The organism is Sphingobacterium sp. 2149 (assembly GCF_031455655.1).
In the GTDB taxonomy this organism is placed as follows: domain Bacteria; phylum Bacteroidota; class Bacteroidia; order Sphingobacteriales; family Sphingobacteriaceae; genus Sphingobacterium.
This window is the reverse complement of the sequence record NZ_JAVDTD010000006.1, coordinates 115343-173013: the sequence shown is the minus strand read 5'-3', so window position 1 is coordinate 173013 and position 57671 is coordinate 115343. Positions and strand designations below refer to the sequence as shown.

At 40.3% G+C, this 57671-nt stretch carries 39 protein-coding genes, 1 tRNA gene and 1 pseudogene (1 of these 41 cut by a window edge); 23 read left to right on the top strand and 18 right to left on the bottom strand.

The window, feature by feature from the left end; genetic code table 11:
• Positions 1–36: 36 nt before the first annotated feature.
• Both J2X77_RS10555 and J2X77_RS10550 read right to left on the bottom strand, forming a co-directional pair.
• A complete protein-coding gene (locus tag J2X77_RS10555) occupies positions 37–657 on the bottom strand; it encodes an HPP family protein (protein WP_209577954.1) in 621 nt (206 codons plus the stop codon).
• A gap of 218 nt (positions 658–875) precedes the next feature.
• Positions 876–1451 (bottom strand): GNAT family N-acetyltransferase, encoded by a 576-nt coding sequence (locus J2X77_RS10550; RefSeq protein WP_310080682.1) that lies wholly within the window; start codon positions 1449–1451, stop codon positions 876–878.
• A 200-nt stretch (positions 1452–1651) separates the two neighbouring features.
• Here J2X77_RS10550 and J2X77_RS10545 point away from each other — a divergent pair, with 200 nt between their 5' ends.
• Both J2X77_RS10545 and J2X77_RS10540 read left to right on the top strand, forming a co-directional pair.
• Entirely contained in the window at positions 1652–3181 is a 1530-nt protein-coding gene (locus J2X77_RS10545; RefSeq protein ID WP_209577955.1) for a DUF2931 family protein, read from the top strand.
• 507 nt (positions 3182–3688) lie between these two features.
• Positions 3689–4366, top strand: a complete 678-nt coding sequence (locus tag J2X77_RS10540; RefSeq protein ID WP_209577956.1) for an ATP-binding cassette domain-containing protein — start codon at positions 3689–3691, stop codon at positions 4364–4366.
• Between the two features lie 61 nt (positions 4367–4427).
• Here J2X77_RS10540 and J2X77_RS10535 read toward each other — a convergent pair whose 3' ends face one another.
• Complete coding sequence (locus J2X77_RS10535; protein ID WP_209577957.1) at positions 4428–5111, bottom strand: YceI family protein; 684 nt, start codon at positions 5109–5111, stop codon at positions 4428–4430.
• A gap of 251 nt (positions 5112–5362) precedes the next feature.
• On the opposite strand from J2X77_RS10535, the gene J2X77_RS10530 reads away from it, so the two are divergent.
• Entirely contained in the window at positions 5363–5800 is a 438-nt protein-coding gene (locus tag J2X77_RS10530) for a helix-turn-helix domain-containing protein (protein WP_293884784.1), read from the top strand.
• Positions 5801–5873: 73 nt separating this feature from the next.
• On the opposite strand, the gene J2X77_RS10525 is transcribed toward J2X77_RS10530, so the two are convergent.
• The 3 genes from J2X77_RS10525 to J2X77_RS10515 form a co-directional block, all read right to left on the bottom strand.
• Positions 5874–6263 (bottom strand): response regulator, encoded by a 390-nt coding sequence (locus tag J2X77_RS10525; RefSeq protein WP_209577958.1) that lies wholly within the window; start codon positions 6261–6263, stop codon positions 5874–5876.
• A gap of 174 nt (positions 6264–6437) precedes the next feature.
• Positions 6438–7976, bottom strand: a complete 1539-nt coding sequence (locus tag J2X77_RS10520; protein ID WP_209577959.1) for a glycosyltransferase family 39 protein — start codon at positions 7974–7976, stop codon at positions 6438–6440.
• 84 nt (positions 7977–8060) lie between these two features.
• A complete protein-coding gene (locus J2X77_RS10515; RefSeq protein ID WP_209577960.1) occupies positions 8061–12125 on the bottom strand; it encodes a response regulator in 4065 nt (1354 codons plus the stop codon).
• Between the two features lie 376 nt (positions 12126–12501).
• Between J2X77_RS10515 and J2X77_RS10510 the strand changes: the two genes are divergently transcribed.
• The 9 genes and pseudogenes from J2X77_RS10510 (at position 12502) to J2X77_RS10470 (ending at position 26740) form a co-directional block, all read left to right on the top strand.
• Positions 12502–13617 carry a glycoside hydrolase family 88 protein gene (locus J2X77_RS10510; RefSeq protein ID WP_209577961.1) on the top strand — a complete coding sequence of 372 codons (1116 nt, stop codon included), beginning with the start codon at positions 12502–12504 and terminating at the stop codon, positions 13615–13617.
• Between the two features lie 7 nt (positions 13618–13624).
• Positions 13625–14872, top strand: a complete 1248-nt coding sequence (locus J2X77_RS10505) for a DUF2264 domain-containing protein (protein WP_293938847.1) — start codon at positions 13625–13627, stop codon at positions 14870–14872.
• Between the two features lie 86 nt (positions 14873–14958).
• A complete protein-coding gene (locus J2X77_RS10500; RefSeq protein ID WP_310080676.1) occupies positions 14959–16224 on the top strand; it encodes a BNR repeat-containing protein in 1266 nt (421 codons plus the stop codon).
• Between the two features lie 14 nt (positions 16225–16238).
• The gene (locus J2X77_RS10495; RefSeq protein WP_209577964.1) at positions 16239–18245 is read left to right on the top strand and encodes a DUF2264 domain-containing protein; all 2007 of its coding nucleotides are present in this window, start codon (positions 16239–16241) and stop codon (positions 18243–18245) included.
• A 461-nt stretch (positions 18246–18706) separates the two neighbouring features.
• The gene (locus tag J2X77_RS10490) at positions 18707–19219 is read left to right on the top strand and encodes a carboxypeptidase-like regulatory domain-containing protein (RefSeq protein WP_310080672.1); all 513 of its coding nucleotides are present in this window, start codon (positions 18707–18709) and stop codon (positions 19217–19219) included.
• A 12-nt stretch (positions 19220–19231) separates the two neighbouring features.
• A pseudogene (locus tag J2X77_RS10485) lies at positions 19232–21715 on the top strand (SusC/RagA family TonB-linked outer membrane protein); the annotation flags it as partial.
• Positions 21716–21754: 39 nt separating this feature from the next.
• Positions 21755–23467 carry a RagB/SusD family nutrient uptake outer membrane protein gene (locus J2X77_RS10480; RefSeq protein WP_310080670.1) on the top strand — a complete coding sequence of 571 codons (1713 nt, stop codon included), beginning with the start codon at positions 21755–21757 and terminating at the stop codon, positions 23465–23467.
• Between the two features lie 129 nt (positions 23468–23596).
• Positions 23597–24523 carry a glyoxylate/hydroxypyruvate reductase A gene (locus tag J2X77_RS10475; protein ID WP_310080668.1) on the top strand — a complete coding sequence of 309 codons (927 nt, stop codon included), beginning with the start codon at positions 23597–23599 and terminating at the stop codon, positions 24521–24523.
• 150 nt (positions 24524–24673) lie between these two features.
• Positions 24674–26740, top strand: coding sequence for a M48 family metallopeptidase (locus J2X77_RS10470; protein WP_310080667.1), 2067 nt, complete (start codon positions 24674–24676; stop codon positions 26738–26740).
• Between the two features lie 95 nt (positions 26741–26835).
• Here the strand turns inward: J2X77_RS10470 and J2X77_RS10465 are convergent, their stop codons facing one another.
• On the bottom strand, positions 26836–27333 hold the full coding sequence (locus J2X77_RS10465) for a DinB family protein (RefSeq protein ID WP_209577969.1): 498 nt from the start codon (positions 27331–27333) through the stop codon (positions 26836–26838).
• A 307-nt stretch (positions 27334–27640) separates the two neighbouring features.
• On the opposite strand from J2X77_RS10465, the gene J2X77_RS10460 reads away from it, so the two are divergent.
• Positions 27641–33640 carry an alpha-2-macroglobulin family protein gene (locus J2X77_RS10460; RefSeq protein ID WP_310080665.1) on the top strand — a complete coding sequence of 2000 codons (6000 nt, stop codon included), beginning with the start codon at positions 27641–27643 and terminating at the stop codon, positions 33638–33640.
• Positions 33641–33715: 75 nt separating this feature from the next.
• Here the strand turns inward: J2X77_RS10460 and J2X77_RS10455 are convergent, their stop codons facing one another.
• The 4 genes from J2X77_RS10455 to J2X77_RS10440 form a co-directional block, all read right to left on the bottom strand.
• The gene (locus J2X77_RS10455; RefSeq protein WP_209577971.1) at positions 33716–35155 is read right to left on the bottom strand and encodes a TolC family protein; all 1440 of its coding nucleotides are present in this window, start codon (positions 35153–35155) and stop codon (positions 33716–33718) included.
• Positions 35148–38309, bottom strand: coding sequence for an efflux RND transporter permease subunit (locus J2X77_RS10450; RefSeq protein WP_209577972.1), 3162 nt, complete (start codon positions 38307–38309; stop codon positions 35148–35150). The genes J2X77_RS10455 and J2X77_RS10450 overlap by 8 nt, the downstream gene beginning before the upstream one ends.
• A 16-nt stretch (positions 38310–38325) precedes the next feature.
• Entirely contained in the window at positions 38326–39411 is a 1086-nt protein-coding gene (locus J2X77_RS10445; protein ID WP_310080662.1) for an efflux RND transporter periplasmic adaptor subunit, read from the bottom strand.
• A 103-nt stretch (positions 39412–39514) separates the two neighbouring features.
• Entirely contained in the window at positions 39515–39937 is a 423-nt protein-coding gene (locus tag J2X77_RS10440; RefSeq protein WP_209577973.1) for a hypothetical protein, read from the bottom strand.
• Between the two features lie 361 nt (positions 39938–40298).
• Between J2X77_RS10440 and J2X77_RS10435 the strand changes: the two genes are divergently transcribed.
• Together J2X77_RS10435 and J2X77_RS10430 are read left to right on the top strand one after the other, a co-directional pair.
• The gene (locus tag J2X77_RS10435) at positions 40299–41033 is read left to right on the top strand and encodes a YoaK family protein (protein ID WP_209577974.1); all 735 of its coding nucleotides are present in this window, start codon (positions 40299–40301) and stop codon (positions 41031–41033) included.
• 113 nt (positions 41034–41146) lie between these two features.
• Positions 41147–41554: a hypothetical protein gene (locus tag J2X77_RS10430; RefSeq protein ID WP_293884801.1), complete on the top strand. Its 408-nt coding sequence runs from the start codon at positions 41147–41149 to the stop codon at positions 41552–41554.
• 51 nt (positions 41555–41605) lie between these two features.
• On the opposite strand, the gene J2X77_RS10425 is transcribed toward J2X77_RS10430, so the two are convergent.
• The 3 genes from J2X77_RS10425 to J2X77_RS10415 form a co-directional block, all read right to left on the bottom strand.
• Positions 41606–41782, bottom strand: a complete 177-nt coding sequence (locus J2X77_RS10425) for a DUF6496 domain-containing protein (RefSeq protein WP_209577976.1) — start codon at positions 41780–41782, stop codon at positions 41606–41608.
• 83 nt (positions 41783–41865) lie between these two features.
• A complete protein-coding gene (locus J2X77_RS10420; protein ID WP_209577977.1) occupies positions 41866–43677 on the bottom strand; it encodes a glycoside hydrolase family 2 protein in 1812 nt (603 codons plus the stop codon).
• A gap of 200 nt (positions 43678–43877) precedes the next feature.
• Positions 43878–45917 carry a M13 family metallopeptidase gene (locus J2X77_RS10415; RefSeq protein ID WP_209577978.1) on the bottom strand — a complete coding sequence of 680 codons (2040 nt, stop codon included), beginning with the start codon at positions 45915–45917 and terminating at the stop codon, positions 43878–43880.
• 409 nt (positions 45918–46326) lie between these two features.
• Between J2X77_RS10415 and J2X77_RS10410 the strand changes: the two genes are divergently transcribed.
• Together J2X77_RS10410 and J2X77_RS10405 are read left to right on the top strand one after the other, a co-directional pair.
• On the top strand, positions 46327–47295 hold the full coding sequence (locus J2X77_RS10410) for an ROK family protein (protein WP_209577979.1): 969 nt from the start codon (positions 46327–46329) through the stop codon (positions 47293–47295).
• Between the two features lie 92 nt (positions 47296–47387).
• Complete coding sequence (locus J2X77_RS10405; protein ID WP_209577980.1) at positions 47388–47771, top strand: hypothetical protein; 384 nt, start codon at positions 47388–47390, stop codon at positions 47769–47771.
• Positions 47772–47833: 62 nt separating this feature from the next.
• Here the strand turns inward: J2X77_RS10405 and J2X77_RS10400 are convergent.
• A tRNA-Leu gene (locus J2X77_RS10400) sits at positions 47834–47915 on the bottom strand.
• Between the two features lie 406 nt (positions 47916–48321).
• On the opposite strand from J2X77_RS10400, the gene J2X77_RS10395 reads away from it, so the two are divergent.
• From J2X77_RS10395 to J2X77_RS10380, 4 genes are all read left to right on the top strand, one after another.
• Positions 48322–48888 (top strand): RNA polymerase sigma factor, encoded by a 567-nt coding sequence (locus J2X77_RS10395; RefSeq protein WP_209577981.1) that lies wholly within the window; start codon positions 48322–48324, stop codon positions 48886–48888.
• A gap of 2 nt (positions 48889–48890) precedes the next feature.
• Positions 48891–49727 (top strand): anti-sigma factor domain-containing protein, encoded by an 837-nt coding sequence (locus J2X77_RS10390; RefSeq protein WP_209577982.1) that lies wholly within the window; start codon positions 48891–48893, stop codon positions 49725–49727.
• 358 nt (positions 49728–50085) lie between these two features.
• On the top strand, positions 50086–52908 hold the full coding sequence (locus tag J2X77_RS10385; RefSeq protein WP_209577983.1) for a PAS domain S-box protein: 2823 nt from the start codon (positions 50086–50088) through the stop codon (positions 52906–52908).
• Positions 52909–53135: 227 nt separating this feature from the next.
• Positions 53136–53870: an SDR family oxidoreductase gene (locus J2X77_RS10380; protein WP_209577984.1), complete on the top strand. Its 735-nt coding sequence runs from the start codon at positions 53136–53138 to the stop codon at positions 53868–53870.
• A gap of 159 nt (positions 53871–54029) precedes the next feature.
• On the opposite strand, the gene J2X77_RS10375 is transcribed toward J2X77_RS10380, so the two are convergent.
• The gene (locus J2X77_RS10375; RefSeq protein ID WP_209577985.1) at positions 54030–55061 is read right to left on the bottom strand and encodes a fatty acid desaturase; all 1032 of its coding nucleotides are present in this window, start codon (positions 55059–55061) and stop codon (positions 54030–54032) included.
• 374 nt (positions 55062–55435) lie between these two features.
• Between J2X77_RS10375 and J2X77_RS10370 the strand changes: the two genes are divergently transcribed.
• The gene (locus J2X77_RS10370) at positions 55436–55819 is read left to right on the top strand and encodes a YidH family protein (protein WP_209577986.1); all 384 of its coding nucleotides are present in this window, start codon (positions 55436–55438) and stop codon (positions 55817–55819) included.
• Positions 55820–55953: 134 nt separating this feature from the next.
• Here the strand turns inward: J2X77_RS10370 and J2X77_RS10365 are convergent, their stop codons facing one another.
• Positions 55954–56316 carry a VOC family protein gene (locus tag J2X77_RS10365; protein ID WP_209577987.1) on the bottom strand — a complete coding sequence of 121 codons (363 nt, stop codon included), beginning with the start codon at positions 56314–56316 and terminating at the stop codon, positions 55954–55956.
• A 5-nt stretch (positions 56317–56321) separates the two neighbouring features.
• Positions 56322–56525 (bottom strand): hypothetical protein, encoded by a 204-nt coding sequence (locus tag J2X77_RS10360; RefSeq protein WP_209577988.1) that lies wholly within the window; start codon positions 56523–56525, stop codon positions 56322–56324.
• A gap of 193 nt (positions 56526–56718) precedes the next feature.
• Here J2X77_RS10360 and J2X77_RS10355 point away from each other — a divergent pair, with 193 nt between their 5' ends.
• Positions 56719–57671: the 5' end (the start) of a hypothetical protein gene (locus tag J2X77_RS10355; RefSeq protein ID WP_310080652.1), read on the top strand. Its footprint extends 1066 nt past the window's final position; the window shows 953 of its 2019 coding nt (coding positions 1–953); it begins with the start codon at positions 56719–56721; its stop codon lies beyond the right edge, outside the window.

Sequence of the window (57671 nt, the reverse complement as noted above, 5' to 3'; positions counted from 1 at the left end):
GGTTTTTCAAGATATTAGCTGGAGGTTTTTAAGACATTATATGCGCGATGGGCTGGAGGCTTTAGCAAAGCGGTTTTTTAAATGCTGCCTCCTTGAACGGCGCAGGCGTGATTTTTTTACAGGGTAATGTCTGTTCTTGGTAATATTGTTAAAAATTAAGGCTACTAGCAATAGAATGGTGCAGCCTGATAGAACCGGGCTTAATACATACCAGTATCCCATAGATGCAATTTTCGTTCCGCTGCTGACTGCAATCAGCGCTGTTGCTCCACCCGGAGGATGCAAGGTACGGGTATACTGCATACACACAATTGACAAGGCAACAGCAGAAGGGGCTGTAAGCCAAATAATATCAGGAAGGAGCTGTGCCACTGTGACGCCAGCGATGGCAGAGACAACATGTCCACCGATTAGGTTGCGAGGCTGTGCTAGTGGGCTTTGTATCGCTCCGTAAACCAAAACTGAAGAAGCTCCAAAAGAGCCTATCAAAAAGACATTTTCTATTGAGGGTAAGTGAAGTGATTGGATATAAGCGATAATGAATATCCCGACAAAGGCACCAATGAAGGACCAAAAATGTTCCCAAGGATCGACTAATGTCTCCCTATAGACCACGTATCGGTATATCCGTAATTTTCTTTGAAGATGCTGTTTCATTTTATGTGCAAATATAGATAGAACTGGCGTTCAAATTTTGTGCATTCTATCTCGATTTTTGAAGATTTTATACCATGCAATAGCGATTAATAAGCTTTGCAGGTATACGCTATTTGTCGGTATACGCTATTTGTCCCCCAAAGCTGTCCACCTGCTTTTTTTGAAGCAGGTGGCGGAATGTGGGTACCAATAGGTTATACGTTTAACAAGAGTTCTATTTAAGTAAGCTGCATATACATATGATAATATGCGCTACCTGCAACGTACGCTTTCTTCCCAACGTTAAAACCAATCCTTTCATAGAGCTTTCGCGCATTTGGATTCGCGAGGTCAACAAGTAAGCCAACCTGATTAAAGTGATTTTCTTTAGCATGTGTAATGGCATGGTGTAAAAGTTTGGTTCCGATACCTTTACCTCTTACAGTGGGGGCAACAGCGATGGAATCGATATAAAATTCGCCACCGGCCGTTTCAGTTTCTGGAATCAAATTATTTGCGTAGTGCTCCGTTATAAGATCCAGGATAGGCTGTCTTAATTCAATAAACCGGTCACCATCGTAACCTGTCAATGAACCTATAATCCGGTCATCGACGTTAACGACCACGAAAGTGTTTTCATAGCTGTAGAGATTTCCTTTTTGTTGGAAAAGCTGCGTTAAAAAATGTACGGCTGCATGTTGATCTTCTTGTCGGATCAAGCGGAATATCATCTCTTCCATTGCCTGAAGCATAATTTCAGGAACACGGTGCGAATCGCTTGCTGTGGCTTGTCTAATTTTATAGTGGGTATCCATGATGGCAACAATAAAAACGAAGTTAGTAAACTTGATCGACTTTACTTAGACGATTTGATTTCCCTGCTTTGGGTCGAATATTTGATCAGGACAGTTGAATATCGATCTGCTTGTGTTCCTAAAATATTTCTTACTATTTTTAAAACGTGTTGTTGTATCTTAATAGAGGACGACAGCTTTTTGGATTAAAACAAAATATAATGATTGTAAGAGTTACAGTTTCTGCTTTTTTGGTTGCTATTTTTAGTCTCATCGCGACCCTACTTGTACATGAAGCAGATTTAAATATGATTTATGCGGCTTTCTGCTGTTCGCCGTATTTTATTATTCTCGCGTTGGTTTATTTTCATTTCGATGTTTTTAGGAAGAAATTTAGTAGGGTAGTGAAGCAAAAAATCGTTTTTGAATTTGGTTACGGATTTCTATTTTATTGCTTTTTTTCTTTCTTGCTTCCAGTATTACTTTATTTATTTACGTTAGATAATGCGTACGAACATCGTTATTATGCGGATTTAGTTGGGGTAATTAAGGAAATGCTGCCTTGGATGTTAACAATCAGTGCATTCCTCTCCTTATCGAGCGGCGTGATGATAATCTGGGCAGTAACATCCTGGAAATATGTGGTGTTCACGCTATTCGGACTTCTGGTTTCACTCCCGGTTATATTTGCATTATCAACGACTATAAGCGCATTTAATGAACGACGGGAGGCACGTCTCAGGCAGGAAGATCATGTTAAGAACGGACGCTATACATGGTCCTGCTCGATGAGTAACCCAACAGCTTATCCGGTTCAGTTATATAATGGACGTTTTATCTTTCCAAAAGATGAGGATTACGAATTTACGTTTAGTGAGGGCAATATTGTGAACTATGATGGCGTGTGGGGACAAGCAGGAGGCGGTTCGTATGAACAAATGATGTCATTACCTAAAGCATTGGATGTGACTTGGTATTCATTCGTTGAAGATGCTTTTTATCGGATGGAGGGTGCGATTGATTACAATAAATTACGGACACTTTTCAGCACGTCATTTCAAGAAAAAGGAGCGAACAAAACTGTCGACGAACATTATAATAAGATTATTTTGGGTTTTGCTCCGGGGGGCGTACTGGTGATATGGGTGACGGGCACAGGACGTCGTCAAATTGAAATCGGCCGATATCAAGCTAAGAAAGTAGTGATCAAAGCTACGGATCAATACAAAGGAAATGGGACGTATGGAAATATCTTTAATAAGGAATGGCGAGAAACGGTATTGTCCGACACTTCAATTATTCCTTCGGAGATTCAGCAAGCAATTGCAAATAAACCTATTCCGTATGGTTATTGGGATAAATTGCGTATGCGCTATCAGTTGCAGCCAAAATTTATTTTTTCTTCCGACATTAAAGCTTTCGATGCAGATTTTGAGTTTTTTAATGCAGAGCGTTTTGTCTTTGATGAGAGCGGCCGGTATATGGATATGGAGGCTCGAGGCCTTCCGAAGGACATTTACATCAAATGGTATGATCAGCATAATAACCGCTGCGCCGCCCGGTTTATTTTTGATGAAGATGAAACTTTTAAAAACTTTGCTTCATTTTTCAGTGATAAAAGGGGGGATAGCGCCGAACTGGCGATCAGTGTCGATACAAAGACTAAAATAGCAACAGCGACATTGAGTAATCATAGCGCGAAAAAGATGCTTTTAAAAACCGAGGTAATCGAGTATGGAGCCCATTTTTAGCACGTTAAGCTACCTCAGCAGTATCTTTACGGCATCCCATAAATCTCAACAGATTAGGTTTTCGCCTAAGTACTTTTTACAATGAGTGCTGGAGTTAAGGAATGTTAAAACTGATATACAATCTTTTTATTTCGCTATATTCATGACAGCGTTTACATGTTATCGATAACGATAACGCCAATTTAAATCTCTTTTCCAATCCTTATTGAGTCATAAGCAAATGGTACGATTGAGTTTAAAATTTTTTAGATTCATAATTCTTTTTAATCTATGGGTGACCGTCTGTATTCTTTGGCAGTCGCAACGTTTTATGTTGAGATCCATTGATACAGCGTCGTTCTTCATGTTCATATTCTGGTTGAAGGTTTTCGGTACTATTCTATCTGTTGCCGTCGAATATCTCTTTCACCTTTCTAAAAAGAAAATATTTCTTAAAAACCTCCACCTTTCGCCGAGTCGGATGCTAATAAGGCTTACTGGAATAGATTTGTTGTTATTTATAATACTATGTCTGATATTGAAATGCTTTATGATCGCAATTTATACCTAGATAGTCTATCGTTTAGCCGTGGTGGAAGAAAGATCATTTCAAATATTTTTTTGACTTTTGGACCGAACGAGGTGATTGGAATATTGGGAAAAAATGGAAGCGGAAAGTCTACGCTGATGAATATCATATTTGGAGAGACCAAACCTGATTTTGCATTTATGCGTTGCCAAGGTGTAAAATTTGAAAAGGGATACCAAACGAAGGAGATTGTATATCTGTCCCAAGAAGGCTTTTTACCTCGAGAATTGCGGCTTTCTGAAGCAATTCGTTTTTTTGAAATAGATGATTCTCATTTACTGGAACTTTCATTTATTCATGAAAATTTAAATAGGTATCTGGGTAACCTCTCGTTAGGAATGATCCGCTTTATTGAAACCTTAATACTATTGCATACCAAACATTCTTTTGTTTTACTTGATGAACCCTTTGTCGGACTTAGTCCTATTTTTATTGAGGTGATTAGCGCGCACATTGAACGTGTCAGACATCGCAAAGGAATATTGATAGCTGATCACTATTTTAGGCAAGTAATGGATGTAAGCGATCGCTTATATCTTCTAAAGGATTCCCATTTGATCCATGTCTCGAATCAGGAGGATCTCGTATTTGAAGGGTATATAAAACAAATAGATTAATCAGGTAAGTTGTACTTGATTAATCTATTTGATGCCATGAATGACTTATTGCTATAAAAAATTATTTAGCATTTTTTGCGGTAACATTAAGCTCGATGTCAACGTTTTGTGCAATCATCCAATCTTGTGGGTTACCTTCTGTACCGTAAGTAAGTCCCCAATCTTGTCTTTGGATCGTAAATTTAGAGTAGAATGTTACCTCGTCACCATTGAAGGTAATTTTTGCAGGGAACGTTACATTTACCGTTTTATCTTTGATCGTCAAATTACCACTAACTGTATTTGTTGCGTCAGCAACAACACTTTTTCCTTGTGCCGCATCGAATGGACCGACTTTGGTGATTTCAAATTTCGCAGTTGGATATTTGGCTACGTCAAAGAAATCAGCACTTTTTAAATGCGCATCCAAATCTGATGATTTTTTACCACCTGAAGTTGTAGGATCCACCGAAGCAGAATCGGTAAGAATAGAATTCACATCGATGGTGAAAGTACCACCGGTGACAGCATTATTTTCGACGGATAGCGTACCCTCGCTTTTCAGAACACCATATCTTGGATTTAAACCACCTTTGTGGTATCCAGTCCATTTTAACGAACTTTTATCTGCTTCAACAGTGTAAGTTTGTCCTTTTTGTTCAGTTACTTCCTGTGCAGTTGTTGTTGTTGCTTTATCACCATTTGTGTTTTGACAAGAAGCTAACAAGAGGATAAGGGCTAAACCCGAAATTAATTGCTTTTTCATTTTTTTATCGTTTTATTGTTATATGTTATATACGATTTAAACTTTGACAGCATCAACGCTGCCAATCTGAGCTTTTGATGCTGCTGGTACAAAGGTAGAATATAGATAGTTTATTTTTGGTATTAGTTTCCTTAAGGAAACTACTTTCCAAAAAGATAGTGCCTTATCACTTTATAAATCTGTATTTTTGTTGGAAATTTAGGTCAACGAAACGGAGACGCTCTAGTCAACTGATCTAAGAATGATCGTCTATGGAATTAAAAATACCACTGGCGGCCGGCAATAGAAGAATAAAAAATAGCGAAATGAAAAAGGAAGCAACTTTAACGTCGTCGGGTGTATGTAAAACGCGCATGTTAGCCATCAATGATAGCATGGAAATTTTGGCAGGAAAATGGAAATTCCATATCATCGGTACTTTATTGTTAGTGGAGAAATTACGTTTTATGGAACTATTGCGCGAAGTTGATGGGATTGGAGCCAAAATGTTATCTAAGGAACTTCAGGATCTGGAAATGAATCAATTGATCAGAAGAACGGTGCTTAACACTAAGCCTTTGACTGTTGAATACGAATTGACTGAATGTGGTAAAACTTTGGGACCCATCATCGACGAAATTGCCAAATGGGGGATTACCTACCGCAGCAAGCTGCACACAAAACAGGAGGATGTTGTGTCTGAAATTTAGTGCTTGAAATCAAAACCGCGATAGAAATGTGCTTTTTTAAAGAAAACTGCTGTCGGATAGCGCATACTAAAGTCTACAGGCATGTTCTAAGCGGGGAAGGGTTTTCAAGCAGTTCAGCTATGCGATTTTCTAGGTCTTCTAGATCGAAAGGCTTGGCAAGGTAGCTATCGGCTCCAGCCCGCTTTGCAAGCGTTTCAATATCGGTATTTGCAGATAGATAAATCACCGGGATATCTCGATATAAAGGATGATTTTTGAGTAGCCGGGTGGCTTCAACACCGCCTATTTTTGGAATCCAATTGTCCATCAGAATTAAATCTGGACGTACTTCCTCCACTTTTTCAATGATGTCATGAGAGGTTTGTGAAACGGCTATATTATAACCATTTGTTTCAAGAATTATTGTACATATCTCAAGGACATGCTTATCATCGTCCAACATCAGTATAGTTTTGCTTCCCATGGTATCGCTTAAAAAAGTGGTGCTAAATTAAATAAAAAGCGTTAGGGAAAGCATAGGGTAAAATACCGATTCGAATAAGTAGAAATCCGCTTTTTTTGGCATAAGTTGACGGTAAAGTTACGCATGAGTTTAAACTGCCAAATCGTGCAGTTTACAGGCCGTCTTGCCCGTCATTTATAAAGGAAGATTTTTTTTTCTTTTTTCTGATGCTATTTCATTTGATACGCGTTTATTGATATTAATTTTAGCGTTAATAAAAGAGAAGACCGTTGTTCCATGTTCACGCGCATAGCTGTTTGTGACGGAGTCTGCTACCATGGATTTTTTAAAGAAAGGGCCCGTTGTTTCCAACTCTATCCCGCGCTCCCAATAGTTCTTGACACGGATCAAATTGGTGTATTTTTTACTCAGATCAAACCAATTGATATAATCTGCATTGAACGAAACAGCTTTAATTCCCAGTTTCGAGTAGTAATTTATAGCACCAGCCTGCCCATAATTGTCGCAAAGAACAAGTGTATTTTCTGGATCAGGCATCTGGCGATAAATACTGTCTACTTTGTGGGCAAGTTCCTTCCAACCTAACATATCGGCAAAGTCTTGCGGAAGAGCGTGTTCTTTGCCATCTTCCCAGGTTAACATGCCGTAGTTCCTATACTTCTCGGGATGGTCAACAATGTAAGCTGGATTCCGATTGGGAAATGCTATGTTATAGACGGGGAGAAATAAAACGACCGTTAGAGCGATCAAGACTGGCTTTAGAATTTTACCTGTTTTGTTTTCCAAAAGTGATGAAATATAAACTGCACCAAAAGCAAAATAGACTGGATAAATGCCTATCGCATAATAATCCTTCGCTCTGAGAAATAAGAAAATACCAATGGTAACAAAAAACGACCAGAAGAACAGGCGATAAGGTTTAAATATTGGATATTTTACAAGAGCATATAAAGCGAAAATTAAAACGGGAAAAGTACCGAAGAAAAACAGAAATTGAGAACGTAAAAAGCTCCAGCGATTCACATTGACAAGCTGCGTGGCCTGAAGCTCTTTAAAATGAGCGAATACCGGGAAATTATTTTGATATTGCCATATTAAATTCGGTAAGATAATCACTATAGCGAGGAGTAGGCTACCATATAATTTTCGTTCCATAAAAACTTTCCGTTCGGGTACGAGCGCAAGAGCAGGAATTAAGCCTAAGATCAGAAATACGATGTTATATTTATTCAAAAAACCGAAGGCGAATACGATGGCAATATAAAACAGCCATTTAGGTTGCCGGTTGTTCAAGTACTGTATGATGAGGTAGTATATGGCGGTCCAGCACAAAACATCCAAAGAATTTGGCTGGTACAAACCATTCAGGCGGAAGAGTACGGAAAACATGATGCAGCAGCTGCCAAATAGGAGCGCAAAGAGATTTCCTTTCAGTGCCGCTATTGTTTTCCAAACAACTAGCACTGTTAAGGCTCCGTACAATGCTGGAAAGAATTTGATCAAGAATTCTGAATTCCCGGCTATTTTAATGAGGTATGAGGTCCAGGAGGTCAGTGGGGGTACAGAGAGGTAACCCCAGGCTAAATGGTTTGCCTGATCAAGATGTAAAAATTCGTCACGCTGTAATTCGTATACCGGACTAATCAAGTGATATTGAATGACGAATTTTAAAAGGATAAGGCTAATTAGGATAATTCGATGTTTTAGTGCCATCTAAAATTTGATTATGGTTATCTTTTGCTAAATTACGATTAAATGCTATTCACATCGAGGTGTTTCATTGTTAACTGATAGCATTTATGTGGGAGTAAGTATATTTGCTGCTGCGTTTTTTTGAAATTCACTTGGAGTTAGCCCAAAAGCTGCTTTAAAGCAGGTGGCAAAATAACGGGGATCGGAGAAGCCTGTTTCAAAGGCGACTTCACTAACAGCAATGGATCTGTCTTTTTCCATGATCTGACACGCATGTTTTAGCCGTATATTTTTAATAAATTCACTGGGAGATACATTCAGCAGAACTTTGGTCTTTCGATATAGCGTTGATTTGGATAGGCCCAATATATCTCCCAGCTTGATCACGTCAAATTGATCGTCGGCAAGATGTTCTTCGACAACTTGAATCATCTTCTGAACAAATTTTTCATCTAAAGGTGTATGATCGAGTGTCGAAATATTAATCTGCGTGTTATGCTGAAAAACGAGTTGACGACAACGTTTATTAATAATAAAACTTTGGATTTTGGCTTCCAGAACCTTAATCTCAAAAGGCTTGCTAATGTAACCGTCTGCACCAGCTTGATAGCATTCTATACGATCTTCAATACTATTTTTGGCAGTCAGTAGTAAAATAGGGATATGATTGAACTCTGCATTGGATTTGATCGTCTTGCATAACTGGAGTCCATCGAGTTCAGGCATCATAATATCGCTCACAATGATATCTATTTCAGTATGTTCGAGTACTTCCAGACCTTTTAGTCCATTGTGAGCAATATGTACCTGATAATTTTGAGCTAAAATTCGCGCCATAGTCGAACGAAGTTCTTCATTGTCTTCCACCAATAGGAGGTTGAGCTTGGATTGTGTTGCATTTTTGGGTGTACTATCATCAACGGTATTCGATTCCATAATGGTAGCCTTAATTTCTTCAACAAAAGGTTGTTCCATGACAGCGATCCCTTGGTTATGGTAATACAATTTATCTACCGGAACCGTGATTTGGAAGTTACTTCCGATATGGCGTTGGCTTTCTACATGAATTTTGCCATGATGCGCCTCTATCAGCTGTTTGGTCACGGATAGTCCTATACCATTACTTTCAAGATGTTTTGTGGATGTATTGGTGTAGAAAGCTGTGAAAATTTTCTCCATGTCTTCGGGATAAATTCCTATACCAGTATCGCGAACATAGATGAATAGTCTGTTGCAGCCCATGCTTTCCTCTACATGATAGGAGAGTGTAATCTTTCCACCTTGCTCCGTATATTTAAATGCATTGGATAAGAGATTGAACAAAATTTTGTCAATTTTGTCAACGTCATAGAAAAGGATTTCAGGACAGTCTCCATGCTGAATTTCAAAGTCGATTTTTTTCTTTTTGGCAATGGGGCCAAAATGCATGTCACCCAATTGGGTAACAAAAGAAGGGAAATTAGACGCGCTGATTTGCAGTTTCATGCTGTTATTTTCCATTCTTCGGAAGTCTAGGATTTGTTGGAGGAGCCGTTTTAGACGACTGAGGTTAAGACGCATTTTATCGAATTGCTCCAAATTATTCTTTGTAGTCATCTGCACATCGTCAACTAAACAAGAGATAATTGTAAGAGGCGTCAGCAGGTCATGTGAAATATTGGTAAAATAACTGAGCTTGGACTGCGCAAGTTCTTTCGTCTTTTCCTTTTCGATCTGCGCTATCTTTAAATCACCGCTCAATTTAAGACGTTTGACAGAATAGCTAATAAAAAAGAAAGCAATGCCGATAAACGCACAGGCGTATAGAAAATACGCTAAATTACTCTCATAGAAGGCAGGCTTTTTTATGATTTCAATTTGAGTAGAAGCTGTATTCCACTTATTGTACAAATCGGTTGACTTGACTAAAAACCTGTACTTTCCTTTACTTAAATTGTTGTATGTCGCAAAAATACGATCTCGCGGAGCGTAGATCCATTCTTTATCTACCCCTTCTAATTTATAAGCGTAACGTATTTTTCCTTTCTGGTTAAAAGGTAGGGCAGAAAACGATATTTCGATATTTTGGTCTTGGGGATTCAGTGTTAAACTAGCAATATCATCGCTAAATAGCTCCTTTTCGGATTCCAAAACAATGGATCTATTGTTTATTTTTATATCTGAAATAAGGACTTTTTCGTTAAAATCCGGTAAGATGCTGTTATCATCCAGTTGAACAATTCCATTGTACCCGCCAAAGTAAATGGTATTGGAGCTCCTGTCTACAGCAAAAGCCCGTTTTGAGAACATGTTGACTTGGAGGCTGTCAGCTGTAGAAAATTCACTTATATGCTTGTTCGCCTGGTTGATCTTGTATAAATTTCGTGTCGTAGACAGCCAGGTGTAGCGATCGAGACAGACAACATCGAGCAGTTGGTTTTTCTCAAATAATGTACTGTTGGCGATTTCTGATACTTTTTGGCCTGCGAGTTGATAATTCAGTAACCTATTATCTTTGGTGCCAATCCACAGATTACCGCCCCGATCAGCATCCATCGTTTCAATCTGATCCGTTCGTAATCCTGGCGTCTCCTTTCCAATGTGTCTGATTATGGACTGTAAATTGCGGTTATCGATACAATAGATTCCGTTTTCTTTGGTTGCGATCCAGATAAGGTTTCCCTTCCCTTGGGCAATCGCTACGGGCTGATCCTTTATCTTAGCAATCATCGTGATAGGTTCCGATTCCGATTTTTTTATGAGGAGGCCCTGCGTCGTTGCAATCCAGAGTCGTTTTTGCGAATCCGTAAAGAAAAATGAAGGTTTACCTTGATGTCTGATCTGTTGAACTAAATCGATCTTCCGTAAGAATTTGATCGTATTGTTTTTCTTCTGAAAAACATTGATCGAAGCTTCATAGGCAGAGCCGACCCACAGTTCCTGTCCAAAATCTGTGGCACAGGTAACAGCACGGATCGAAATTAGATCCCTGAAATTGGAATTGCTGTATGTATTGAGTTGATTTGTTTTCGGAGATAGGCTACCAAATCCAAAACGTTCCAGATTGAACCAAAAGATTCCGGTTTGATCGCGATAGAGCATATTTAGATTTGGGGAAATACTATATAATGCCTTAATCTGTTTGAAACTATAGTTTTTAACGATTGGTTTGTCAAAGCTAAACATGAACACCCCTTTACCACCTACAGCGAGCCATAATGTGCCGTGTTTATCTTGGTAGATATCATTAAAAATATTTGTCGTGTTGTTGAAGTGGCTCGAAAGATCAATTTCTTGTAATTGACCATTTCGATATTGAAGTGTCGATATGCCCGAGAAAGACAACACCCAAATATAATGGCGGCTTCTATCCTGAAGAATGTTGTAGAAAAGATCCTCTTTACCGCCATGTCGGCGCTTATTTTTTATTTCAATTTCTCTGTAGGGATTAGTCGCCTGCAGCGGATCGAATAAATAAATTCCATCTCCCCAAGTACATAACCATAGTTGTCCATGGTCGTCTTCCATGAGTTTGAACGGATTGTTGCGTTGGCCTAGTCTAGGATAAGACTTTAATTTGTTGGTACCCTGACTTAACATAAATAAGCCGTCTCCCCAGACACCCAGCCAAATCCGAGCCTGGCTATCCTGAAAGATCGTATTAACGGTTTTGCCTCGCATGCTATTATTTAGAATCGATGCACTTTGGGCGTTCGTCAAAGGCTTCAATGCGCTATCATAGATATAAATACCATCATCTGTGCCAATCCAAAGCCGTTTTGAACCGTCAACCAACAGGGTATTGACGCGAACGTTGGCTACCCGTGGATCATTCAGTGGGACAACCTTATAATTGCGCTTATCTAATACATAAACACCTTTTTCTCCCCCTAAAATTAGTTTGTTTTCGAATTCTATAAGCGTGCGGATCGCTTGTTGACTGGTGGCTTTTCCGGCGGCATCCTTCAATTTAAAATTTAGGATATTATAAGCATCATAACGACTTAAACCCTGTGTGGAGGCATACCAGATGTATCCTTCGCGATCCTGTATCGTCTGATTGATCGTGAGGGAGGGAAGCTCATAATTTTTTGTTACGGGATCAAGCCCCATCTGTTGGCTATAAACAACAGTAGTCAAGGATAGATATAGATGCAAAAATGCAATAATCTGTCGAATACGTGCGCTCATCTTGATAATCTTTTAATCCACCTCTTTCAACATCCAGTTTAGTTAGCATTCTTATCCATCAATAGCTGCTGTGCTTCATTGACAGAAGCGGGCGGCAGTATGTCCTTTCGCTCCTAGATAGCTGTGTCACTGGACGAAAGCGGGAATCCAACTGAAAATTTTTAGGTTTATACGGATTAAAGATACAAATGTTTTTTAAATAAGTGTATATTGTACGTTTATTGAATCTGAAGCTACTCTACGCGATTTTTAGACCTTCTAGACGCAAAATGATCCCATTTTAGGTCATGATTAGTCTTTATTCAAACATCTACAAAATCGATTTGTGGTAGCTTTGTTTATCCCGGTTGGGGATCAAATTTATAAATCTCAAGACATGCGTATCAACTTTATTTTATGCCTATTACTTATAGGACATTTTTCTTTTGGACAGAAACTAAAAAAAGAAGTTGTCCTTTCTCAACTCAAAAGTGCAAACGATTATTGGCAATCTCATCACAAGCCACAAGTTTGGGCATTTTGGGATCAGGCAGCTTACCATACTGGAAATATGGAATTCTATAAGATTTCCAATTCAAAAAGTGATCTGAAATATTCTGAGGACTGGGCCAAATTCAATGATTGGAAAGGTGCGAAATCAACCAACAAACAAGAGTGGAAATATAGTTATGGTGAAACGGATGATTATGTTCTTTTTGGAGATTGGCAGATTTGTTTCCAGACCTATATTGATCTTTATAATTTGTCGCCAAGTCCCGAAAAGATAGCGCGTGCTAAAGAAGTTATGCACTATCAGATTCATACACCCAATACAGATTATTGGTGGTGGGCTGATGGTTTGTATATGGTCATGCCGGTGATGACCAAGATGTATAAATTGACGCAAGATCCACGCTATCTTGATAAAATGTATACCTATTTGCGCTACGCAGATAGTATTATGTTCGATCAGGATGAGCATTTATATTATCGCGATGCCAAATATGTCTATCCCAAACACCAGAGCCTCCACGGCAAGAAAGATTTTTGGGCGCGGGGTGATGGTTGGGTGTTTGCAGCCTTGGCAAAGGTTCTGCAAGATTTACCCAAAGCGGATAAGCATTACCATTATTACCATGAAAGGTTCAAAAAAATGGCACATGCAATCGTGAGCTGCCAGCAAGAGGAAGGGTTTTGGACGCGAAGTATGCTGGATCCTGAACATGCTCCTGGGCGGGAGACAAGCGGTACGGCTTTTTTTACCTATGGTTTACTTTGGGGACTCAACCAGGGAATACTCATTGATCCGAAGTTTTCTAAAGCGGCGCTTAAGGGATGGAACTACCTCAGTGAAATTTCGCTGCAAGCTGACGGAAGAATTGGATATGTACAGCCTATCGGTGAGAAAGCTATTCCCGGACAGGTTGTGGATGCTAATTCTACTGCTCCATTTGGTGTCGGTGCATTCTTATTGGCCGGAACAGAGATGTACCGTTATCTGAATAAAAAATAAGTGATGTATGAAGATGATAAATCAAGTTGTATTTTTCTTCCTTTTGCTGTGGGCAGGTCAATCTGTTCAGGGGCAAACTGTAAAAAAAACGTCTACTGTGCCTGATGAGGCAAGTAGAACGTTCTGGCTCCAAGAAATGGATCGCATGCTGCGGCCCGTATTAAGGAGTTTAGCACATGACAGTCTTCGATTAAATATGCCTCAGATGACATCCACGCAGGTGGATAACAGAGCGCATCGGATTAAAGTGCAGTACGTTGAGGTTTTGGGAAGGGTATTGTCCGGTATTGGTCCGTGGCTTTCATTGGATGGAGGGTCCAAAGCAGAAAGAAAGCTCCGCGATCAATACAGAGCATGGACTGTTCAGGGACTAAAAAATGCGTTGGATAGTAATGCGCGAGATTTTATGCGTTTTGATCTGGGCGGACAACAGCTTGTAGATGCATCTTTCATTGCTTTAGGTTTTATCCGGAGTCCATGGCTGTGGGATCACATTGATGAGCAAACTAGAAAAAATTTGATTGCATCGATCAAGATAACGCGTCAATTTCGGCCTGCCTATTCGAATTGGCTGCTATTTTCGGCGATGAACGAAGCTTTTTTAGCTCAATATTCTACCGATTGGGATGTAATGCGTGTGGACTATGCCCTGCAGCAATTAGAGCAATGGTATGTCGGAGATGGTATGTATATGGATGGTCCGCATTATGCTTTTGATTACTACAATAGTTATGTCATTCATCCTTTTTTGGCCGGCATCATGGACATCATTCAATTGAAGACCAAACATTACGATAGCATGTTTGCTAAAATCAGCCTTCGTAATGAGCGATATGCCATCATCCAAGAGCGCTTAATCAATGCAGATGGTAGTTTTCCACCAACAGGAAGATCCGTAATTTATCGTGCTGCAGCCTTTCATCACTTAGCCGACATGGCATTCAAGAAACGACTTCCTCAAGAACTAACCAACGGGCAGGTGCGGGGTGCGCTGTCTGCTGTGTTGAAAAAGACAACAGAAAATCCAAGTACCTACCAAAATGGCTGGTTGACATTGGGCCTGTATGGTAGCCAGCCTGGCCTGGCAGATTCGTATAATAATCAGGGTAGCCCTTATCTCTGTTCGGTTATTTTCTTGCCTTTAGGCTTGTCTGATGAAGATCCTTTCTGGACAAGTGAAGTTGAGGACTGGAGTGCCAAGCGAATTTGGTCGGGTCAGGATTGGAGTAAGGACTATAGTAAAGCTATTCACTAAGATAGTGGCTGTTAATGAAAAGATATCGGATTCAAATATGTAGAATAGGAATGATGTGCGCTTCATTCCTCTTGATTCTTTGTGCAGTGCAAGGACAAGAAATTAAGGAAACAATAGCCGGAAACGGATGGGCTAAGAATACGGTCAACACCGCTGTATTTCGGAAAAATTCCCTAACCAGCAACGGCAAATATCAATATATAGCCTATTACGATGGGCAGGGATATGTTGTATTAGGGCGACGCCTACTATCCGGTAAACTTTGGCAGCTGCGTCGCTCAGGTTATACCGGCAATGCCAAAGATGCGCATAATGTGATCAGCATCATGGTGGATCAGGAAGGATATCTGCACGTGTGCTGGGATCAGCATAATAGTCGATTGCGCTATGCGCGATCTATCCATCCGAATAGTCTTGTACTCGGTGATGAGCAGATTATGGTCGGTCAAAATGAAAGCCGGGTGACTTATCCCGAATTCTTAAAACTGCCCAATGGTGAGCTGTTATTTTTATATCGGGATGGTGGATCCGGGAATGGCAACCTTGTGGTGAATACGTACGATAGTAAACAGCAGCAATGGAAACGTATCCATAGCAATTTGATTGATGGGGAGGGAAAGAGAAATGCTTATTGGCAAAGTTATGTCGATAACCACGGAACGATACACCTCTCTTGGGTTTGGCGTGAAAGTCCAAATGTAGCGAGCAATCATGATATGGCTTATGCTTGTTCAAAGGATGGCGGATTGACATGGGAGCGAAGCGACGGAATAAGATATGACCTGCCCATGAAAGCATCTACAGCAGAGTATGCTGCCCGGATTCCGGAACGGCACGAATTAATCAATCAAACATCAATCGCTGCTGACGATAGCGGGAATCCTTTCATTGCTACTTACTGGCGTGCTCCAGCATCTGACATTCCGCAATATAAAGTTATTTATTTACAGGATGGTCAATGGAAGGTTCGATCTTTTGATTTTAGAAAAACCCCATTTAGCTTAAGTGGTGGTGGTACAAAGGAGATTCCTATTGCAAGACCACAGCTATTGGTTCGGGGTAAGGATAAGAAGATTGCATTAACATTGATCTTTCGTGATCAGGAAAGGGGCAGCCGGCCTTCGATTTTGACGTTACAGGGTATGCAGCAAGAATCGCCGAGGATTACTGATCTTTGTCAAGAATCTGTAGGAGCGTGGGAACCAACTTACGATACTGAGTTGTGGCGAAAGAAACGGAAAATTGCGCTATTCGTACAGGCTACGGTACAAAAAGATGGGGAGGGGTTAGCAGAAACGGATCCGACAGCAGTAAAAGTGCTGGAATGGCGCGACAAAGGGAGAAGAAAATGATAACATTAAGCAACATGAAAATAAAACAGGGCCTACTTAGACTGCTGGTGTTTAGCTGCGTTTTTCTTGGATTCGCAGCAACTGCTCTGAGCCAGAATAGTTCAGTTTTCGAACTGAAAAATCCAGATTTTAAAAAAAGTCCTTACACTGGACTAACACGCCAACATTGGATGGATGCTGCATCCTATCTGTTGGAAGGGGCATTTTCTGTCGTTAGCGACTTAAATAGCCCGATGTTATTTCCCAAGCAGCCTGGACGTAGCTACCCTAGAGATGGCGTGCACAATGAAACAGAACGATTAGAGGGGCTTTGCCGTACGCTTTTCATCGCTGTGCCGCTTTTAAAGAAAAATGCCGACTACGAGATCCGTGGTATTCGCGTAGCAGATTATTATAGGCATCAACTGGAACTGCTATTACATAAGGGCTCCGAAAGCTATATTGCCCCACTTCCAGAAAAAGGCGGGCCGAGTCAAAAGCTGGTCGAATTTGGAGGTTTGGCTGTGGCGCTAATGGCAGCGCCTGAAGTGCTTTGGGATCCGTTGCCACAACATACTAAAAATGAACTCGCACAAACCATGCTGAGTTATGGTAATGGACCAACGATACAGATGAATTGGCGATTTTTCAATATTATGATTTTAAGCTTTTTTAAAAGTAGAGGTTACCCTGTTCGGGAGGATTACCTGAAGGATTTATTGGAAAAATGTCTTCAAGATTATAGGGGCGATGGCTGGTATAATGACAGTCCTTACTACGATTACTACAGTATGTGGGCTTTTCAGCTGTATGGATCGCTTTGGGCCGCTAATTATGGTGCGACGATGTACCCTGAACTTGCTGCAAAATTCAAATCGAATTTGCATGATGTGGTGAAAAGTTATCCCTATTTATTTAGCCGTAATGGTGAAATGATTATGTGGGGCCGTAGTATTTCGTATCGTATGGGGGCCGCAGTACCCTTTCCATTATTGGGGTTATTGGATGATCCTTCCATCAATTATGGTTGGATGCGGAGAATTGCTTCGGGTACTTTGTTGCAATTTTTAGAGCATCCGGATTTTCTTTCGGATGGTATTCCCAACCTGGGCTTTTATGGCGCTTTTGATCCTGCGGTACAGGAGTATAGTTGCCGGGGAAGTGCATATTGGCTGGGGAAATTCTTTTTAGGTCTTTTGGTTCCGGAAAATAGCAGTTTTTGGACTGCTTCAGAAAATCAGGGTGCCTGGAATCGTCAGATTCCAAATGCGAAGGTGCTGAATACCTATATAGAGGGGGCACAAATGTTGATCACTGATTATGATAGCATCGGTGCCTCCGAAATCCGATCTTGGAATACCAGTAGGGACATCGGCTATTATCAAGGGACGGAAAATTACAATAAGCTTTCCTATAATAGTGCTTTTCCTTGGCAGGCCGATGGGAAGAACGGGGAAATTTCAATGAATTATACTTTTCAGACCCAACCTGCCCAGTGGGAATCACTTCGGATGTATCAATTTAGCGGGTACGAGGAGGGAGTTTATCGCCGTACGGCGACCTTGGCTTCGGATACGAGTATACATCTATTCTTGGCAGAACGGACAATAGCAAATGGAATTTTGAGATGTGATCAATTACTTTCCGAAAAGCCTTTGGCCTTGCGGCTGGGGCATTATGCCCTCCCAAAATGGAAGGATCATCCTATCCATTCAGAAAAAATGGAGTATAACGGCAATGAGGCGATGATTTTAGATAATGGGCAATACCAATTGGCTATGGTAAGGCTCATGGGTTGGGAGGGGATGGAAAGCTTAAGTTGTCAAGGACTTCATCCTGTAGCGCAAGAGAGTGCTGTATTGAATTGTTTTGTAGGTGGAGAAAAGCCGCTAGGACAATGGTATGTCACCTTACAGCTGTGGAAGAAATCGGGAGAAAAATGGACAAATGAAGAGCTTTTTCCACAAGTGAAAGCAACGGATAAGAAAGTGGAAATTCGCTGGCGTAACGGAGAGAACTACATCTTTCCTACGCGCATTTAACAAACAGTAGCTATAAAGTGTACAAGGGTTGCCAAAAAAATGGCAACCTTTTTTTATGCTCTAAGAAGGCTACTCTTATCGCCTGTGTTTCCGATAGCCGTGGCTTTTTAAGCTTGGGTGATTAGGCTATCGCATCGTAATTGAATTGGTTTATTGTTGTTGAATATCGATTTTTCAGCATTTTGAAGCGAATTTCAACTCAATTGAACTAAAATCAAACACCAAAATCTCGCTTCAGAGCTACTTTTGTCTTGGGTCCAAAACAATGTTGGACGAATTATTCACTTGTTTCTTTCAAAAGTTAGCGCACTATTTTTCGCAGGAAACAAGGACACCAATTATAAACGACAGGCTATGAATTCAACTTGAGAAGAGTATCCATTGGACATTCTGGCATTGCTGGGTTGATTCCAGAAGCACGTAGAATATGAAAAACTAACCAAATCATTTATTAATAAATTATGTTAAAACATTATTATAACCGATATTCAAAAAAGGGCATTTTATTGAACAGCCTTTTTCTGATAGCCATGTCCAGTTACGGGCAGAGTGCAAATGTGAAAGGGGTTATTAAAGATACCTCGGGAAAGGGAATTGCAGGTGTTACCATTCGTGTAAAAGGCGGTGCGGAAACTGTGCAAACTAATGGGCAGGGGAATTTCTCAATTCAGGCATCTCCAGGTAGCACCTTGATCATCACATCCGTTGGCTTTAAAGAGAAGCAAATCACGATAGGGCAGCAGGCCAATCTGGACGTTGCACTGGTACCTGCAGAAAATGTGCTGGAAGAGCTTGTGGTGGTGGGCTATGGTAGTCAGAAACGATCGGATATAACCGGTTCGGTCGCTTCAGTTCCTAAAGACCGTCTATCAAAGATTCCTGTGAACAATGTCATGCAGGCCATTCAGGGTGCAGTGTCTAATGTGACGGTATCCCAGGCATCATCCATTCCTGGTGATGCGCCCTCGGTGTAGGTAAGAGGAAGAAATTCGCTTAGTGCAACAACGGAGCCCTTTATTGTTGTGGATGGAATTCCATTGACAAAAACAGATGGCTCTATTAATGACATCAATCCCAATGATATTGAATCTGTCGAAATCCTGAAAGATCCTTCCGCTGTGGCTATTTATGGTGTAAATGGTTCGAACGGTGTGATATTGATTACCACAAAGAGAGGAACAACCGGTAAACCGTCCATTCGTTATAGTGGCTATGGTGGGGTAGAGCATGTAGCGCATATCCTCGAACCTGTTTCTGGCGAGGAACTGTTAAAGCGTTATGCGGAATATGCCCGTATCACCAACACGAGTTTGTACAATGGCGGTCCGGTGCGCAATCAATACGAATATGACAATTATAAAAATGGCGTAACGACGGATTGGCTGGATGCGGTGATGCAGACTGGCGTCATACAAAACCACAACGTCAGTTTATCGGGCGGTAGTGAAAATGCCAAATATTTTGTGTCGGGCGATTATTTAAATGAAAAAGGAGTTTTGTTGGGTTACAATTACAAACGTTACTCTTTTCGGACAAATACCGATTTTAAGGCCACCAAATACCTTTCGGTGGGTACATCCTCCTTTATCGTTGCGCACAATAGAGATGGCGGCCGGGCTAATTTGTTGCAAGCTGCGGCAATGAGTCCGTACGCCAGAATGTATAATGAGGATGGCTCTTTAACACAATACCCGATGTACTCCGAGCAACTGTGGTCCAATCCTTTGTTGCCAACAACCTTAGATCCGCAGCGCCGTCAATTCAACATTAGCCTGAATGGCTATGCCGATTTAAATTTTGGTGAATTGTACACGCCATTAGCAGGGTTGAAATATAAGTTGAATGCAGGGTATTCCTTTGTGCCGGTTAGAAACAATGAATACGAAGGTGAGTCGGTGTATAATTTTGCTGGTCTTGGACGTATAACCAATAATGAAACACAGACTTATACCTTAGAAAATATATTGACCTATACCAAGAACTTTGGTAAGCACCATATTGACTTCACTGGACTATATGCGGCAAAAAGCAAATATTGGCAACAGGCAATTGCAACAGGCGAGGTATTTCCCAATGATGCACTTGGTTGGGGAAATCTGGGTGCGGCGTCAACACAGAAGGTTTCTTCGATTGCAGATTTATACCGTACAATTTCGCAAATGGGTCGTTTAAATTATGCGTACGATAGTCGTTATATGCTGACCTTGACCGTTCGCCGGGATGGCGCATCCGTTTTTGGCAGAAACAACAAGTATGGTGCTTTCCCATCGGCAGCAGTAGCGTGGAATTTGCATAACGAATCCTTTATGCAAAATGCCAAACAGATTGTCAGTAATTTAAAATGGCGTATTTCTTATGGTCTTTCTGGAAATGAAGCGATCCCTGTTTATCGCACCCAATTTTTAATGGATTCAAGTCCAATGGCAATGAATGGCTTGTCAAATACGGCCTTAACGATCCGAACCTTGATGGGGAATTATGATCTGCAATGGGAAAAAACAAAGGGGTTCAATACAGGTGTTGACTTTGGATTATTCAATAATCGGGTCTCAGGTAGTATTGATATGTACAAATCCAGTACCTATGATCTACTTCTTGAACAACGTCTACCCAAGCTAACTGGTTTTGCTTCAGTATATTCGAATATTGGTAAAATTGAGAATAAAGGCATCGACCTGACATTAAACACTAAAAATATCGTAAAAGATCAATTTAACTGGTCGAGTACATTGGTTTTTTCCCGTAATAAAAATAAGATCACAGAAGTATATGGCAACGGGAAAGACGACTTGGGCAATAGGTGGTTTATTGGACAGCCCATAGGAGTCATCTATGATTATACGAAAGTGGGGATCTGGCAGGCGGATGAGATTGCATCTGGAGCGAACAAGGGATGGGATGATGCTGCGCAAGCGGGCGACCTTAAATTGGCAGATCTAAATGCCGATGGAAAGATTGATGACGGTGATCGATCTGTTCTTGGGCAGACAGCACCGAAATGGACTGCAGGTTTAACCAATACGTTCACTTATAAAGCATTCACCTTAAATGTTTTTATCAATACTGTACAAGGAGCATTGCGTAATAATCCGCAAATTGGCGCCGCCTCGGACGAGATGGGACGTCGAAGCACGCCTGCGGCCCTTGGATATTGGACGCCGGAAAACAAAAGTAATGAATGGCGTTCGCTGGGGAATCACTCCAATGTTCATGGATATGGCTTCCCTTCTAATGCCAGTTTCACCCGTTTGAAAGATGTAACCTTAAGTTATACAATGCCACAACCACTTGTCGAAAAAATTGGTGTTCAGGGGCTGACAGTATATGCGAGCGGTCGAAATCTGTATACCTGGACCAATTGGCTGGGCTGGGATCCGGAGGCTCGCGATATTACAAGGGGATCCACGAATGATGCAATTAACTATCCAATGGTGAGGACGTATGTTTTAGGCATTAACCTTAGTTTTTAATGCTTAGACATTTATTTTTCAAAAATCAATTACATACACATGAAAAAGACGATTAACAATTATACCACCTTATTTTCCATATTGGCTTTGTTATCCGTAGGGGCCAGCTCTTGTGGTAAAGGCTATTTGGACGAGAAACCCTATTCTAATTACGATGCAACGAATGTTGATCCGACGACAGTGGAGAACAGGTTGCTGGGCTTACATTATAACTTTGCCCATCTTTGGGGCTACAGTGGCAGGCAAGGATTTCTTTCCTGTTGGCAGATCGGGACAGATATTACGAGTGCTGGATCGACAGAGGGCGTTGAGAATCCTTTTTACCAATATGCCGATCTCAATTCAGAAAATGGCGGCGTAAGTTTCTTGTGGGAAAAATGCTATGCATTTATTAATAATGCCAACCTCATCATTGATGGAGTAGGCGATAGCAATCCGAAGGCCGCTGCAGAAGCACGATTTTTTCGCGCATACGCCTATAATATGCTGGTTACATTGTGGGGAGATGTACCTCTGTTGACCAGCTCAATTAAAGTACCTTCATTTAACTATACACGAACCGCTGTTGCTGAAATCGACAAGGTTATCGCCGATGATTTGAATTATGCCGTTAAAGAGCTCCCTGATCTTGCTACAGCGACCACACCTAGCCGAATCAATAAAGATATCGCGAGACAGCTTGCTGCAGAAGCTTTTTTACGTATTGGTATGCGTGACGCAAGCTATTTTGCACAAGCTGAAACGATGGCAACCGCTATTATCAATGGTGGTAACTATAAGTTGATTGAGGCACGTTATGGAAAATACCTGGCCGAAGGTGGTGATTACTTTAGGGATATGTTTCGTCAGGGAAATATGCGACGCAGGCAGGGAAATACCGAGGCCATCTGGACTTTTGAGTTGGAGTATAATCGTGAAGTTAATGGCGGCACGACCGATAGTCCACAACAACGCAGGGTATGGCAACCGGCTTACCATAAATGGGATGGTATGGTCAATGCTGATTCGCTGGGTGGTAGAGGAAATGGCCGTTTACGGTTGAGTAATTTTATGAAATATACGGTATGGAAAGGGCTGAAGGGCGATATCCGCAATAGCAATTTTAATATACGAAGGACAACCAATTATAATCGTCCAAATTTTACTGCGGAAATTGGTGTTGATGCGGATGGTTATCGGGTTGCAAAAGGTGCAGGAACTAAAAACATCGTCATCAAAACCGGAGATAAGGTCGTTCCTTTCCGTACCGATAGTTTGGAAGTCTGGTATCCATTTCCAACCAAATGGGGTGGTTATGATCCACTCGATGATTTTGGCTATGCGCTGGTGAAAGATTGGCCAGTCATGAGATTTGGGGAAACCTATTTGCTGCGTGCAGAAGCTCGGTTGCGGCAGGGAAATGCAGCCGGTGCCGCAGAGGATATCAATAAGCTGCGTGATCGCTCATTTAAAGCAGCACGTGCGGAGTCTGGTAATAATCAGTTAGGCAAAGTGGCCTCAAGTGATCTAACGGTAGATTTTATCTTGGATGAACGCGCCAGAGAACTGATTTCAGAAGAGAACCGTCGGATGACTTTAGTTCGAACCAATAAACTGAAAGAGCGGATTTTACGCAATGGGGATGCAGGACCTGCAAATAAGATAACAACTGGTTTTCAAGATTATAACGCTTTATTACCTATTCCCTTAAGTGAAATTCAGCTGAATAATAAAGACGGTGACAACCTGAAACAAAATATAGGTTATAAATAGTATTTTTTTGCGGATTAAACGTTTATTGTGGGGGGGGAAAGACCCTATTTGCAGGCAATGGGCTGATTCTCGAATCAGCCCATTGCCTTTTTTTAGGATTAATGCTATTTTCGTATAAACAAAAAAGATATGAGTATAGCGTTAATCCTCAATCGAAGCAGGGCTGAGGAATGGAAGGTCGAAATCAATACGTATTTGCCAGAAGTGAAAGTGGAGATCTTCCCTGATATTGAAAATTATAGCGAGGTTGAATTTGCTCTTTGCTGGAAGCCTGAGGCGGATTATTATACTTATTTTCCCAATCTAAAAGTTGTACAGTCTGGGGGTGCCGGAATAGATCACCTATTGCCCCAAAATATTCCATCTCATCTCCATATTTGTCGGATTATTGATCCCATGTTGAAAAGCGATATGTTTGAGCATGTTTTGACCTGTGTAATGCATTCGATGAAGAACTTTTCGACGTATATCGATGAAAAAGAAAGTAAACATTGGCGTCCCTTGTTGTATAAATCAATTGGAGAAACTACTATAACGGTATTAGGATTAGGTGAGATTGGGGGGTATGTGGCTGAGCAGTTGTTGCGGTTGGGCTTCCAGGTGAAAGGGTGGTCAAACTCTACAAAGAATTTTCCCGGAGTAACGTCGCTTACAGGAGCGGCAGGACTGGGTTTGGCGGTAGAAAATGCGGATTTTCTCGTCAATATTTTACCATTAACCGATGCTACATACGGTATTTTGGATCGTAATCTTTTTAATTTGTGCGCCAAAGGAACTGTCCTTATAAATGTTGGCCGAGGTGACCATCTCGTGGAAAATGATTTGTTGCATGCAATTGCCGAGAAAAACATTGCTGAAGCTTATCTTGATGTATTTCATCAAGAGCCATTGTCGCAAGATCATCCGTTTTGGGACTGCCCCGCTATTATTATAACTCCGCATGTTGCGAGTAGAACAAATATAGGCTCGTCCGTCTTACAGGTGGTGGATAATTATTGCAGAATGGCTGATGGGCGACCTTTGCTCAATGAAGTTTCTTTGGAAAAAGGTTATTAGAAATTTGGGCTTGAAGCAAGTTCTGCGATAGCAAGCTTGGTCGAGATTTGGTGGAATACATGGGCGATCTGATTTCTGATGATTTAATAGGCAAATGGATTTTATTTTTTATATTTATATAGTTAATTAACCTTGCACTATTAACAATTTATGAACGTACAAGTATCTACAAACTTTAGAAAACATGCGCGCAAAACAATCTTATCTATTGTCGTTTTTGCCGTCTGCTATGTTGCCCTTTTGCTATTGTCAATAGGTATAACGGTTGGTTTTACCTTATTGGGGGGATTGATTTTTATTGCCAAACCTATATTTTTAACTGCAGTATTATGTTTGGGACTATTCGCTTCAGGTTTGACTATACTCTACTTTTTATTAAAATTTATTTTTGCGTCGACAAAAGTGGATACGGGGCATCTCACGCAGATAGCTGAACACGACGAACCACAATTATTTGCACTCATTCATACGGTGGTAAAAGAGGTTCACACCAACTTTCCGAAGAAGGTGTTTTTGGCGCATGATGTGAATGCTTCTGTTTTTTATGACTCTAGTTTCTGGAGTATGTTTTTGCCTATTCGCAAAAACCTGCAGATTGGTGTAGGATTGATCAATGCCGTTACGCAACAGGAATTGAAGGCTATTCTTGCCCATGAATTTGGTCACTTTTCACAGAGAAGCATGAAAGTTGGAAGTTATGTCTATCATGTCAATCAAATCATTTACAATATGCTTTATAAGAATGAATCGCTTAATAGTATGTTTGAAAAATGGGGGAATATCAGTGGATACTCGGGTATTTTTATTGGTATATCTGTTTTTATCATTCGACAGATTCAGAACATCTTGAAGCATCTTTATGAATATGTCAATATCAATTATTTGGCATTATCTAGAGAGATGGAATTCCATGCAGATGAAATAGCTGCACATGTGGCAGGGTCTCAGGCATTGGCCGATTCCCTATTGAGATTGAGTTTTGCCAATCATGCACTGACAGTTGTGCTCAACTTTTATGATATCAAATTTTCTGAAAATATAAAGAGCAATAACATTTATCCCGAGCACAGCTGTGTCATGCAGATGTTTGCGGAAAGGAATAGGTATCAGATTCGGAACGGTCTGCCTCAGATTGAAATGGCAACATTAAAAAAGTATGATAAATCAAAATTAAATCTTGAAAACCAATGGTCATCCCATCCTTCGGATGAAGATCGGGTAAAAGCATTACAGACACTCAATATTGTAAAACAGGAGACCAACAATGAGCCAGCTATTGCGTTGCTTTCTAATGAGGCTGCAGTGGCTAATCAAATCTCTGATAAATTATTCTCGGCGATCCAGTATGAGCAGATACCATCACCTTTAGCCTTAACCGAATTTACGGAGGATTTTGAAAAGCGGATAGATCGGTACGCGTTTGATCAGAAATTCAATGACTTTTACGACTATACTCATCCCGTACGAAGTGGTGCGTCCCCGCTATCCCAAAAGCAGATCCAACCATCGTTTAAAGAACTATTTGCCGAAAATAGAGTTGAAGCACTTTATGAACTCAATAGTTTGAAAAATGATCGATATGTTGTTGAAGCAATTAGTAAGGGTGAAATAAAGGTAAAAACGTTCGATTATGATGGTAAAAAATATAAAGTCTCAGACGCAATCGTATTACTTCAAAATATAACGGCTGACATCAGTAGTATGGAACAGAAAATTGCAGATTATCATCAGGAGATTCACTATTACTTTCAACAGCTCGCGGATGTTCAGGGAAAACGCTCAGAATTTGATGAAAAATATGAGGACTTTGTTGCGTTTAATAGCGATTACGAAGCTGGAGAAATCCAATATAATGAGATGGTAAAGAACACTGCCTTTTTATATCAGGCGCTTCCTTTTTCCGATATTGAATTTAAAATAAGCGATCTTAAAAGAAGTGAAGAGAAATTTAAGAAGCATCTTGTGGTATTGCTCGAACTTCCTGATAGCAAAAACAACTTAGAACAGGGTTTGTTCGATTCCTTAGTTAGCTATACAAGCAATGAACAGTTATATTTTTATGTAGATCGCTATAATGAAGAGAATTTAAAAATCCTATTGAATGCCATTTCCATGTACAAGAATTTGTTGGAAGATAATCATTTTGCGAAGAAAAAGTGCTTGTTAGATTTTATGCTTGTGCTGGAAGAAAATAGGGGAAAGGATATGACAGTTTAAGTTTGCGCTTTAATGATCCGCTTGAAAATCGGATTTTTTTGAAGAAAACCTACACTTTCCTTCAAAAGTGTAGGTTGGGTCAACGCACTTTTGGCCTATAGATTCTGCGAATCCGCAGAGGGTCCATAACTCGCTGGTAAAGGAATATCGTTGAGCCTATAATACACGCCTAATTGTGCCCTGTGATGTGTAATCTGATTTAATGCGTGACGAATCGCCTCATATTTGCTCCAACTTGCCAATACATGGCCGTCATTTTTAATTGCCCAGCTTTCACTCAAGTCTTCCTCTTGCGCTTTTTCTAAGGCATTTATCCCAGCTTCATATGCTTCGTCCAATTTTTTTAAAAGATCTTCCGATGTCGATAGGCTTGTAGGGGCGTAAGGAACTTTGGCAAAATCAAGTTCTGAGGTTTTTAAAACTGTACTAGGCCATTCAAAAACCTCGACTATGTGCGTTGCTAAACGCATCATTTTCATACTTTTCTGATGTGGTGCATACTCATTCTTTCCAACCGGAAAAAGTGCGATAAAGTTTCTTGTAATTTGATACTCATTCGCTAACTCTGCTTTTAATTGTTGTAACGTATCCATTTTTTTTTTATTATGATTTTAAATTTGATCCTACTTCCCACTGGGTTATGAACAAAGATAACTCCAATGAGTGACAAGAGTGTGTCAGCATAATCGCTGCCCCCGTTCGGGCGCTGTTGATTTTTCTTCAGACATTGAAGTTGCAGCTTCGATTAAAGAGCGGTTGATGTTGTATTTTTTCTTGATTTATGGAATAATGATATTCTCAGCATCCCTGCCCAAAAGTTGAAGTACTGAATGAAAGAATCTAGTGCTTGGCTTTAGGTAATTTTATTTATTTTTAAAAGAATTTAGCCAGTATTTATACATGAAATGGAAATCAATTGTAGTATGCTTTTTAGCTGTGTTGTATGCTTCTGTACTTTGTGGACAATCGAGCTTATTCGATAGTCCGCGCGGTTCTTCTGACTATTATATTTATAAGCTAAGCCCTGAGATTTTAAAAAAGATTCATTTGGATGGAAGAAAATTCGATGAAGCTATGCTCAGCAATTTTGTTGTAAAATATAAGGTTGGAGACCCAAATCCGGTGTTACCACCTGGTAACTATGTACAGGTCCGCGCTAATGGAGCAGATCTCATGTATCGGGAGTTGATCAGCGATAACCTGTATGTCAAAATTATTCCTGCGAAAGCTTTTGCGATTTGTCTATACGATTCTTTGGGAACGATTATAGAAGACGCGCAAGTAAAAGTGAACGGACGTCGCATGTCACTCGATAAGAAGTTCCATTATTATAAAGCTGCCAACGCAAATAGTGACGATATCGTCAGTATTGAACATAAGGGTGTCTATCATTATCTGACTGTAGAACGGGGCTGGCCCCATAAAGATAAGGTGTCATTATGGAAAAAAATCAGCAACAGCTGGCTCAGAACTCGGTTTAAAATTCAGCGGATTTTTCATAAAAAAGAAACTGGTGGTACAGAAAGTTTTATGGTTTTTAATAAACCGATGTATAAACAAAATGAGCAAGTTAAATTTAAAGCGTATCTGGAGAAAACAAAATGGAAACCTAATCGCGATTCTATTGTCGTACGTCTATCGGGAGGATATGGTTATGCGAAGGATACCGTTTTGGCGCGCCTAGCGCCTTATCGTCCGGGCATGTATAACTTTGCATTTGATTTGAAGGGACTAGGCCTTATTCTGGATAGAAATTATTGGATTTCTTTGGAATCTCCAAAAACCAAACTAGTCTTGCATCGACAGCATTTCCGATACGAAGACTATGAACTAAAAAGCCTAAGTTTTACGATGACTTCTGAAAAGACAGATTATGCCAAAGGAGACAGCGTGCGGCTGAAACTAAAAGCATTAAATGAAAATGAAATGCCCATATACGATGGGAAAGTCGCTTTACAGGTGGTGGCTAGTCCGGTTTTTATACATGGTTTAAAAGCTAATAAGGTCAATTTTATTCCAGATACCTTATGGCAAACAAGTGTTTCGCTTGCAGATGTGGCAGAGAAGGAGATTGTATTACCGGATTCAATTTTTCCGCCTGACATTGGCATTTCCTTTCGCGTTATTGGTACTTATTTAAGTTCGGATAATGAAAGAATAGAGCGAAGCCTTGATCTCAATAGACTTAACCGCGAAAAGGAAATCCGTATTATTGTCAAAGATGGACATGCAGCGCTGAGCTACTTTGAAAAGGGCGTCGAGCAGCCAGCATATGCTGAGCTCAAGATATTAGGAGAACATAATGAAGTGCTGAAGGCTGAAAATGTAAGTTTACCTAATCTGGTTTCAATACCTTGGCAGTCCAAAGAAATTGTTGTTAAGTCGAATGGTTTTAGTAAAAGTGTCGATCTGGACAGCCAGCAGCAGGTACAACTGAATTATCAATTTTACCGCACTGCGGATTCGGTGCTATTGCATGTCGATAACCCTGCTAGGATTCCATTTTGGTATCAAGTCCATCGGGCTGGTCGTATGATTGCTGCGGGCTATGACACCGAATTGAATCGTGCATTTTTAGCCGGTGGAAAAGAGGGGTATAGCTTGGAGATCACTTACCTTTTTGGAGGAAGATCTAAAGTTATTCGCGAGGAATTGCCCTATGTGGAGAAAAATTTGAATTTGGAAGTTAACACGGCTACCACAGTATATCCAGGACAGAAGGCTATGTTCGAACTTTCTGTTACGGATAAGGAGGGTAAACCCTTGAAAGATGTCGATATCACAGCCTATGGTTTTACCTCAAAGTTTAAGTCAGCCGCTGCGCCAGCGATTACTGTCGGTGGTCTGATGCGTAGGGCGGAGATCAAGCAAAATCTTCATGTTAGTTTGGATGATGATGAAAAAGTTTATCAGGGAGCGCTGCAAGATTGGGTGAAATGGTCTAAAGTAATGCAGTTGGATACGATTCCCTTTTATCAATTCTTATATCCAGATGTCTATTTTCAGGAGTCTCTTCCACTCGATGCTGTTAAGAGTCAGGTATCCCCTTACATCGTGGTAAACGGTGCTGTACAAGGGATTCATTTGGTTTGGATAGACGGTGTACTGCGCTATGCGAAGCAAGATCAGCAAAATAATCCTACTATTTTTGAGGTTACTCCAGGGCAGCATGATTTTAGGTTTAGAACCAAGGATCGTGACATTCGGGTAGAGGGGTATTACGTTGAAAAGGGGAAAAAGGTGATTGTGTCCTTTAATGCTTCACGAAATACGATTGGTTTTGATTACCCCGACAAAACATGGAGAAAAGGCCATATTTCGGTTCTTCGATTGCCAAAAGAGCAACAGAGTAAGCTTTTCGATAAAGAAGTGGCCGAATTGAAGCGACAGTTGATCACCGTGACCAACAATTTTGGAGCCTGGCAATTACCCAATAGTAATGTGCTGATCGAGCGACCAGCATATATCCAAACAGCTGGAGATCTCTATTACCTCAATCCGGTACAGCGAACCGTTTACAATAATCGGTTGCGGACACAGGTCCCCGTTCCGCTGATGGCGGGGCCATTTCCAAGAACAGAAATGTACAATGGTGTGTCCAAAATAGGTACGCTTATGGTGGATACATCGAAAATTGGCCGGTTTGAAATCGAGGGCGGCTATCAATATAGCATCTATAAAAACTATCAAAAGCAAAAAAGCTGGGATGGTAATCTTATCCGGCTGGATCTGTATGATTATAAACCAAGTTTAGATTTTCTGGAGAAAGTATGGTCGGTGGAGGATATCAAGGCAAATGTCGAGCAGCGTTTTAGGGAGACGATGCAAAACAGTACTGGACTTGCACAGTTTGCTACGGTGAAAAGAGAACGTGAAGATGCTGGTTTTAAACTTAATTTAATGTTGGGCAATGATGCTTCACAAAAAAGCATTCGACCTACATTGATCTTTATCGAGCCGACGAATGTCGAAGAGCGGATGTACTTTAGGCTCTTTTACGGTGGACATCGAACGTTTGAAGATCTTCCGGTCGGCGAGGTTACTTTGCATATTGTAAAGGATGATTCAACTTCCTTTAGTTTGCCAGTCGAGCTCAAAGCCCAGGGAATGAATTATTTGAAACTAGACGCTATCCAATGGACTAAGACATCCCAAGCAGCTCGGTTAGCTTACAAACTTGTACGCGATGAAATTATTGTACGTACCGTGGAGAATCCATTGCGGGATGCTATCCAGACTGGACAAGAAAACGATCTGCAGGGCTTAAAAATCGACCGGGAAGGCTTTAGCGCGAAAAGAAAGAATAATAAGGTCGCCAGGATCTTAGTTTATGATGGTGATACGCCATTAATTGGGGCTAAAGTGAGTGATCGGGATACGAAAAAGCAATACTTTACCAGTTTTGACGGTAGTTTGGAACTTGAGCTCTCCGATGACAAAAATACGGTACTTGAGATTGCTGCTTTAGGGTACAATACCGCTACGGTCAAAGTCTCCAGTGGCAAAGATTATTTCGTGGAATTAAAGCCAAGCGAAAATCAATTGGATGAAGTGGTTGTTGTGGGGTATGGCGTCCAAAAAAGGCAATCATTGACTGCGGCAGTGAAATCGATCAATGCTAGGATGGATGGGGTGACTACAGCTATGCTGCAGGGGGCTGTAGCAGGGATTCGTATTCGTGGCGCTGCTAGTCCGGCCCCCAATGAAAAACCATTGATTTTAGTGGACGGGGTCCCTTTTGAAGGTGATATTTCAAGTCTTGATCCATCGACTATCGCGTCATTGAATGTGATTAAAGATCAATCTATGCTGGGATTGTACGGTGCGCGGGCCGCCAATGGCGTGGTGATGGTTCAGATGAAAGCTGGAGCATCTGCGACATCGACAGGTGCTGTGGATATGCCCTATTTGGAATCTGGAAATACGATGCGCGTGAACTTCCGCGATGATGCATTCTGGCAGCCAAAGCTCACTACCGATGTCCAGGGAAAAGCCAATTTTGAAGCGACCTATCCGGATGATATCACCAATTGGCGGACATTCTTTATAGCGAAGGGAGCGAAAAATTTTGCAGACAGCAAAGAATTAAGTATAAAATCGTTTAAGGCTGTTTCAGCACATTTGGCGACTCCGCGATTTGCCATCAGAGGTGATCAGTTTACAGCCATGGGGCGGGTTGTTAATTATCTTAGCGACAGCCTACAGCTCTTGCGTACCATCAATAATGGGCTAACAACACAGGAGGCAAGGTTGAAAATTGCGAAGTCCTATCGGGATCCTATACCGGTTATTGCCGATAAGGGGGACAGCGTCCAACTTGCTTATTCGATCGGATTGTCCAACGGATATTTTGATGGTGAAAAGCGTAGCATTCCGATTTTTGAAAAGGGGCTTGAACAACATGAAGGAGATTTTAAAGTGCTCAACGGTACGGCAGAGTATGTGCTGAAAACTTCACCGTCGCTTGGTGAAGTAACCTTCCATGCTGAAGCAAATTCACTGGAATTTTTACAACGGGAAATCGAATTCATTGATCGTTACAAATTTCTCTGCAATGAGCAGATGGCTTCCAAATTAAGTGCATTACTTTCGAAAAAGGAGCTAGCTAAATTAATCCGTAAACCTTTTACTGAGGATAAGAAAATAAAGGAGCTCCTGAAGGAGCTACAGAAAAACAAAAATTCCAATCAGGGCTGGGGCTGGTGGAACAAGAGTGAAACTGTAACTTGGATCAGCAACTATGTGGTCGGGGTACTGTTGGATGCCCGCGAAGCAGGATACCAGGTTGAAATTGATACGGAGATCTATGCAGAACGTGAAAAGACCCTATTGAAAAGCAGCTTGGCTTCGCTGGATCTTCTAGTGGATAAAGATAAGCTTCACGGGGCCAAAGAGAATTTGTTTAGCTCCTTGATATATCTGCTCCGGTTGGATCCTAAAACAGATTACAAAAGCTATTTCTTCGAAATTGATACTAAACTGAAAAGTAAAACCATTAAGGACAAACTGTTGAAATATCTATTGATCTCAAAACTGGGGCTTAAGGATTCACATGCGGCAGATACTGTGCTTAAATATTCCTCAAAGGCTATCTTAGGGGGAATTTATTGGACTTCTGGAGCTACAACGAATCAGAAAGGGGGATTTTTTATGCGACCTACGGAAACCAATACTGAGAATACACTGTTGGCTTATAATGTCTTAAAATCAATTGGTGGTCATGATTCGGATTTAGAAAATATCCGTAATTACTTTTTCGCGCAGCGGCAGCAAAATCAATGGTATAATATCTACGAATCTTCCCGTATCATACGAAGCATTCTCCCTGATTTGCTAAAGGCGGGAGAAACTTTTCAACCACCAGTAATGATTGTCAATGGCAAACGTATCACGACATTTCCGTATACGCAAAGCTTTAAGCCGGATGAACAGATTAAAGTGCGGAAAGAAGGGACGGAGCCGGCTTTTGTGACAGCCTATCAAAATTTCTGGAATCCAGATCCTGCCGTAGAAAAGGAAAAGGGCCTCGCTGTGGCAACACGATTTAAGGACAATGGTGCTACGGTAGCGGCGCTCAAGGAAGGGAAGCCTGTAAAACTTGAAGCAAGCGTAACATTAACTGGTGAAGCGGAGTATGTGCAGATTGAAGTTCCGATACCGGCGGGATGTTCTTATGAAACCAAAACCAATGGATACTATCAAACCGAGGCGCATAGAGAGCATTTCAAGGATCGTGTTGTCATTTTCTGCAATAAATTAGGTAAAGGTACGCATACCTTTGAGATCGAGCTTTTACCTCGGTATAGCGGAACTTATACAGTTAACCCCGCGAAGGCTGAATTGATGTATTTCCCGATGTACTATGGGAACGAGAAAATGAAAGAAGTGGTAGTGGAATAAAGTTATGACTTAGAAAAAAGGGGACCTACCACACGGTAAGTCCCCAACATATAAAAACAAAAATTAAAAAGTGTACTATCGATAGTCCCATCCGCCACCCAGGGATCTGTATATCGCTACGCTTGCTTTGAGTTGGTTGACCTTTTTTTCCACGAGCTCGAATTTAGATTCCAGCGCATCACGTTGGGTCAGTAGAACCTCCATATAATCTGCGCGGGCGTATTTAAAGAGGTCGTTGGAAATACCAATAGACTCATTTAATGCATCAACCTCCTTGGTCTTGATCTGTAGGCCACTCTCCAGATTTTTAATTTTGGAGAGCTGATTAGCAACTTCGATGTAGGCAGCCAGAATCGTCTGCTCATAATGGTAAACAGCCTGAACCTGCCGCGCATTTGCGCTGTAATAAGCGGCTTTAATTGCCCTTTTGTTGATTAAAGGAGCCGTGATTTCACCAACGAGGGAAGAAAGAAAAGATTCTGGTTTAATAAGATAAGTCGGATCAAAGGCTTGAAATCCAACTCCAGCAGCGATGTCCAAAGAAGGATAGAACCGCGCTTTGGCCGATTTAATATCCAGTTTGGATGCAGCAAGTTCAAACTCCGCCTGCTTGATATCTGGCCTGTTCTCCAATAGGTCAGCGGGGACACCTGCATAAACAGTTTGCGGAACGAGTTGGTCGAATGCGCCTTGATCTCTTTGAACTGGCTGAGGAAACCTTCCGACGAGATAATTTATTCTATTCTCGGTCTCGGTGATCTTCTGTTTGATGTCATACTGCATACCTTGTGTCTTCAAAATCTGCGCTTCAAATCTTTTGACAGCAAGCTTATTGGATCGTGCATTTTTCTTCAAGTCATTGACGACAGCCAGTGCATCGTTTTGAATCTTAACATTCTCATTAATAACTAGGAGTTCATTGTCCAGTGCAAGAAGTTCATAGTAGGAATCTGCAATTTCAGCGATCAGATGAGTGACCATAAAATTTTTGCCTTCCACACTTGCAAAATACCGCTGTAACTGAGCTTTCGTTGCATTATGGAGTTTACCCCAGATATCTGTTTCCCATTGTGCCTGTACACCAACTCCAAAATCAAATAGTGGTTCAGGCATTTCGCGGCCGGGTTCGATTTCTGTATTCTTTTCCATCGCTCCAATATTCGTATACCGACTTACTTTGTCGACGCCTGCACCAACTTTTACACCAACAGAAGGCAGATATTCACCTTTTTTGGCACTTACTTCGTTTTGGGCAATTTGAATTTCCTGAAGCATAATATGTAGCTCTTGGTTGTTTGCCAATGCCTGGCTGATAAGTCCTTGTAGATTGGGGTCCTTAAAATAGTTTTTCCATTTAATTTTCCCAATATTCAAGGTGTCGCTGTCAGCATTCTCATATGTTTCAGGGACTTTTTTATTTTCGGTACGTTGTTTGATTTCGAGTGGTTTGCAAGCCCCAAGACTAAGCAAGAAAAGCGCGAAACCTATATAGTGATATAATTTATTCTTATTCATAATGTATCATGTCTTCGCTTAATGGTGAATCGTCTTCGGCTTGAATCATTTTTCTTCCGTCAGCCAATTTTGCAAAAATATAGTAGAGTCCAGGGATAACGATAACGCCAAAGATTGTTCCGACGAGCATACCCCCGAGTGCGGATGCACCTATGGTATGGTTACCTATGGCACCGGCACCGCTGGCAAAGACTAGTGGAACGAGTCCAGCGATAAAGGCAAAGGAGGTCATGAGAATAGGTCTAAAACGTGCTCGTGATCCCTCAATTGCTGCCTCTAATATACTGTCGCCGGCTTGTCGCCTTTTCACGGCAAATTCTACGATAAGCACCGCATTTTTACCCAACAAACCAATAATCATGATCAGCCCGACCTGTGCATAAATGTCATTTTCAAGTCCCATAGCTTTTAAGAGGAAGAAGGAACCAAATACACCGACAGGTAGTGACAAGAGAACCGCAAATGGAATGATGAAGCTCTCATACTGCGCGGCAAGTACAAGATAAACGAAAACTAAGACGACTAGAAAGACATAAATAGCTTCGTTTCCACGTTGCGCCTCATCGTAGGAGAGACCTTCCCAAGCCACCTTGTAGCCGTGCGGTAAAGTCTGAACTGCGGTTTCGTTGATTGCCTGAATAGCATCGGCCGTTGTATATCCATTGGCCGGAAGTCCACGGATGGCGGCAGAATTGTACATATTGTAACGTGTGATCTCATTTGGCCCCTGTGTTTTTTTTAAGGTCATAAAGGCCGAATAGGGAACCATCTGATCATGATCGTTTTTGACGTAAAGGTTAATGATATCAGAAGGTAATCTTCTGAATTCTGGCGAAGATTGTACATATACCTTGAAAAATTGACCAAAACGGATAAACCCCTGTTCATATGTACTGCCGATAAGGATATTGAGGTTATCCATGGCTTTACCTATAGAGACGCCCTTCTGCATAGCCGCATTATTGTCAAAAACCAATTCGTATTGCGGGTAGTTGGCAGCGAAAAAGGTAAAGACTCCAGTAAGTTCCTTACGTTTCTTAAGATTGGCGATAAATGCTTTATTCACTTTATCGAAATCTTGATAATCCGTAGTCCGATTGAGGTCGAGCAGGCGCATGGAGAAACCTCCTGAGGAACCGAAACCCGGAACTGCCGGAGGTTCGAAGAACTCTACTGTGGCGCCTAAATTTTTAGATTTTTCTTCCAGTTCTTCCATGATCTCCTTAACAGAATGTTCACGTTCACCCCAGGTTTTGAGGTTGATAAGACAGGTTCCGGCATTCGATCCTCGTCCTTCCGTCATGATCTCATATCCTGCTAGTGATGAAACGGATTCTACACCATCTACGCCTTGACAGATCTTTTGGAGTTCTCTGGAAAGCTTGTTGGTCTGTTCCAGTGTTGATCCTGGAGGCGTTTGAATAATGGCATAAATCGTACCTTGATCTTCACTAGGTATGAAACCTCCCGGAAGCGTTTTGTTAATGACGAAAATACCGACACAGAAAGCGATTAAGATCCCCCACGTCACGACTCTTCGGCTGGCAATTTTGCGCAGTAACGTGGCATATTTGCCGGTTATTTTATCGAAGGTACGGTTAAAAACGTCAAGAGATTTGGTGAATATGTTCGATTTTTTTGGTTTACCATGGTTGTTTTTTAATAACATCGCGGCAAGCACAGGAGTGAGGGTTAACGCTACAACTGCCGATATTACGATGGAACTTGCCATAGTAATTGAAAACTGCCGATAAAATGTTCCGACAGGACCCGTCATAAACGAAATAGGAATAAAAACCGCTACCATAACAGCTGTAATGGCGATAATAGCACCCGCGATTTCAGCCATAACCTCCTTTACGGCCTTATATGGGGAGATCGAACTTTCTTCCATTTTGGCATGTACTGCTTCGATGACGACAATGGCATTGTCTACGACAATCCCGATGGCGAGGACTAAAGCAAATAGGGTGACCAAGTTGATCGACATACCGAACCATTGAATGACGAAGAATGTACCTATGAGTGAAACGGGTACAGCGATGATCGGAATTAAAGTCGAACGCCAGTCGCCAAGGAAAATAAAAACCACGATGGCAACTAAAATAAAAGCATCCCGCAGCGTATGCATCACCTGTTCGATAGAAGCATCCAAGAATTGGGATACGTCATAGCTGATTTTATAGTCTATACCCGGCGGAAAGTTTCCTTTCATTTCTGCAAGTTTGGCTTTTACATCTTTGATTACGTCATTGGCATTGCTGCCATAATTTTGTTTCAATACAATCGATGCTGACGGATGCCCGTCCAAATTGGAATAGATATCAAAAAATTCACTTCCCAGTTCGACTTTAGCCACGTCTTTTAACTTGATGTTTTCTCCATCGCCATTCGCACGAACAATAATATTTTCGTATTCTTCAGGTGTATTGTATTGCCCTTTGTAAGTCAGCACATATTCGAGCGATTGCGCGGCGATACCTGAACTTTGTCCCAGTCGGCCGGGGCGGCCAATGATACTTTGTTCTCCTATTGCTTTCATCACTTCATCAACCGACAAGCTATAGGCGCGCATGCGATCAGGATTTAACCAGACGCGCATAGCATATCTACGGCTACCGAGAATTTGCGATTTGGCGATGCCGTGGATACGATTGATTTCGGGAATAATATTTACCGTTGCATAATTGTATAGGAACTTTTCGTCCATACTTTTATTGGTACTGTAAAGATTCACGTACATCAGCATACTGGGCTGAATTGGATTAACGACGACCCCTTCCTTTTGGACAAGTTCGGGCAAAAGTGGCATGACTTGATCCACCCGGGTTTTTACCAATACGACGGCATCGTTGGGGTCTGTGCCGGGGTCAAACACGACGTTTACGGTCGCTTCACCTGCACTGGTTGCATCGGTGGCGATATAGCGCATTCCTTGCACCCCGTTGATGGCATTCTCAAGAGTGATCAGTGAGGATTTTACAAGTACATCCGCGCTTGCTCCGGGGTAGGCTATGGATACCGCAACAGTGGTTGGTGCGATTTTCGGAAATTGTTCGGTAGGAAGTTGCTTGATAGCCAGACCTCCAATAAATAGGATGACAACCGATATGACAATAGCAAATACCGGTCGATGTATTACTTTTTTAAACATGATGCTGCTTTTTTAATTACTCTGCATATAAATCTAAGTTTGACATGACTTTCTCCGGAGTCTGATATTTGGATTCAATAGTCTGGTTTTCTTGTACCATTCGAAGTCCATTCAGCAGAATCTTTTCGTCCTTGCCCAATCCGGAAGAAACAACATAGATATGCGGCAGTTCGGCAGCAACTTTTATTTCTCTAGCTTTTACTTTATTATCTTTTGTAATAACATATACATATTTTTTTTCAAGCTCCTCGAATGTCGCTTTTTGGGGGATCATAAGCGCATTGTTATAGGGCGATGTAATGACAATATTCCCCGTCTCGCCATAACGTAATAAGCCTTTTGGATTAGGAAAAGTCGCTCTGTAGGCAATATTTCCGGTTTCATTATTGAAGTCTGATTCGATGGTCTCGACAATCCCCTTATGACCGAATTCTTTTCCATTGGCCATGTTTAACCGTACATGCAGCGGGCTATTGTCTTTTTTTTCGTCCATTTGATTGAGGTATTCCACTTCGGGGACATTAAAGTAAACCCACATCTTACTATTGTCGGACAATTCTGTGATCAACTCGCCCTCATCGACAAGACTTCCTTTACGGACATGAAGCTTACCCACGATTCCTGAGAATGGTGCTACGATGTCCGTAAATTTGAGATGCGTATTCATAGCGGCTAATTCAGCTTTGGCTTTTTCATATTTTGCTTTTGCCATTTCAGTTTCTTGCGGCGCTACAATATCTTTTTCAGACAGATTTTTGGTATTCTGATATTCGATTTCAGCATATTTTACCTCGGCTTTGGCGCGATTAACATCGGACTCATAAAGGTTGGGCATGATTTTAAAGAGGGGTTGTCCTTTTTGTACAAATTGACCCTCGTCGACAAATATCGATTGAATGTAACCTTTCTCCTGCGCGCGGAGTTCAATATGGTTAATGGAACGGATTTGAGCCACATATTCTTTATGGACGATGGTGTCTTTGACTAAAGGGGTGGTAACGTTGAAAACTGCAGCTTCTTTTTTCTCTTTTTTTTCTGACTGGCAGCTTGTCGATAGAATAATAAGGCACAGGCTTGTATACATGAAGGTTCTCATGAACATGATGATAGTTTTTAATTATTTTCGAAAAATTGAACAATAGTGTGACCTGCTTTCAGGTGATTTTGAAAGCTATTTTTATGTTTTTTAAGAAAGTATTAAAGAATCACAGCCTGAATACACTGTAATGGATATATAGTGCGTTTTTGCGGAGAGTAAAAGGTGTTGTATTTGCAAGCGAAACCGCGGTGAGCGTATTATGAAATTGAGGGAGGAAATCGTTTATTATATTGCCAAAACTGTCTCCTGCGAGTGCGAATAAATTTGGGCTATTGGAATCGTTTCCTGTGTCATCGTTTTCATTTTCATTTTCTGAAAAGTAAGCTCTTAATTTTTCGTGCCGATGACGTTTAGTTTTGCGAATGACTTTGGTTCCAAAACCTCCGCTTTCTACCTGATGACTGTGGTGATTGGCAGCATGCAGATGGAAGGCAGATGAATATTTTGGTGTGGAAATAGCATACCAGCCAAAACTGATAAGTATTGCGTAAAATACGCTGAACACATATTGATGGAATTTTCCTTGCATCGCTGGAAGCAAATGTAATTAAACTTTAAAAATGATACAAGTGATTTTGGTATGCAAATTTTAAAGTTTAAGCGAATTGTTACAAAGTTTTTAAATCGTATGCTAACTGGTTTAAAACGCCTTATTTTCGAAACAGCTCATTTGATGATTTATTAAAAATCTGATGTCTTTTTATATGATCTTAATCCTTTCGATTTGAATTAATGTATTCGTATTTTTGGCTAGTTTTTATCACTTGTTGGCTAAGATAACAACATGATGCGCCTTTGGCGAATGCTGATGACGGACAACGTTTTGTAAATCCCATTCAGAGGCATGTGGGTAAAATGAAGGATAATGTAGGACATAAAGTTTAATTCAAATGTTTAGACACCAAGGAAGAGGAAGGAATTACATCCACAATTTGAAGTTAGCCTCTATTTTATCCTGTGTTGCAGGGTTGGTTAATATTACAGGAGTTCTTTCACTTAACACGTTGACCACAAATGTCACGGGGCACTTTGCTTTTTTTTCTGAGCAATTGATTTTGACGAATTATAAAATGGCCTTGATTTATCTATGGTATATCGGCTTCTTCTTATTCGGGGCTTCTGTTTCAGGTTTTATTGTTGAATTGGCCGCAAAAAAGAAATCCCATAATGCCTATATCATCCCAATTTGTATAGAATCCATTATTTTGATTTCTGCAGGACTTCTCCCAGTTTCCGTCCAAATAGAACCATCGTTTATAACGGTCATTTCATTCGCCCTGCTTTTTGCGATGGGACTTCAAAATGCCTTGGTAACGAAAGTGTCCAAGTCCGTTGTCAGAACGACACATTTGACCGGATTGTTTACTGATTTGGGCATCGAAATTTCACAGCTGTTTTTTTATAAAGAAGCTGGTGAACGAGTGAAACTACACAGAAGTATTTTTCTTAAACTAATGATTATTGCAGGTTTTTTTATTGGAGGGATAGTCGGAGGTTTTATGTTTCAATTTTTTAAACTGCAAACATTACTACTACCAGCAGTAATGCTTTTGTTTGCTTTGTGGTACGATCATATACTGCTTCAGTTTTATCATCTCAAACGAAGTTTAAGGCACGATGAATAGCCTCGATTAATCGAAGTTTTCTGCAATCAGGTCATTATCTTTTGAGCCATCGGTATTTTGGCAGTATCTTTGTGTCTCGTCGTTAAACGATATTGAGTTTTACTGTGAACGATATGAAAATAACACTAACGACCCTTCCATTTTTACTATTTAGTTTCCTCTTTTTGGTTGGATGCAACAATAACCAACCGATCAGAATGATTGATAAAGATGGAAATACGCATTTATTGACAAGGGAAGGTGATCGAAAAAGTGAATTAGGACTTGAGCGCATTATCGCACGTGGTAACGACACCGTAATCACAATTGATGGTACAGGTCGTAAAATGATCTGGACAGCTTCCGATGTAACTAATATAGACACAACAAAGATTCAATACTATCTCAAAAAGAGAAATGGAAACAGTGTCCATATTTATACGCCGGTCGATGTCAATCAAAATTTTATACATGCGGAGGATAGTCAAAATGTTCTGTCAGATCCTTATGATGATAAAGAAGAGAAAAAATCGCTACTATAGCTTTTTATGTAAACAGCTTAATTTGATTAAAAAGAAATCCTAGTATACATGCTAGGATTTCTTTTTAGGGACTTTGGCGCCTTCCTTCCGGGCTTCGGATAAGCCAATAGCAACAGCCTGTTTTTTGGAGGTCACTTTTTTTCCACTGCCGGATTTCAATTTTCCTTCCTTCATTTCATGCATCGTCTTTTCAACTTTTTCGGATGCTTTTTCTGAATATTTTGCCATAAGAGTGTTTTATTTAATAGTCATTTAACACTTATTGCAAAAAGAACAGCAGTTTAAGTCGAATCGTTTGGATATTTTTAATCCTACTCATTCAATTCATTTCCCGCTTTAATCACGGCTTTGTTTGCCGCTTTAATTTTCTCAAGATCCATTTTTTGTATTTTACGGTCGTAAGTCAATAGTCCATTGACTTCGTGTTCGACATCGGTCGTTTGCGTATAAATTGCGACGCTAAGACCTTTGTATCGGAGCAATTGCTCGATATTATCCATGAGGAATATATAGCGGTCTGTAAGGGCACCTATCGTGGGCTCGTAGGCATAGGCATTATTTTCGACAGGCCACATATGACCACGGACAAATAGACCTACACCGCCAAATTCACCAAGCGAGGCTGCTCTTTTCTCGTCGGGTTGGGAAGCACCTTGAGGACCAACGTATATATGCGTATCAACAAAATCACCATTTCCAGGGTCGCCATAGGCTTTTTGATAGGACGGATTGTTATTAAATCCCGAGTTCCCGTTTACTAATCGAGAAGGGTCGTATTGTTTGGTCCACGCTGTAATATTGCGCACATCGAAAGCTCCCCAATTCTCGTTAAACGGAACCCAGGCGATGATGGATGGCGAATTGTAATGGTCGTCAATAATGGCTTTGTATTCATCACGGAAAGCTTTGCGATAAATCGTTGTATCTTCTTCCGGATACCAGAGGCAGGGCATATCCTGCCATACGAGCAGCCCCATTTTATCTGCCCAGTAATAGAACCGTTGGGGCTCAGTTTTCATATGCTTACGAATGAGATTATACCCAGCTTTTTTTGTGAATTCGATATCGTATTTTAGGGCATCTTCGGTAGGAGCTGTTAGAATTCCGTCAGGCCAGTATCCTTGATCTAGCAAACCAAGCTGCATAATAAATTTGTTATTCAATAAAGGCCTTACAATTCCGTTTACCTGACCAAGTTTAATATCACGCATGCCAAAATAGCTCTTAACTTCATCGACAATTTCTCCATTCTCCCCGTGGATACTTAATTTTAAATCGTATAAAAAAGGAGAGTCAGGAGACCAAAGTTGAGGATTATCTATAGGAATATTAGACGCAACACCGGCTTGTAGTACCATTTTTGAAATTTCTTTTCCGTCTACCGAAACAATGGCTGTAACTTTTGACTTTTGGGAGGTATTGACCTGCAGTTTTAGCTGACTTTCGGCTACTTTAGGCAACAATTTGATTCCCTGTATGTGGCTTTTATTGACTGGCTCAATCCATACCGTTTGCCATATTCCAGAGGAAAACGTATAGTCGCCGCGAGGTCCATTTTTGCCCGAAGGGTATTTACCGTCGTTCCTATCATGCGCGGCTACAACAATATTATTGGTGCCAGGCTTTAGAAATTCAGTGATATTGATCCGAAAGGAATCGTAACCACCTGAATGATTACCCGCTTTTTTTCCATTTACAAATACGGTCGCATCGTGATCCACTGCGCCAAAGTGAAGTATAATATCTTTCCTTTTCCAATGTTTAGGTAGTTCGAAATTCCTGTGGTACCAGAGGTTGATTTCTTGTTTGCGCTGTATTCCAGATAAATAGGATTCTGGGCAATAGGGGACAAGAATACTTTCCCGACTCTTATCAAAAGAAATCGGCACCACAGGGTTCAGCGCATTTGGAGCATCCTTACCTCCGATATAATCCCATTTACCATTTAGACATAGCCACTCGTTCCTTTCCATTTGAGGACGGGGATATTCGGAAAGTGGAATCTGTGTTTTCTGGGCTGTTTCGGTCCATGGGGTAGAAAGCTGGGGATATTGTGCCAAAGCATTCATCCAACTGAAGAACGATAGTACTAGTGCAAAAATTGAGGTTCGGGTTTTTATCATGGTATACTTAATTGGTATTTCTATTATGAATATAAGTATACTAAAATGATTTAGTGCATTATAAAAGAAATGTTACTAGTGGGGCTTTCGATATTGGGCTTGGTTGGTGCACAATTGGTTGGTGCACAAAAGTAATCGCTGTTGGATTAAACAAAACGACAGGAGCTGCCTTTTATGAGACAGCTCCTGTATATTGCTTATTACCAGATTTTGATTCTTTCTTGTGGAGACTTGTAGAGTTTGTCGCCCTGTTTAATGTCAAATGCTTTGTAGAAAGCATCCACATTGATCAGTGGGGCAAAACTTCTGAAATATCCAGGGGAGTGTGGATCAGTCTTAACTTGGTTGATCATATATTTTTCGCTGGATAGGGTTCTCCATACAGTTGCCCAACTGAGGAAAAATCGCTGATCTTGCGTATATCCACTTATTTCGCCTGGATTTCCCTTATCTTTTAAATACATTTGAAGCGCATCATAGGCGATGTTGACCCCGCCTAAATCTGCGATATTTTCGCCGTTTGTAAACGTACCGTTAACGAACGTACCTTTTACAGGTTCATATTTATCGTATTGAGCAGCCAGTGTTTTTGTAGCTTTTTCGAAATTCGCTTTATCTTCTGGTGTCCACCAGTCTACCAAGTTTCCGTCCGCATCAAATTGTGCTCCCGAATCGTCAAATCCATGGCTCATTTCATGGCCAATCACAGCTCCTATACCGCCGAAATTGACCGCTGCATCAGCTTGAGCGTTGAAAAATGGAGGCTGCAGAATAGCTGCTGGAAACACAATCTCATTGTTTACCGGATTGTAGTAGGCGTTTACGGTTTGCGGAGTCATGCCCCATTCTGATTTATCAACTGCTTTTCCAATTTTAGCCAGATCCTTTTCATATCGCCAAGTGGTAATATGTTGAAGGTTCGTATACAGGTTACCCCCTTTGTTTTCAGATAGAATATTTAATTTAGAATAATCTTTCCATTTGTCCGGATAGGCGACTTTTACGGTAAATTTGTTTAGTTTGTCAAGCGCTTTGCCTTTTGTGACGGAAGACATCCAAGTCAAATCGTTGATATGGACAGCAAAGCTTTTCTTTAGGTAGTCGATCAATTCTACCATTTGGGCTTTAGCTTCTGCTGGAAAATATTTATCCACATAGAGTTTGCCGAAAGCCTCACCCAATGTGGAATTGATCAGTTCAAATCCTCTTTTATTTAATGCGCGTTGTTCTTGTTGACCTCTTAAATATTTGCCATAAAAAGCAAAGCGCATATCGCCTAATTTTTCACTTAAATAAGAAGCACTGCCGTTGATCATATGGAATTTTAAGTAATCCTTGATGATAGGAAGGTTTTGAGCATTGACCAACTTGTCGAAGTTTTTGTAATAACCTAACTCTCCAATAATTACTTTTTCTGTGTTGACACCTACTTTTTTAAGGTACTCAGGTAAATTGACATTTTTAACCAATGCCGTTAGTTCATCCATAGTCTGCGGATTGTACTGCAGCGTATTATCTCGGCTCTGTTCATTGGTCAAGTAGGTTTTAGCAATACTTTTCTCGTAGTCAACGATGCCTTTTGCGGCAGCATCACCATTTTTATAGCCCAATTCTTTTAACATTGAAGCTACATATTTTTGGTATTCTGCAATAGCTTCTGTATTTTTCTCATTCTCTTTTTGATAATAATCTCTTCCTAATCCTAAAGTCGCATCGCCTAAATAGACCGCATTCATTTTGGAATCTTTCAAGTCAGCGTATACACCCCAACCATAAAAGTTGTTTTCACCTTCTTTTGTTACCGATATTAAATAATTCTGAAGATCTTTTAAGTTTTTGATGGCGTCGATTTTGCTTAAATTCCCCTGAATGGGTTTAATACCTTCGGCATTTCTTTTCTCTAAGTTCATATAGGAAGCATACAAATCCTGTATTTTTTGGCCCTCACTGCCTTCAGGAAATTTATCTTTTAATAGAGAGTTCAGAATTTTCATCGAATTGTTGTCCGTATCTTCTGCCAATTTATTGAAGCTTCCCCAAGTAGGTTTATCGGAAGGGATTTTAGCGGTTTTCATCCAGGTCCCGCTCACATAATTGTAAAAGTCATCTTGTGGACGTACCGATTTGTCCATTAAGCTCAAATCAAGACCTTTGTCCGAACTTGTATCTCCTATTTGCGCTTCTGCATGCTGAGAGTAGATTCCAGCCAAGAAAATTAAGGCAAGTGTTAGTTTTTTCATTGTTTTTTAATGTTGTATGATTTCAATAATTCAATCTGGCGATACGCGCAAAGTACGAATAAAATAGGGTATATTATTTGCTTCGATTAATTGAATCTGTATCAATCCTATCACGAATAATGAGCTGCGATTTTTTAAGCTAATAAATCGACGACACAAATGACGGTAAATTCTAATTCAGCAGCAAGTAAATTTGATCATTATCGCTAATTTTACAAAATATTAGGCAATGAGAAGCCGTTTTTTAATGATAGGCTATATCGCAGCGATGTTTGGCGCATCGGCTGCTGAGCGGATTCGTCACACAACAAAAGGTCGGCAGATTAAAATTAATTGGCAAGAAGATTTTGTCGAGTGCTCATAAAATATTATATTTTAGTAATTTTAAAATTAAGAAACATAAATAAAAATGTCGTTAATAGATTTATCAAGACGCGTGGCGTTGGGAATAGATATTGGGGGGACCAATACGAAGTTTGGCGTGGTCAATCATCGCGGTGAAGTGCTTGAAAAAGGAAGCATAAAAACAGATGATTATGAGACAGTAGAAGAGTTTATTGATGCGCTGTATGAAAAAGCACTTCCTTTAATTGAAAATTTTGGTGGCAAAGACAGTTTCGATGGAATTGGGGTTGGAGCGCCAGACGCAAATTATTATACTGGAACAATAGATCATGCGCCCAATCTTCCGTGGAAGGGCGTCATTCATTTCAGTGATTTAATGACTACCAAGTTTAGTATTCCTTGTACCATCACCAATGATGCCAATGCCGCGGCTTATGGTGAAATGCTTTTTGGCGCAGCTCGAGGAATGAAAGATTTTATTATGATTACCTTGGGTACAGGTGTCGGGAGTGGTATTGTGGCTGGAGGGAAGCTTATTTATGGGCATGACGGATTTGCGGGGGAGTTAGGTCATACGATTGTGAAACCCGGGGGGAGAAAACATTGGAGCACAGGTTCTGAGGGAAGTTTAGAAGCCTATGCTTCCGCTACTGGAATAACCATCACGGCAAAGAAAATGCGGGCTGAATTTCCCGAATCGATGTTAAATCAATATCCTGAAGATGCTATAAATTCCAAAACTGTTCATGAATGTGCGTTGAAGGGTGACGCAATTGCCATCGAAGTATTCCGATATACAGGGCAGAAGCTTGGTGAGGCGTTGGCTAATTTTGTGATGTTTTCATCTCCTGAAGCAATTCTTTTATTTGGCGGTGTCATTAAAGCCGGAGATTTTATATTGAAGCCCGCTAAATTGCATATGGAAAGAAATCTTTTTCCTTTGTTTAGGAATAAAGTGAAACTTGTCTTTAGTGAATTGGAAGAAGCCGATGCAGCAATTCTCGGGGCAAGTGCATTGGTTTGGGAAAAATAGGCAGACCTTTCTTCGCAACATAGACTACAATTAGCTTTTAGTAGCTAAAGGCATAGTCTTTGCGGATAGATTCTTTTAAACTCAAAAAATATATGAAAAAGATCGTATTTCTTTCCCTGTTGCTATGCGCAGCTTTATTCTCGAAAGCGGACCAACTGCAGGCCCTTACACAGAAGCAGGCCGAAGCCGCTGTTGTTTACCTCAAGAAAGAGCCTGTTATTATTTTGTGGTGCAGCTGCTGCGATAACCAAATTCCCAAAAAGATCTCGGTGAATGAAGTTTTTTATAAGAAAGATTCCGACGGAAAATATTATTCTGTTATCGTAAAAGGCAGAGATGAAAGTGGGATGGAAGTAGAAGAATATGTTGATTTGGCTTATGTATTTGTAAAAAAAGGTAAAAAAGCCAAAAGTCTAGGGAAGGTCTTAAAATTTGAATGCGATCCTTGTACCAAACCATTCGAATGGTCTGTCTAATTGATGGAGCGAAGATGTAATTTTAAATAAAATCCCGAGCTGATAAGTTCGGGATTTTTTTGTGCGGAAGAAGGGACTCGAACCCCCACGCCTTGCGGCGCCAGATCCTAAGTCTGGTGCGGCTACCAATTACGCCACTTCCGCATTAGGATTTCTTATGGGACAAATATAGAAACCAAAGTAATATCTTGCAAATATGGAAGATATATTCTCTGCTTTAAATACGGATCATCCTGTTTATGAACACAATATTTTTCACCATAACGCTATTTTTTTTTATCATCTAGTTTTTAAGCAACCTTTTCAGGCTATCTCTCCATTAAAATACGTGCTGATTGATGAGAATCTTATTGGATAAGGAACGTTTAAATTTGATAAGGAACGTTTAAAAAATTACAGTTATCATAAAGCCATTTACGTAACCATTTGTTGTTCTAAGGAATATGCTACGTATTTTTACTCGTTTTACAGGAACTTTAACTTATTTTATTTTAGCTCTTTTTTTTTATAATTTTTAATGATCATCTTTAGGCTATTATAAACGTAAAATTTGAGTCCATTACACAATCTTTCTGAAGAGACATTGATTCTTTTATTGAAGAAAAAGAATCAACAGGCTTTTAGTTATCTTTATGATCACTATGCCGATGCGCTCTTTGGGGTGGTTTGTCGTATCGTCATATCAACTGAGCATGCAGAAGAAGTAATACAAGACGTCTTCGTCAAAATTTGGCGGTATATCGATGTCTTTGATGAGTCAAAAGGCCGTCTTTATACCTGGATGATTAACATCGCCCGTAATACAGCACTCGATCATCGAAAATCAAAAGCAATTGTTAACGAGCAGAAAAACCAACCACTTTCAAATATCGTAAATAGGGAAGAAGAACAGGATCAAAGTCAGGGTGGGCTACATATAAAGTCAGATTTTATTGGTTTTAGCACTATTTTAGATAAATTAAAGCCAGAATGGCGTATCTTGATTGAAATGGCTTACTATGAAGGGTATACACAACAAGAGATTGCCGAACAACTTGATGTTCCGCTTGGTACGGTAAAAACCCGTACCAGAGCAGCATTTATACAGTTACAACAACTACTAAAAGAGTACCGTTAATTTTGGATATTAAAGCATACATATCATCGGGGATTATTGAATCGTACGTTTTGGGGCTCGCATCCGAAGAGGAAGTGAGTATCTTAAACTGTATTCGAAAAAATAATGTCGAAGTGGAACAGGCCATCGCAGAAGCAGAGATAGCACTCGAACAGCTGGCCGATAACCAAGCGATTGAAATGCCTATGCAGTTGAAACAAAATATTTGGAATAGGCTCGTTACGGAAAATCTCGTACCAAGCGAAGGTGAGGAAGTGATCGAAACACAATCGGACTCTTCGGCCGGCCCTCATGAAGTAGTTGTTATGAATGCCGACAAGAAAGCATTTGTCAAACGATCTTACACCTGGGCCATTGCAGCAAGCCTATTGTTGGCTGTTAGTATTGGTACAAATATATTCTTATATCAACGTAAACAAGAGTCCGTAAATAAATTGAATCAGACAGCGATCTTATTCGATGCTCAACAAGAAAAGCTTGCGATATTGCAGGATAAATGGACACTTGTTCAAAATCCTACGATCAAGACCATCCTACTTAAGGGAGTAGAGAATAAAATGGATTATCGGGCCTTGGTATTTTGGGATCAGTCCTCAAAGACAGTCTATCTGAGCATTGAACATTTGCCTCCGGCACCCAAAGGAAAGCAATATCAGTTGTGGGCAATGGTTGATGGTAAACCCGTTAGTGCAGGAGTTTTCCCACTCGACGTAAAGGCAGACATTGCGAGTAAGATGCTGGACATTCCTCATGCCCAGGCTTTTGCTATTACACTGGAGGATGAAGGCGGAAAAGATGTGCCTACACTCAGTGCATTATGTGTAATGGGTACTATATAAAAAATAACCCTGGGCAATAACTTATTGACCACACCACTATTATTGCTGATAAGAATCTAAGCTTTTTTGATTGAATGCGCGGTTCGGTGGGCACAGTATTCGTAAATTGCAGCTGATAAATTTCGGTAAATTCATTGCAGAAGTTAGTTTTAGTTTATCTTTAAAAAAACTTTTTTGAAGTAGCGATGTTCATGTCTATATTTACAATGCTATTCTCTCTGTTGGTCTGCCTTTTTTTATAGAGCAACATAAGCTAAATTAAAATCTATGTGGGCGGAAAAGGATGATTGAACCAAGCTATACCTGAGGACCTATAAATGCGTAGAAGAAATAATTGATAACCAATACGGGCTTTTGAATGAATGCTAAATTATCTCCCGCAAACGAATCAGATCGAATACGTGTTTTGCACGCATACGAAATTCTACATACAGCACCAGAGGAAGAATTCGACCGTATAACTAAAATTGCATCGCTTGTATGTGGTACGCCTATTTCACTGATTTCATTAGTTGATAAAGATAAGCAATGGTTTAAATCGCGCCTAGGCCTGGATAACGAAGAAACAAAAAGAGAGGTTTCATTTTGCCAGTACACAATGCACGAAGATCAATTAATGGAAGTGGAAGATGCCGAAAAGGACGAGCGTTTTAAATCCAATGAATTGGTCACTTTAGAACCAAATATCCGTTTTTACGCAGGCTTACCACTAATTGATCCCAATGGTTATGCATTAGGTGCGCTGTGTGTTATCGATCGTGTTCCGAGGCAGCTCGATCAATATCAAAAGGAAATTTTAAGACTTCTGCGAGATGAAGTCGTCACACTGATCGTCAATAGAAAAGAAAAAGAAAAGTATAAGGAAAGTGAACAGAAGCTGAAAGCATTTTTCGAAAACTCTCAAGGGCTGATGTGTACACACGATCTGAATGGTAATTTCATAACCGTGAATGATGCGGGTGCCAGAATCCTGGGCTATACAAAAGATGAGATTCAGTCAAGATCGCTTTTTGATATTGTTCCGCAGGAGGGACATCAAAATTTACAAGATTACCTATCCGTAATTATTCAACAAGGAATTATTAAAGGGGAAATGCGTACCGTTACACGTTCGGGCGAGATGCGTATTTGGATGTTCAATAATATTTTACAAAACAATACGAACAAAGTACCGTATGTGATTGGAAATGCAGTGGATATTACTGAGCAGCATTTTCTGGAAAAGGAACTTAAGCATGCACAGGCAACTTTGATGCGAACTGGAAGGGTGGCCAGGATTGGTGGTTGGGAGTATACACCTGCTGATGGAAAGATTGTATGGTCGGAAATTACCAGAGAGATTCATGAAGTACCTGACGCGTATGAACCAAACTTAACAACGGCACTGAACTTCTATAAAGAAGGGGAATCTAGGAATAAAATACGGCTTGCAATTGAACATGCACTCACGACAGGAGAGCCTTGGGATTTGGAACTCGAAATTGTCACATTCACGGGGCATGGCCTTTGGATACGTGCGTTGGGAAATGCTGATTTTGAAAATGGACGTTGTGTTCGTTTATATGGAACTTTTCAGGATATTGACAAACGTAAACGCATAGAAGCAGAGTCTTCGCATTCCAAAAAAATGCTTACAGAAGTGTTGGATGCTACCTCCGCAGTCGCTATTATAGCAACCGATAAAACTGGCATAATTACATTGTTTAACACAGGTGCCGAAAACCTTTTGGGATACAGCAGTGAAGAAGTCATTGGTAGATTAGGTCTTGCACATTTTCATTTAAAAGAGGAACTCGTTTTGCGGGCTAAAGAAATGGAGGTTGAATTGAGGCACGCAGTAGATGAATTTCGTCTTTTTGCGGATACGGCTGAATTACATGGCGCTGAACAACGAGAGTGGACCTATTGTAGAAAAGATGGAAGTAGGTTACATGTTTCGCTCGCTGTTACTTATATAAGGGATATAAATGAAGATGTCATTGGTTACCTTGCCATCGCCACAGATATAAGTAGAATCATTTATCAACGTGAGGAGCTTGAAAAGGCTAAAATAGTTGCAGAGCAAGCTAATGTAGCAAAAACGCAATTTTTGACGAACATGAGCCATGAACTTCGCACGCCTCTAAACGGAATTGTTGGCTTTACCGATTTACTGCTCGGAACAGCACTTGAGGAGACGCAAAGGGAGTACCTCACGATCGTGGATCAATCTGCTAATTTATTGCTTGGAATTGTCACAGATATCCTAGACTTTTCTAAAATTGAAGCAGGCAAATTGGAACTGGATGTCGAACAGACTGATCTTTACGAATTAGTTATTCAATTGAAAAACTTTCTTAACATACAGCTCAAAGCCAAAAGACTAGAGTTTTATTTGAATATCGCTCCCAATGTACCCAAATACATCTGGGTTGACGCGCTGCGTATCAAGCAAGTATTAATGAATTTACTGAGTAATGCGACTAAATTTACGGAGAAGGGCACCATTGAACTCAGTATTTCAGTCGTATCAGAAGGTCCTGGCCAAGCTGTGTTATGTTTCAGCGTAAAAGATACAGGTATAGGTATCAAACAAGAAAAATTGGAAAAGATATTTGAAGCTTTTTCGCAAGAAGATAACTCGATGACTAAACGCTATGGCGGGACTGGTTTGGGACTGACCATATCGAATAAATTGCTTCATATGATGGATAGTGAATTGAAAGTGGAAAGCATTTTCGATGCCGGAAGCCGATTCTTTTTCAATATCCAAGTACCTGCTATTTGGGAAACGGAAGAATGGGGAGGACTGGGAGAAATAAAGGATGTGCTTATTGTTGCTGAGGAAGCGTATGAACGAAATGATTTGGCCCAGATGCTGTCTTTGAAAAAGATTAATACAACGCAAGCAAAAACAGGATTTGAAGTAGTACAAATGTTGAAGGCGGGGCGCCGTTTTGATGCTATTTTGATTGATAATCAATTGCCCATTATGAGTGGTATTGAAACCATACAGCATATTTTCGAAAAAAAATACAATAATAATTTTGACCAGCATATTATTCCTGTTTTTAGTGCTGACGAACATAATATAGCGCAGCTTTGTCAGCCTCTTGCCATAACGTGTTGGTTAGTCAAACCTGTGACGCAGGAAGCCCTTTATGCAGCCTTAGTAAAAAGCATATTTCCTAGAGTTGATTAACTGTTTGATTATCACTATTGAATGTCTTTGAGTAGTACGTTGTCCTATAGATGCTTTTGTATTTAAAATAGTCTTTAACCAGGATAAAATATCAATAATAGCTATTGATATTCAAAAATGCGATTTGTTATCTTCCATGAATCAAGAGTACTGCAATTATCGCAAGTTTCGGATTTTTTAGGGTTCTCTTTTGATATAGTTTTGTGTAAACTAATAAATATTACACGATGCATGTTTTTAAAGATAAAATCATCTTGGTTACAGGAGCCAATAGAGGAATAGGTAAATCACTGGTGAGTGCACTGCTTAATCATGGAGCAGGAAAGATATATGCCACCTGCAGAAATTTGAAATCGATGCCGTTATTCGATGATGATCGAATAGTGCCTTTACAACTGGACATTACGGACGATGAACAAATAGCGGAGATTGCAAATGCAGCTCTCGATACAGAAATTCTGATCAATAACGCCGGAACCTTAAATCCAGGAAACATGTTGCAAGGAGAACTTTTGGGCATGGAACATGATCTAGAGGTGAATTATTTTGGGACAATAAAAATGATGCGTGCATTTGCTCCAATTCTCATAACGAATGGACCGTCTATTATGATTAATATCGTTTCCATTGCGGCATATTCTCCGTTACCCTCAATTGCTGGTTATGCGGCGTCAAAAGCAGCCCTCTATTCGGCTACACTATCCGTTCGCATCGAATTGGCTAAAGATGGTGTAGCCGTGTATGCGGTGAACCCTGGAGCTATAGATACTGATATGAACAAAGGAAGCGATTGGGAGATGCCAGATCCAGATACTACAGCGGTGAAAATATTGGAATATGTATCCGCTGGAAAATTGGACATCGTTCCGGATGATAGGGGGCAAGGTATGTATGCCGCATGGAGAGAAGATCCTGAGAAACTGTCAAAAATATTTTCGGATCTCTATTACATGGAAAAATAATTGTGTATAAACCGTTCGGCGCTTGTACGCTTTTGTATAGTATCGAATAGGTGGCAGGGGTCAAAAAATAAGCTATTCACAGCGAGTATCAGGCTACAATCGGCACAATCTCTTAGGCAAAAAAATCGCTGTGAATGCGTTTAACACCAAATTTGACTATTATTCTTTTGATTGTAGGTAGGGGAGGCGATAGTGTTCATCAAATCTTTTCTTGTCATCCCTATAACTGCTAACTGCTCCTAGTTTATGCATTATTTTAATATAACACCACGCAAGGTCAATTTGGTATGGTTTGAAACCACTACGTGCACTCTTGGGGTATAGATGATGGTTATTGTGCCATTCACCTGCTACAATGCCTGGCCATAATTGATTTATGGATTTGTCCTTCTCATTGAAATCGATGCCTTCCCGTTGTTTGTCTTCGCCTTTTGCATGGCCTTCATAGTTGAATGTTCGGACGCCGACAGCCCAGAAGCCAGCCGCGCCAAAGAGTGTGCAAGCAAGGGCATGACCACCAATCAGATAGAACATGGCATACCAAAAGGCCCAATTAAGTATCCATGACCACACCGCGTGCGACGGATTGACATATGATCCCCACTTTTTATATTGTGCATAGCTATTGGCTGTAACACCTGTATGTCGCATAAGTAATTTGACCCGGTTATATGAATTTTCCGTTAGGTCCTTAGCAATAGGCTGATGATTTACATCGGCTAAGAAACAGTATAGAAAGCCAGCTTGCGCATTGTATGGATCACCGGGTTTATCCGATTTGGCATGATGCACATGATGCGAAATCACATATATTTCTTCGGGAATTACATTGATAGTCAGATTCTGTGTGACAAAGCGCCAGAAACCGTTACGGAATTTAAATGCACCATGTGTGGCAAATCGATGATGCCATATCGTGCCATGGGTTCCCATAACAATCATACTATAGAGGAAGGCCGCCAATACTGTCCACCAACTGAAGTGGTATATCAAAAAGAGTATAAAAAACGGAATTAGGCAGGCTACTTTGAACCAGCTAAAAAAGGGTAGCCAATTTCGTTTATCCTTAAAAATATTGAGGCGTTTGAAGAATTCTTTGAAAATTTCTCTCTTGGTTGGCTTAACGAGGTTTCCATCGGCGTCTTTCCATCCGTAGGTAGGAACTTGCAGAACGTGGTCTAAAAAGGGCATTTGTGGTTGATGTAAATTCTAATTTTTGTTAAAGTTACCATATTATATGGTTAAAAAGTGTTAATCTTAAAAGTTTAACATATCCTTAAGATGTATCATGGCGTAGTTCACTATAGTTGCATCGGTATTTTTGATTAAATATCTGATAAATTGAAACGTCAACGTCTGGAATATTAACAGATGTTCCAATGTGGTAATTTTACAAGTGTTTGTTTAACCTGTCGGCGAAATCGCCGTTTGCTATTCGCAAATCGCTTACGTTATGTAGAAAAGACTTTAGAAAGAAATTTCAAAGATCGAGACATTAAAATATGATGCAAACTTTTTAAAGTTCTGCAGCGTTTATAAAGGGAAAAACCACAAAATTTATTTAAATGTCAAATAACAGTGTACCACAGAAGGTAAATGACCATCTTGCTAATGAACGGACTTTTCTCGCTTGGATACGAACCAGCTTAGGGATTATGGGCTTTGGATTCGTAGTCGTTAAATTTTCATTATTTATTCGTCAGATAGAGCTCATTTTAAAGAAAGATGTCGTTGTTGGCTCCCAACATGAATATTCTGGCGTTGTTGGCGTTTCCATTGTGGTTATTGGTGCATTGACGGTTATCGTTGCTTTCTTTAAATACCGTAAGACAAATAAGCAAATTGAGGAAGAGAACTTCGTTCAAACTTCGAATAGTATCACCATTGTTGCTGTATTGATTTTTGTCATTGGTCTTATTCTGAGTTGGTATCTTATCGACGGTCTTTAGGGCGCAGAAATTAGTGTATTTTCACAATAAATGATCCGACCTTTTGCCTCGATAAAATAAAAAGTCGACTCATGTTTGTATCAATCAGTTTGCAATTATTTCCTAGCGTCATAAAAGCCCAGTCGGTATTAAAATCAAATTTTATTTGATTTGGAATAATCGGTTATTCCAAGCTTATTTCCGAAAGGATCATTAAATTCGACTGCTAGACCTGTCATAATCTCAAACGGCTCGCTTAAAAATACGATCCCCTTTTCCTTTAAATATGCATAGGTTTCCTTAACATCTGCAACGGTAAACCAGATACATGGTTTTGCCTGTTGAGCAGAACTCAGTATGATAGCTGGTTCATTGTCGCCTATTTTGAACGCAGTCATCCCTTTTGCTGGAAAGTCAAACTTAGTTTCGAGCCCAAGTTGGTCCCGATAAAATTTCTTTGCTATATCGAGGTCATCGACCGGTAAAAAGAAATTGTCGTAATCTAATAACAAGCTCATGGTAATTAGGGTTTAATTTGTGATAAGTCTACTCCAAATGCTATCAATTGTGATTCTCCAAGTTCAGTGATATAGAAGTTTTTATCTGCGGGATCTTTTTTCGCCAACCAGCCTTTAGCGATCAAATTTTCAAGTAGGAGCTGACCGAGTTTACCGCCGATATGTTCATAACATATTTTTGCGGGCTTCAATTTGTCATTTTTTTTCATTTTTGTCTTTTCTTTATCGTTCACTTTTGATTTATAATTTCTTAGCTATAAAATTATGAAAATGCTATGGATTGAAAAATGATAGATATCATTCATTCTAGTGGCTCTTTGACACGATGTAAGGCATATCTCTTTTAGATTTGAAAAACAAAACGTGCCCAAACTTGGTATCTAGAGAGGAATTTTATTATATATGGAAAAGGAACAGGATAGCGAGTCGCAGGTAAAGCGTTTATTTGAACGTTTTAAAACTCAAATAGCAGACCCAGCTTATATAAATGTTGATTTTTTGGTTTCACTGGTGGAAGTCGTTCGTCCAAAGCATGTCAATTTACATTATCGGGCCGACATTCAATTTTTACTAGACTATTTTGATGCATCACCTGAAGAACTTCAATGCTTTCAGCTTTATCTTAAAAGAATCCTCGTTGCCAAGGATTTTGATCAGCTGATTTCTGATACGGGCATCATAAGTTATGCAGATTTTTTTTACGAACTTAAAAAAAGAATTACAGAACGGTATCTACCTTTTCAGCCGCCGAAGTCTACTTTACAATATCTTTTAAATCAAGTTTTTTATAAATCTCGCGATGCTGAGTGGATAGCAACGATCCCTCAGGATCAGGTTGATGCACTGTTTTGTTTATGTGGATTGCAAACGATTTATGACGATGAAACTGGCTTTGGGATGATTGAAATATTGTATGGACTGGAAGTGTTGGTCCAACGTATTACAGGGCGTGCTATGGAAACAGATGTAAACAAGATGGTGCCGGAGTTTCAAAATTTTGATAGTCCATTTATAGCAATTATGCGGGAATTTACCGAATTGAATGATCGTCTTTTGCAATCCAATATAAAGTTTATTCCGTCCAACGATCTATCTTATAAGCAGATTTTAGTACTACATAGACAATGCGAAGCGTATATCGAAACAGCATTCGACAATTCACATCGTTTTGGAATTTCAATTAAAGTGAATCAATCCCTTTTGCGCATGCGGCAACAATTAGAAAGGATCCGAGAAATTTTATATTTTTTGGTGATTGATCATCCGGATGAAAAGAAGCAAAAGACAATCAAACTGGCAATCACTCTCCTTGGATACAATTCCGGGAAAAGCAATATTCGCAAATTAGTTGGTCA

Coding starts and splice junctions, on each gene's coding strand:
- J2X77_RS10450 (WP_209577972.1), bottom strand. CDS start 38,309: ATGTTTAAAAAAGTAATACATCGACCGGTATTTGCTATTGTCATATCG.
- J2X77_RS10520 (WP_209577959.1), bottom strand. CDS start 7,976: ATGGCACTAAAACATCGAATTATCCTAATTAGCCTTATCCTTTTAAAA.
- J2X77_RS10475 (WP_310080668.1), top strand. CDS start 23,597: ATGAGTATAGCGTTAATCCTCAATCGAAGCAGGGCTGAGGAATGGAAG.
- J2X77_RS10540 (WP_209577956.1), top strand. CDS start 3,689: ATGTCTGATATTGAAATGCTTTATGATCGCAATTTATACCTAGATAGT.
- J2X77_RS10365 (WP_209577987.1), bottom strand. CDS start 56,316: ATGAGCTTGTTATTAGATTACGACAATTTCTTTTTACCGGTCGATGAC.
- J2X77_RS10510 (WP_209577961.1), top strand. CDS start 12,502: ATGCGTATCAACTTTATTTTATGCCTATTACTTATAGGACATTTTTCT.
- J2X77_RS10555 (WP_209577954.1), bottom strand. CDS start 657: ATGAAACAGCATCTTCAAAGAAAATTACGGATATACCGATACGTGGTC.
- J2X77_RS10425 (WP_209577976.1), bottom strand. CDS start 41,782: ATGGCAAAATATTCAGAAAAAGCATCCGAAAAAGTTGAAAAGACGATG.
- J2X77_RS10535 (WP_209577957.1), bottom strand. CDS start 5,111: ATGAAAAAGCAATTAATTTCGGGTTTAGCCCTTATCCTCTTGTTAGCT.
- J2X77_RS10435 (WP_209577974.1), top strand. CDS start 40,299: ATGTTTAGACACCAAGGAAGAGGAAGGAATTACATCCACAATTTGAAG.
- J2X77_RS10380 (WP_209577984.1), top strand. CDS start 53,136: ATGCATGTTTTTAAAGATAAAATCATCTTGGTTACAGGAGCCAATAGA.
- J2X77_RS10410 (WP_209577979.1), top strand. CDS start 46,327: ATGTCGTTAATAGATTTATCAAGACGCGTGGCGTTGGGAATAGATATT.
- J2X77_RS10370 (WP_209577986.1), top strand. CDS start 55,436: ATGTCAAATAACAGTGTACCACAGAAGGTAAATGACCATCTTGCTAAT.
- J2X77_RS10455 (WP_209577971.1), bottom strand. CDS start 35,155: ATGAATAAGAATAAATTATATCACTATATAGGTTTCGCGCTTTTCTTG.
- J2X77_RS10505 (WP_293938847.1), top strand. CDS start 13,625: ATGAAGATGATAAATCAAGTTGTATTTTTCTTCCTTTTGCTGTGGGCA.
- J2X77_RS10530 (WP_293884784.1), top strand. CDS start 5,363: ATGGAATTAAAAATACCACTGGCGGCCGGCAATAGAAGAATAAAAAAT.
- J2X77_RS10515 (WP_209577960.1), bottom strand. CDS start 12,125: ATGAGCGCACGTATTCGACAGATTATTGCATTTTTGCATCTATATCTA.
- J2X77_RS10545 (WP_209577955.1), top strand. CDS start 1,652: ATGATTGTAAGAGTTACAGTTTCTGCTTTTTTGGTTGCTATTTTTAGT.
- J2X77_RS10470 (WP_310080667.1), top strand. CDS start 24,674: ATGAACGTACAAGTATCTACAAACTTTAGAAAACATGCGCGCAAAACA.
- J2X77_RS10440 (WP_209577973.1), bottom strand. CDS start 39,937: ATGCAAGGAAAATTCCATCAATATGTGTTCAGCGTATTTTACGCAATA.
- J2X77_RS10550 (WP_310080682.1), bottom strand. CDS start 1,451: ATGGATACCCACTATAAAATTAGACAAGCCACAGCAAGCGATTCGCAC.
- J2X77_RS10405 (WP_209577980.1), top strand. CDS start 47,388: ATGAAAAAGATCGTATTTCTTTCCCTGTTGCTATGCGCAGCTTTATTC.
- J2X77_RS10490 (WP_310080672.1), top strand. CDS start 18,707: ATGTTAAAACATTATTATAACCGATATTCAAAAAAGGGCATTTTATTG.
- J2X77_RS10375 (WP_209577985.1), bottom strand. CDS start 55,061: ATGCCCTTTTTAGACCACGTTCTGCAAGTTCCTACCTACGGATGGAAA.
- J2X77_RS10420 (WP_209577977.1), bottom strand. CDS start 43,677: ATGATAAAAACCCGAACCTCAATTTTTGCACTAGTACTATCGTTCTTC.
- J2X77_RS10460 (WP_310080665.1), top strand. CDS start 27,641: ATGAAATGGAAATCAATTGTAGTATGCTTTTTAGCTGTGTTGTATGCT.
- J2X77_RS10465 (WP_209577969.1), bottom strand. CDS start 27,333: ATGGATACGTTACAACAATTAAAAGCAGAGTTAGCGAATGAGTATCAA.
- J2X77_RS10480 (WP_310080670.1), top strand. CDS start 21,755: ATGAAAAAGACGATTAACAATTATACCACCTTATTTTCCATATTGGCT.
- J2X77_RS10415 (WP_209577978.1), bottom strand. CDS start 45,917: ATGAAAAAACTAACACTTGCCTTAATTTTCTTGGCTGGAATCTACTCT.
- J2X77_RS10430 (WP_293884801.1), top strand. CDS start 41,147: ATGAAAATAACACTAACGACCCTTCCATTTTTACTATTTAGTTTCCTC.
- J2X77_RS10385 (WP_209577983.1), top strand. CDS start 50,086: ATGAATGCTAAATTATCTCCCGCAAACGAATCAGATCGAATACGTGTT.
- J2X77_RS10360 (WP_209577988.1), bottom strand. CDS start 56,525: ATGAAAAAAAATGACAAATTGAAGCCCGCAAAAATATGTTATGAACAT.
- J2X77_RS10525 (WP_209577958.1), bottom strand. CDS start 6,263: ATGGGAAGCAAAACTATACTGATGTTGGACGATGATAAGCATGTCCTT.
- J2X77_RS10495 (WP_209577964.1), top strand. CDS start 16,239: ATGAAAATAAAACAGGGCCTACTTAGACTGCTGGTGTTTAGCTGCGTT.
- J2X77_RS10445 (WP_310080662.1), bottom strand. CDS start 39,411: ATGTTCATGAGAACCTTCATGTATACAAGCCTGTGCCTTATTATTCTA.